General features: G+C 68.9%; 50 protein-coding genes, 2 tRNA genes and 1 pseudogene. 33 read left to right on the forward strand and 20 right to left on the reverse strand.

What is annotated here, in order from left to right:
* Positions 1–305 precede the first annotated feature (305 nt).
* Genes ACFE65_RS11430 through ACFE65_RS11450 form a run of 5 tightly spaced genes read left to right on the forward strand, consistent with a single transcriptional unit; the run spans position 306 to position 6,905 of the window.
* Positions 306–3,134 (forward strand): TonB-dependent receptor plug domain-containing protein, encoded by a 2,829-nt coding sequence (locus tag ACFE65_RS11430; RefSeq protein WP_375382487.1) that lies wholly within the window; start codon positions 306–308, stop codon positions 3,132–3,134.
* Between the two features lie 41 nt (positions 3,135–3,175).
* Entirely contained in the window at positions 3,176–4,402 is a 1,227-nt protein-coding gene (locus ACFE65_RS11435) for an FAD-dependent oxidoreductase (protein ID WP_375382488.1), read from the forward strand.
* Positions 4,403–4,452: 50 nt separating this feature from the next.
* Entirely contained in the window at positions 4,453–6,051 is a 1,599-nt protein-coding gene (locus ACFE65_RS11440; protein ID WP_375382489.1) for an NAD(P)/FAD-dependent oxidoreductase, read from the forward strand.
* Positions 6,052–6,066: 15 nt separating this feature from the next.
* Positions 6,067–6,489, forward strand: coding sequence for a c-type cytochrome (locus tag ACFE65_RS11445; RefSeq protein ID WP_375382490.1), 423 nt, complete (start codon positions 6,067–6,069; stop codon positions 6,487–6,489).
* Entirely contained in the window at positions 6,489–6,905 is a 417-nt protein-coding gene (locus tag ACFE65_RS11450) for a hypothetical protein (RefSeq protein WP_375382491.1), read from the forward strand. The genes ACFE65_RS11445 and ACFE65_RS11450 overlap by 1 nt, the downstream gene beginning before the upstream one ends.
* 19 nt (positions 6,906–6,924) lie before the next feature.
* Here ACFE65_RS11450 and ACFE65_RS11455 read toward each other — a convergent pair whose 3' ends face one another.
* The 3 genes from ACFE65_RS11455 to ACFE65_RS11465 all read right to left on the reverse strand — a co-directional run bounded on the left by ACFE65_RS11455 (position 6,925) and on the right by ACFE65_RS11465 (position 9,429).
* Complete coding sequence (locus tag ACFE65_RS11455) at positions 6,925–7,758, reverse strand: Type 1 glutamine amidotransferase-like domain-containing protein (RefSeq protein ID WP_375382492.1); 834 nt, start codon at positions 7,756–7,758, stop codon at positions 6,925–6,927.
* Between the two features lie 702 nt (positions 7,759–8,460).
* Positions 8,461–8,547, reverse strand: a tRNA-Leu gene (locus ACFE65_RS11460).
* A 108-nt stretch (positions 8,548–8,655) separates the two neighbouring features.
* A complete protein-coding gene (locus ACFE65_RS11465; RefSeq protein WP_375382493.1) occupies positions 8,656–9,429 on the reverse strand; it encodes an MJ0042-type zinc finger domain-containing protein in 774 nt (257 codons plus the stop codon).
* 198 nt (positions 9,430–9,627) lie between these two features.
* On the opposite strand from ACFE65_RS11465, the pseudogene ACFE65_RS11470 reads away from it, so the two are divergent.
* From ACFE65_RS11470 to ACFE65_RS11485, 4 genes and pseudogenes are all read left to right on the forward strand, one after another.
* Positions 9,628–10,346, forward strand: a pseudogene (locus ACFE65_RS11470) (cell division ATP-binding protein FtsE).
* A gap of 19 nt (positions 10,347–10,365) precedes the next feature.
* On the forward strand, positions 10,366–11,271 hold the full coding sequence (locus ACFE65_RS11475) for a cell division protein FtsX (RefSeq protein ID WP_375382494.1): 906 nt from the start codon (positions 10,366–10,368) through the stop codon (positions 11,269–11,271).
* Between the two features lie 22 nt (positions 11,272–11,293).
* Positions 11,294–11,833: a YdcF family protein gene (locus tag ACFE65_RS11480; RefSeq protein ID WP_375382495.1), complete on the forward strand. Its 540-nt coding sequence runs from the start codon at positions 11,294–11,296 to the stop codon at positions 11,831–11,833.
* Positions 11,830–12,534, forward strand: coding sequence for a lysophospholipid acyltransferase family protein (locus ACFE65_RS11485; RefSeq protein ID WP_375382496.1), 705 nt, complete (start codon positions 11,830–11,832; stop codon positions 12,532–12,534). The genes ACFE65_RS11480 and ACFE65_RS11485 overlap by 4 nt, the downstream gene beginning before the upstream one ends.
* Here ACFE65_RS11485 and ACFE65_RS11490 read toward each other — a convergent pair whose 3' ends face one another.
* Together ACFE65_RS11490 and hisC are read right to left on the reverse strand one after the other, a co-directional pair.
* Entirely contained in the window at positions 12,535–13,443 is a 909-nt protein-coding gene (locus ACFE65_RS11490; protein ID WP_375382497.1) for a prephenate/arogenate dehydrogenase family protein, read from the reverse strand.
* Positions 13,443–14,564 carry a histidinol-phosphate transaminase gene (hisC, locus tag ACFE65_RS11495; protein ID WP_375382498.1) on the reverse strand — a complete coding sequence of 374 codons (1,122 nt, stop codon included), beginning with the start codon at positions 14,562–14,564 and terminating at the stop codon, positions 13,443–13,445. The genes ACFE65_RS11490 and hisC overlap by 1 nt, the downstream gene beginning before the upstream one ends.
* An 80-nt stretch (positions 14,565–14,644) precedes the next feature.
* On the opposite strand from hisC, the gene ACFE65_RS11500 reads away from it, so the two are divergent.
* The 6 genes from ACFE65_RS11500 (at position 14,645) to metW (ending at position 19,783) form a co-directional block, all read left to right on the forward strand.
* Complete coding sequence (locus ACFE65_RS11500; RefSeq protein ID WP_375382499.1) at positions 14,645–15,994, forward strand: flavin monoamine oxidase family protein; 1,350 nt, start codon at positions 14,645–14,647, stop codon at positions 15,992–15,994.
* On the forward strand, positions 15,940–16,224 hold the full coding sequence (locus ACFE65_RS11505) for an FAD-dependent oxidoreductase (protein WP_375382500.1): 285 nt from the start codon (positions 15,940–15,942) through the stop codon (positions 16,222–16,224). Before ACFE65_RS11500 ends, ACFE65_RS11505 begins: the two co-directional genes overlap by 55 nt.
* A gap of 221 nt (positions 16,225–16,445) precedes the next feature.
* Positions 16,446–17,513 carry a spore coat protein U domain-containing protein gene (locus ACFE65_RS11510; RefSeq protein WP_375382501.1) on the forward strand — a complete coding sequence of 356 codons (1,068 nt, stop codon included), beginning with the start codon at positions 16,446–16,448 and terminating at the stop codon, positions 17,511–17,513.
* A gap of 88 nt (positions 17,514–17,601) precedes the next feature.
* Positions 17,602–18,741, forward strand: coding sequence for a homoserine O-acetyltransferase (locus tag ACFE65_RS11515; protein ID WP_375382502.1), 1,140 nt, complete (start codon positions 17,602–17,604; stop codon positions 18,739–18,741).
* Entirely contained in the window at positions 18,738–19,181 is a 444-nt protein-coding gene (locus ACFE65_RS11520; RefSeq protein ID WP_375382503.1) for a GNAT family N-acetyltransferase, read from the forward strand. Before ACFE65_RS11515 ends, ACFE65_RS11520 begins: the two co-directional genes overlap by 4 nt.
* Positions 19,182–19,192: 11 nt before the next feature.
* A complete protein-coding gene (gene metW / locus ACFE65_RS11525) occupies positions 19,193–19,783 on the forward strand; it encodes a methionine biosynthesis protein MetW (protein WP_375382536.1) in 591 nt (196 codons plus the stop codon).
* Positions 19,784–19,828: 45 nt separating this feature from the next.
* Here the strand turns inward: metW and ACFE65_RS11530 are convergent, their stop codons facing one another.
* The 6 genes from ACFE65_RS11530 to crtY form a co-directional block, all read right to left on the reverse strand.
* The gene (locus ACFE65_RS11530; RefSeq protein ID WP_375382504.1) at positions 19,829–21,652 is read right to left on the reverse strand and encodes an ABCB family ABC transporter ATP-binding protein/permease; all 1,824 of its coding nucleotides are present in this window, start codon (positions 21,650–21,652) and stop codon (positions 19,829–19,831) included.
* 66 nt (positions 21,653–21,718) lie between these two features.
* Positions 21,719–22,678 carry a phytoene/squalene synthase family protein gene (locus ACFE65_RS11535; RefSeq protein ID WP_375382505.1) on the reverse strand — a complete coding sequence of 320 codons (960 nt, stop codon included), beginning with the start codon at positions 22,676–22,678 and terminating at the stop codon, positions 21,719–21,721.
* 119 nt (positions 22,679–22,797) lie between these two features.
* Positions 22,798–23,379 carry a TIGR00730 family Rossman fold protein gene (locus tag ACFE65_RS11540; RefSeq protein WP_375382506.1) on the reverse strand — a complete coding sequence of 194 codons (582 nt, stop codon included), beginning with the start codon at positions 23,377–23,379 and terminating at the stop codon, positions 22,798–22,800.
* Positions 23,380–23,577: 198 nt separating this feature from the next.
* Positions 23,578–24,003, reverse strand: a complete 426-nt coding sequence (locus ACFE65_RS11545; protein WP_375382507.1) for a hypothetical protein — start codon at positions 24,001–24,003, stop codon at positions 23,578–23,580.
* Positions 24,004–24,034: 31 nt separating this feature from the next.
* Complete coding sequence (locus ACFE65_RS11550; protein WP_375382508.1) at positions 24,035–25,537, reverse strand: phytoene desaturase; 1,503 nt, start codon at positions 25,535–25,537, stop codon at positions 24,035–24,037.
* Positions 25,534–26,700 (reverse strand): lycopene beta-cyclase CrtY, encoded by a 1,167-nt coding sequence (gene crtY, locus ACFE65_RS11555; RefSeq protein WP_375382509.1) that lies wholly within the window; start codon positions 26,698–26,700, stop codon positions 25,534–25,536. Before crtY ends, ACFE65_RS11550 begins: the two co-directional genes overlap by 4 nt.
* A gap of 132 nt (positions 26,701–26,832) precedes the next feature.
* Here crtY and ACFE65_RS11560 point away from each other — a divergent pair, with 132 nt between their 5' ends.
* Together ACFE65_RS11560 and ACFE65_RS11565 are read left to right on the forward strand one after the other, a co-directional pair.
* A complete protein-coding gene (locus ACFE65_RS11560) occupies positions 26,833–27,663 on the forward strand; it encodes a sterol desaturase family protein (RefSeq protein WP_375382510.1) in 831 nt (276 codons plus the stop codon).
* A gap of 206 nt (positions 27,664–27,869) precedes the next feature.
* Positions 27,870–28,742 (forward strand): MipA/OmpV family protein, encoded by an 873-nt coding sequence (locus ACFE65_RS11565; protein ID WP_375382511.1) that lies wholly within the window; start codon positions 27,870–27,872, stop codon positions 28,740–28,742.
* Between the two features lie 97 nt (positions 28,743–28,839).
* Here ACFE65_RS11565 and dnaN read toward each other — a convergent pair whose 3' ends face one another.
* Complete coding sequence (gene dnaN / locus ACFE65_RS11570; protein ID WP_375382512.1) at positions 28,840–29,952, reverse strand: DNA polymerase III subunit beta; 1,113 nt, start codon at positions 29,950–29,952, stop codon at positions 28,840–28,842.
* A 167-nt stretch (positions 29,953–30,119) separates the two neighbouring features.
* Between dnaN and ACFE65_RS11575 the strand changes: the two genes are divergently transcribed.
* The 7 genes from ACFE65_RS11575 to ACFE65_RS11605 all read left to right on the forward strand — a co-directional run bounded on the left by ACFE65_RS11575 (position 30,120) and on the right by ACFE65_RS11605 (position 35,407).
* Positions 30,120–30,755: a histidine phosphatase family protein gene (locus ACFE65_RS11575; protein WP_375382513.1), complete on the forward strand. Its 636-nt coding sequence runs from the start codon at positions 30,120–30,122 to the stop codon at positions 30,753–30,755.
* A 23-nt stretch (positions 30,756–30,778) separates the two neighbouring features.
* Positions 30,779–31,276, forward strand: coding sequence for a hypothetical protein (locus ACFE65_RS11580; protein ID WP_375382514.1), 498 nt, complete (start codon positions 30,779–30,781; stop codon positions 31,274–31,276).
* 107 nt (positions 31,277–31,383) lie between these two features.
* Positions 31,384–32,406: a ferritin-like domain-containing protein gene (locus ACFE65_RS11585; protein WP_375382515.1), complete on the forward strand. Its 1,023-nt coding sequence runs from the start codon at positions 31,384–31,386 to the stop codon at positions 32,404–32,406.
* A gap of 31 nt (positions 32,407–32,437) precedes the next feature.
* On the forward strand, positions 32,438–33,487 hold the full coding sequence (locus ACFE65_RS11590) for a ferritin-like domain-containing protein (protein WP_375382516.1): 1,050 nt from the start codon (positions 32,438–32,440) through the stop codon (positions 33,485–33,487).
* 139 nt (positions 33,488–33,626) lie between these two features.
* Positions 33,627–34,844, forward strand: a complete 1,218-nt coding sequence (gene rlmN, locus ACFE65_RS11595) for a 23S rRNA (adenine(2503)-C(2))-methyltransferase RlmN (protein WP_375382517.1) — start codon at positions 33,627–33,629, stop codon at positions 34,842–34,844.
* Between the two features lie 30 nt (positions 34,845–34,874).
* The gene (locus ACFE65_RS11600; RefSeq protein ID WP_375382518.1) at positions 34,875–35,114 is read left to right on the forward strand and encodes a type II toxin-antitoxin system CcdA family antitoxin; all 240 of its coding nucleotides are present in this window, start codon (positions 34,875–34,877) and stop codon (positions 35,112–35,114) included.
* Positions 35,114–35,407, forward strand: coding sequence for a CcdB family protein (locus ACFE65_RS11605; RefSeq protein ID WP_375382519.1), 294 nt, complete (start codon positions 35,114–35,116; stop codon positions 35,405–35,407). Before ACFE65_RS11600 ends, ACFE65_RS11605 begins: the two co-directional genes overlap by 1 nt.
* Positions 35,408–35,413: 6 nt before the next feature.
* Here the strand turns inward: ACFE65_RS11605 and tldD are convergent, their stop codons facing one another.
* The gene (tldD, locus tag ACFE65_RS11610) at positions 35,414–36,841 is read right to left on the reverse strand and encodes a metalloprotease TldD (protein ID WP_375382520.1); all 1,428 of its coding nucleotides are present in this window, start codon (positions 36,839–36,841) and stop codon (positions 35,414–35,416) included.
* 148 nt (positions 36,842–36,989) lie between these two features.
* On the opposite strand from tldD, the gene ACFE65_RS11615 reads away from it, so the two are divergent.
* Positions 36,990–37,238, forward strand: coding sequence for a hypothetical protein (locus ACFE65_RS11615; RefSeq protein ID WP_375382521.1), 249 nt, complete (start codon positions 36,990–36,992; stop codon positions 37,236–37,238).
* A gap of 54 nt (positions 37,239–37,292) precedes the next feature.
* Here the strand turns inward: ACFE65_RS11615 and ACFE65_RS11620 are convergent, their stop codons facing one another.
* The gene (locus tag ACFE65_RS11620) at positions 37,293–37,907 is read right to left on the reverse strand and encodes a glutathione S-transferase family protein (protein WP_375382522.1); all 615 of its coding nucleotides are present in this window, start codon (positions 37,905–37,907) and stop codon (positions 37,293–37,295) included.
* Between the two features lie 144 nt (positions 37,908–38,051).
* Positions 38,052–38,128: transfer RNA gene (locus tag ACFE65_RS11625), tRNA-Pro, on the reverse strand.
* Positions 38,129–38,369: 241 nt separating this feature from the next.
* Here ACFE65_RS11625 and yajC point away from each other — a divergent pair.
* The 4 genes from yajC (at position 38,370) to ACFE65_RS11645 (ending at position 41,764) form a co-directional block, all read left to right on the forward strand.
* Positions 38,370–38,708, forward strand: coding sequence for a preprotein translocase subunit YajC (gene yajC, locus ACFE65_RS11630; protein WP_375382523.1), 339 nt, complete (start codon positions 38,370–38,372; stop codon positions 38,706–38,708).
* 15 nt (positions 38,709–38,723) lie between these two features.
* The gene (secD, locus tag ACFE65_RS11635) at positions 38,724–40,331 is read left to right on the forward strand and encodes a protein translocase subunit SecD (protein ID WP_375382524.1); all 1,608 of its coding nucleotides are present in this window, start codon (positions 38,724–38,726) and stop codon (positions 40,329–40,331) included.
* An 82-nt stretch (positions 40,332–40,413) separates the two neighbouring features.
* Positions 40,414–41,376, forward strand: coding sequence for a protein translocase subunit SecF (gene secF / locus ACFE65_RS11640; RefSeq protein WP_375382525.1), 963 nt, complete (start codon positions 40,414–40,416; stop codon positions 41,374–41,376).
* A gap of 13 nt (positions 41,377–41,389) precedes the next feature.
* Positions 41,390–41,764 carry an Mth938-like domain-containing protein gene (locus tag ACFE65_RS11645; RefSeq protein ID WP_375382526.1) on the forward strand — a complete coding sequence of 125 codons (375 nt, stop codon included), beginning with the start codon at positions 41,390–41,392 and terminating at the stop codon, positions 41,762–41,764.
* A 73-nt stretch (positions 41,765–41,837) separates the two neighbouring features.
* Here the strand turns inward: ACFE65_RS11645 and ACFE65_RS11650 are convergent, their stop codons facing one another.
* Positions 41,838–43,037, reverse strand: coding sequence for a glycosyltransferase (locus ACFE65_RS11650; RefSeq protein ID WP_375382527.1), 1,200 nt, complete (start codon positions 43,035–43,037; stop codon positions 41,838–41,840).
* 178 nt (positions 43,038–43,215) lie between these two features.
* Complete coding sequence (locus tag ACFE65_RS11655) at positions 43,216–44,040, reverse strand: phosphoheptose isomerase (RefSeq protein ID WP_375382528.1); 825 nt, start codon at positions 44,038–44,040, stop codon at positions 43,216–43,218.
* A 96-nt stretch (positions 44,041–44,136) separates the two neighbouring features.
* Between ACFE65_RS11655 and ACFE65_RS11660 the strand changes: the two genes are divergently transcribed.
* The 4 genes from ACFE65_RS11660 (at position 44,137) to ACFE65_RS11675 (ending at position 49,963) form a co-directional block, all read left to right on the forward strand.
* Positions 44,137–45,153 (forward strand): outer membrane protein assembly factor BamD, encoded by a 1,017-nt coding sequence (locus ACFE65_RS11660; RefSeq protein ID WP_375382529.1) that lies wholly within the window; start codon positions 44,137–44,139, stop codon positions 45,151–45,153.
* A gap of 110 nt (positions 45,154–45,263) precedes the next feature.
* Positions 45,264–46,919: a DNA repair protein RecN gene (gene recN, locus ACFE65_RS11665; protein ID WP_375382530.1), complete on the forward strand. Its 1,656-nt coding sequence runs from the start codon at positions 45,264–45,266 to the stop codon at positions 46,917–46,919.
* Between the two features lie 244 nt (positions 46,920–47,163).
* Positions 47,164–47,589, forward strand: a complete 426-nt coding sequence (locus ACFE65_RS11670) for a hypothetical protein (protein WP_375382531.1) — start codon at positions 47,164–47,166, stop codon at positions 47,587–47,589.
* Positions 47,590–47,650: 61 nt separating this feature from the next.
* A complete protein-coding gene (locus ACFE65_RS11675; protein ID WP_375382532.1) occupies positions 47,651–49,963 on the forward strand; it encodes a TonB-dependent receptor in 2,313 nt (770 codons plus the stop codon).
* 63 nt (positions 49,964–50,026) lie between these two features.
* Here ACFE65_RS11675 and ACFE65_RS11680 read toward each other — a convergent pair whose 3' ends face one another.
* The 3 genes from ACFE65_RS11680 to ACFE65_RS11690 all read right to left on the reverse strand — a co-directional run.
* A complete protein-coding gene (locus ACFE65_RS11680) occupies positions 50,027–53,356 on the reverse strand; it encodes a carboxypeptidase regulatory-like domain-containing protein (protein ID WP_375382533.1) in 3,330 nt (1,109 codons plus the stop codon).
* Between the two features lie 178 nt (positions 53,357–53,534).
* Positions 53,535–55,655, reverse strand: coding sequence for an NAD-dependent DNA ligase LigA (gene ligA / locus ACFE65_RS11685; RefSeq protein WP_375382534.1), 2,121 nt, complete (start codon positions 55,653–55,655; stop codon positions 53,535–53,537).
* A gap of 160 nt (positions 55,656–55,815) precedes the next feature.
* Positions 55,816–56,650 (reverse strand): hypothetical protein (locus ACFE65_RS11690; protein WP_375382535.1); only part of this gene is annotated, 835 nt, incomplete at its 5' end.

Here is a 56,650-nt window from a genome sequence, read left to right on the forward strand (position 1 = left end):
GTGCCGCCGGCGAGCGCTTCAAGAAGACCGCCTACGGCCGCGCGATCCTGAACGCAGTCGACGGACACTAGGACGCTTGAAGCGGCGGCACCCGGTCGCCTCCTCCGGCAAATGCCATCGATGGCGCCAGGATCGGCGTGGCATGTCGCCTGCGTAATATTCGGTCGCGTCATCCATGTGCGACATAATCTCTGTTGCTTCTTACCAGGCGGTTATGCATCTTGTGACAAGGACGTGACGGTGATCGCGACGTGATGGGCGGAGAGGAGGTCCGACAGGCAACCTAGAGCGGGGGCGCGAACAGGATGCTTGACTTCACCACATCGACTCTGGCGATCGCCGCCGGCCTGCTGGCCAGCAGCGTCGCCACGGCGCAGACCGTACCTCAATCTCCGGGCGTTGCCATCGCAGCCGCGGAGGAACCGCATGCGCCTCCGGTCCAAGCCCGGCCGGACCGGCCCGTCGCGGGCCAGACCACGCCGACGGACGAGGGCGCGAATGCGGGCGACGAGGTGATCGTGACGGGGACGCGGACGACGGGCATCCGCGCTTCTGACAGTCCGGCACCGGTCCAGGTGCTCGGTGCCGATGCCCTCAAACGCGTCGGGCAGCCCGACCTGCTGCAGGCGTTGGCGCAGACGCTTCCCTCTATCCAGGTGCAGGCGTTCGGGAATGACCAGACCGCGTTCCATCCGCAGATCAAGCTGCGCGGGCTCAGCCCCAACCAGACGCTCGTGCTCATTGACGGCAAGCGGCGGCACGGGACGGCCAACGTCGTCGTGACCGGCGGCATCTCCAGTGGCGGCGCGTCGCCGGACATCGGCCTGATCCCCGAGGACGCGATCGACCATATCGAGGTGCTGCAGGACGGCGCGGCCGCGCAATATGGCACCGACGCCATCGCCGGCGTCGTCAATTTCATCCTGAAGAAGAACGACCACGGCGGCACGATGGACGGCACCGTCGGCCAGTATATCGACGGCGACGGGCTGACCTGGGACGTGATGGGCAACATCGGCATCGCCCCGATCCCGGACATGTATCTGAGCGTCACCGCCGAGCGCAAGTTCCACGATTACAGCTTCCGCGGCGACGTAGACCCGCGCGTGGTCGACACCGGCTACAACACCAGCGCCAATACCGGCAACAGCGGCGGCCGGACAGTCCTCGCACGCTATCCTGGCGTAACCGGCTTCACCGACTATCCGGACGTTAACCGCATCTTCGGCGACGGCCGTTACAATCTGACCAACGCCATGTTCAACATGGGGTACACTGGCGTTCCGGGCGTGGAGGTCTATTCATTCGGCTCCTATTCGCGGCGCGTGGGCAGCACGTTCCAGAACTATCGCCTGCCCAACGTCGTGTACGGCAAGTCGGCGGTCGGGCTGGTCAACAGCGCCACGCCGAGCGGCGATATCCCGTTCCCGACCGGTTTCTCGCCGCAGGAGGTGCTGCGCGAGACGGATTATGCGTTCACCGGCGGCGCCAAGGGCGAGATCGCGAACACGACCTACGACGTCAGCCTGGTCTATGGCCGGGACTTCGATGCGATCTACGTCCAAAACTCGGCCAATGCGGCGCTCTATTACGACACGTCGGGCTATCAGACGACCGCAGGCGCATCATGCGTGGCCGGTACGATCGGCTGCATCTACCATAACGGCTTTTCGCCGAGCAACGTGCACGACGGCGACTTCGTCAACAAGCAGGCGACGGCAACGCTCGACCTGACCCACAAGCTGGACGTCGGCTTCGCGGAGCCCGTCAACATCGCGGGCGGCGTCGAGTATCGTTTCGAGAACTATCAACTGCGCGCTGGCGATCCGGCGTCCTACTATGTCGGCACCGGCGTATTGGGCGGCGGCATCCAGTCGTTCTTCGGTTACGCACCGACCAATGCGAGCGACCACAGCCGCCACGACGTGTCCGAATATGTCGACATTAGCCTGAAACCGGTCGAGCCGCTGGTGATCGACGCCGCGGCTCGCCACGAGAATTACAGCGACTTCGGTGGCACGACCGTCTTCAAGGTGACCAGCCGCTACGACTTCTCGCCCGCCTTCGCGATCCGCGGCACGGTCTCGACCGGCTTTCGCGCGCCGACGCTCGCGGAGGAATATTATTCCGGCATCAACGTGAGCGTGTCGTCGCTGTCGGGCGTGTTCGCGCCGAACTCGTCGGGCGCCGCATCGCTCGGGATCGCGGGCCTCAAACCCGAGAAGTCGAACAATTATTCCTTCGGCATCGTCGTGCATCCGGCCCCGCGACTTACCGCGACGCTCGACCTCTACGCGATCTACCTGCGCGACCGCATCGCACAGTCCGGCGCGTTCGTTGGCTATTCGAACAACTGCAAATATCTGACGGCGGCAAATGCCTACACGACGCCGGCCGCCGCTGCAGCAGGCTATGCCGCGATCGTCGGCTCGGCCGCGTGCACCGGTGTGATCTCGCCTTCGGTGCTGACGGCGCTGAGTGCCAACGGGGTGCCGATCAACTCGGTTATCGCGGCGATCGACAGCGGCGCCAGCGGGTCGCTGAGCATCAACACGTTCGTCAACGGCGTGAACACCATCACCCACGGCGCCGACTTCCTGACGACCTATTCCAGCGACTTCGGCAAGCTCGGCTCGGTCGATTGGTCGCTGGCGGTCAACTATAATTATACCAAGGTGAACCGCGTCTCAGCGCCGCCCGCCAACGTCAACCAGGCGCAGCTACTGCTGGATCTGGGCGCGCTGACCACGCTGACCGACACCACGCCCAAGTTCCGCGCCACCGCCGGCGCATTATGGAACCTGGGCTTCGTCGAGATCAACCTGCGCGAGTCCTTCTATGGCCCGACCTATTACGAAGCGACGTTCCCGACCAACGCCAGCCAATATGTGGATGTGCCGATCCATTCGGCCTTCATCACCGACATCGAGGCGAGCTTCAAGGTCGCGAAGATGCTGCGCATATCGTTGGGCGCGAACAACGTGTTCAATAAATACCCTAACATGTTCCCGGGCGACTTCCGCGCGGCGCAATATTCGATCAGTTCGACCGCTTACGTGCAGAAATATCCGAGCACCTCGCCGTTCGGCGTGGACGGGGGCTATTATTACGGCCGGGTGAGCGTGAAGTTTTGACGAGGCCCATTATCGCACACGCGTTCGACCGAGCGTCCATCATGCACCGGTCAACGGATACCGGCCCGATCTCGCGGCGGCAGGTGCTGGGCGGTTCGGTTCTGACCACCCTTGGACTAGGGCTAGGAGGGTGCGCGACGGCGCCGCGCGACCGGCTCGCGTCCGCGCCCTGGGGGATGGCGGGTCTCGCGCCGGTCCGTGCCGCGCAGGACCGGGTGTTCGACATCACCGTATGCCTGCGCCCGTTCCGCGCGGCGGGGCCGCGGCTCGACGTCGAACAGCTTGGCGACAAGCTCGTGGTCCACAATTACGGGCACGGCGGCAGCGGCTGGTCGCTGTCGTGGGGGTCGGGAACGATCGCCGTAGGCAAGGCGATGGCAGGCAGCCCGCGCGAGGTCGCCGTCATCGGCTGCGGCGCGCTCGGGCTCACGTCGGCGATCCTCGCTCAGCGCGCGGGCGCGAAGGTGACGATCTATGCGAAGGACCTGCTCCCGCAGGCGCGGTCGGCGCGCGCTACCGGCAGCTGGACGCTCGACTCGCGGATCGCGCTGGCCAGCGTCGCGGGGCCAGCGTTCGGCGCGGTCTGGGAGGAGATGGCGCGCACCTCGTTCAAGACGTATCGCAGCTACCTCGGCCTGCCGGGCGATCCGGTTGAATGGTCCGACCGCTATACGCTGTCCGACCACGCCATCGCCTTCCCGCGCCGGCCGGACGGCCCCAGCGGCATGCTCGACTTCGGCCACTATAACGAGCGCGTGCGCGACCTGACGCCGCAGAGCGAGCTGCTGCCCGCCCGATCGACGCCGTTCGACGCGCCGTTCGTCTATCGGACCACGTCGATGCAGTTCAACATCGCCGATTATGGCCACACGCTGATGACAGACTTCTTCGCGGCGGGGGGGCAGATGCGTCGCGCGGAGTTCCATTCGCCCGCCGACATCGCGGCGACCGTCCGGGAGCCGGTGGTCATCAACTGCACCGGCTATGGCGCACGCGCGCTGTGGCAGGACGATACGGTGGTGCCGGTGCGCGGGCAGATCGCCTGGCTGATCCCACAGGCCGAGGTGCGCTACGGCGTCTTCTACAAGGACGTGAGCGTCCTCTCGCGCCGCGACGGGATAGTCGTCCAGGCAGTCGAGGGCGGCGACATGAAAGGCTATAACGACACGCGCGAGGTGCCTGATCGCGCCGAGGCGGACGCTGCGGTTGGCAAGATCGCCGAGCTCTTTTCGCGGTTCGGCGCGCACGGCAGGACGCGGCGGATATAGCTTTACGATCGCGCGCCGGCAGGCGACACAAGGTTCTCAGGAGACCATCGATGACGAACGCAGCGGCAATGACGGGTGGCTTCAGCCGCCGCACCTTCCTCGAACAGCTCAGCCGCGTGGGCGGCACCGCGCTCGTCATGGCCGGGATGCAGGCGCTGGGCTTCGGGATCGGTTCGGCCGGTGCCGAGCCGCCCCAACTGACCGGGGGCGCGAAGGGCCGGAAGGTGATCGTGCTGGGCACCGGCGTCGCCGGGCTCTCGGCGGCCTATGAGCTGTCGACCGCCGGCTACGACGTGACGGTGCTGGAGGCGCGCGACCGGATCGGCGGCCGTTCCTACACCGCGCGCCGGGGGACGAAGCTGACGGAGTATGGCGGCGAGCCGCAGGTCTGCACCTTCGACGAGGGCCACTACATCAACCCCGGCCCGTGGCGCATCCCGTACATGCACCAGGGCTATCTGCATTACGCCCGCAAGTTCCGGGTACCGGTCGAGCTGTTCAACAACGACAACGACCACAGCTTCATCAACTTCGAAAAGGGCAAGGGCCCGCTCGCGGCGACCCCGGTCCGCAAGCAGGAGGTCGCGGCGGACATGCGCGGCTATGCGAGCGAGATGCTGGCGAAGTGCGTCCGCCAGGGCGCGCTCGATCAGGAGTTCGGGCCGGGCGACAAGGAGCTGTTCCTCGATTACCTGCGTTCCGAGGGTTATCTGACGCCCGCCGACTTCAAATACGTCGGCACCGATGGGCGCGGCTTCGACGTGAACCCCGGCGCGGGCGTCGATCCGGGGCCGGGCAAGCCCTCCACGCCCCATAAGCTGGGCGACATCCTCCAGTCCGAGACGTGGCGGGTGCTGAAATCGGTGTCGGCGTTCGACCAGCAGCGCACGATGTTCGAGCCGGTCGGCGGCATGGACCAGTTGCCTGCCGGGTTCGTCCGCAACCTGAAGCTGACGGTGCAGGTCGGCCATGTCGTCGAGAAGATCGCGCAGGACGAGAACTCGGTCACGGTCTCCTATGCGACGGCGGACGGCCAGCACGGCAGCGTCACGGCGGATTACTGCGTCTGCACGATCCCGCTGTCGGTGCTCAAATCGATCGACGTCCAGTGCGCGCCCAAGTTCAAGGAAGCGATGAACGGCGTCGCCTATGCGCTGGTCGGGAAGATCGGCCTCCAGATGAAGACGCGCTTCTGGGAGGAGAAATACAATATCTACGGCGGCCACATCTATGTCGACGATCCCGACGTCCAGTCGATCAGCTTCCCCTCGACCGGCTGGCTCGGCGAGAAGGGCGTGCTGCTCGGCTATTACGGTCACGGCTCCGCCGCGGCCAAGGTCAGCGCGCTGAGCCTGGAGGGGCGCAAGCAGTTCGCGCTGGCGGCCGGCAAGAAGACGTTCCCCGAATATGCCGACGCCTGCGACAGCGCCTTTTCGATCGCCTGGCACCGCGTGCCCTTCAACCTCGGCGGCTGGGCGCAGTGGACCGACGAGGGCCGCGCGAGCTATTATCCGACGTTGTGCGAGCCCGACGGGCGGCTCTATCTCGTTGGCGAGCATCTGAGCTACATCACCGGCTGGCAGGAGGGCGGGATCGAATCCGCCTGGCAGCAGATCGGCAAGCTGCACGCTCGCGTGCACGCGGCCTGAGACGAGGAATTGACGATGGATATCGGAACTAGGCGGTCGCTCGGTCTGGCCGCGCTGCTCGGTCTCTCCGGCATCGGCGGCGCGGCTGCGCTGTCGGCCGCAGCGCCGCCCGCCGCCCCGAACGGGGCCATGATCTTCTCGCAGAACTGCGCCGCCTGCCATCAGGCGAACGGCAAGGGCATCCCGGGCGCGTTCCCGGCGCTCGACGGTGACGCCTTCGTGAAGGGCCCGCCCGAGCCCATCGCGCGGACGGTGCTCAAGGGCCGCGGCGGCATGCCGAGCTTTTCGAGCGACCTGACCGACCAGCAGATCGCCGCGGTGCTCACCCATGTCCGGTCGTCGTGGAGCAACCATGCGCCGCCGATCACACCGGCGATCGTCGCCGCGGCGCGCAAGGGGTCGGCGGCGGACCAGCCGAGCGTGCTGCCGGGCCATTGATGCGCTGGGCAGGAGCGGCCCTCCTCCTGACGGCTGCCGCGTCCGGTCCGTTCGACGCCGGTGACTTCGCGCGCGGCGGGGCCGCAGTCGGCGATCGGCCGAGCGATGCCATCGCGCTCCGCCAGGCACCGCTCGCCTCGCCCTCGTTCCGGCTGGGCGCGGCTTGGCGCGGATGGCGCAACGCGACCGCCGCCGTCGCGCGTGACGCCGCCAGCCCGACCGGCGACGGAGGCGACGCGGAGGTCCTGGCCGAGGATTGTTCCGACGAGCGCATCGCGTTCATCGCGGTGGAGGCGGAGCGCGGCGCCTTGGGACTCACGCCCGAGCAGGTAGGCGCGGCGGCAACGCTGGCGCCCGATGTCGTCGCCGCCTGGCGCACGCGACGCAGCGCGGCCGCCCCGCATTGCCCGCGTTGACGCGGCGGCAGGTCGCGGCTCAGGCGCCTAGGTAGCGTACGGGCAGGCGGACCTCGTCGAAGCCGGTCGCGGTGCGGGTCAGCCGCCACGCACCGGCCTCCTTCTTGGCCGATACCAGCTCGACCAGGTCGGTGCCATGGTACAGCGCGCCCACGTCCTGATCGAGCGCCAGTCCCGGGCTGTCGAGCGAGCCGTCGGCGATGAACTGCTGGTATCGCGTCACGCGGTCGGGCCGGATATGGTAATGCGGATTGGTCGAGCCGGGGAGGAAGCCTAGCGCACGCACCGGCGCCAGCACCTTGGGGAAGCTGTCGGTCAGCCCCGACTGGAACCAGCAGATCAGCCCGGCGCTGCCGCCCGACATCACGACGCCCGCCTGCCAGGCGGCGTGCAGCGCCTTGTCGAAGCCCCATTCGCGCCACAACGCCATCATGTTCTTGGTCGAGCCGCCGCCGACGAAGACGATGTCCATCCCCATCATATAGTCGACGAAGTCGAGCGTCGCCGGCTGATAGATGTTGAAGTGGCGGACCTGGCATGGATGCTCTTCCATGCCGCGTGCGAACGATTCGAACCCGGCGGCGCTTTCGCCGGAGGCGGGACCAAGCCAACAGACCTTCGGGTTGGTCGCCCGCGTCAACGCCAGCAGGTATTCCGGGAAACAGGACGGTTCCCACGCCTGCGGGAAGAAGCCGCCGCCGGTCGCGAAGATCGTCGGCTGGGCTGCCCTGAGGGAAGACCCGGCTCGCTGGCTCGCCGCCTCCGCCGTTCCGCTCGCCAACAGCCCGGCCGCAGCGACCGTGCCGCCCGACAGGAACCCGCGTCGGCCGATGTTCGCCTTATTGTCCGCCATGATCGGGTCCCCCTGGGACAAGGCGTATGCTCACGTCTGTCGCAACGCAACGGGTGTGATCCTCACGGCAAGAACAGAAGAGAAGTTGGTCGGAACCCACCGTCAGATGTGACGGACCGCTCGAAGAAACGGGTGTCGTGCGCCAGCAACTGTTCTTGCGCCGGTTGCTCGCGGTAGCTGACGGGCCGCCGCCCGGAGACTTGGCGGCGACCGGGCCGTTACCTCCGGCGATACGGCAGTGGCACCGGCGTCGTCAGCCGACCTTCCCGGCATGGCGGTCGGCCCACTCCTTGCCCTCGTCGCCGCCCCAGAGCAGCCAGGCGACATAGCCCGCGGACGGATCGGTGTCCGAGCCCCACTCGTGCGACTTGCCGTTCTTGTCGACCTCGTGACGCGCGAAATAGCTGTGGATAGCCTTGACGTCGTCCGCCGACAGATCTCCTGCGCCGCAAGCTGCTCGGCGCGATGGACGCCGACGTCCGTGCCGCCGCGGCCGAAGTCTTCGCGCAGCTTCAGCCCCTTCTTCGCATTGGCCGCCATCTTCGCGGTCGGCTTGAACGTGTCGGTCATGATGGTCTCCTTGTCGCGACCTACGGCGATCGATCAGGTGGAGTCGCGCAAAACGCGGGCGTCATCAGGCCGCTCGAATACCGTCGACGACGACACGGACAGCCGGTGTCCGCGATATCTTCTGCTCGATTATGGTGCGGTCGAGAAGACTCGAACTTCCACGTCCTTTCGGACACAGCCACCTCAAGGCTGCGCGTCTACCAATTCCGCCACGACCGCACGTGAAGAACACCGGTAAGGACCGGCATCTGGCAGGCGCAGGCCCCTAGCAGCGCCCACATCAGGTGGCAACAGGGCGCGGTGCGGAACGATCGGCCAGCGGGGGGGCTAGCGGGCGGCCGTCTGGTCGTCGCCGGCGAAGCTCAGCCGCAGCTGGCGGGCGTTGGCGGGAACGTCGAGCTTGCTGCTGTTGAACTCCATGCTGGCGTGCGCCGGCAGGGTGCGCGCCTGTGGCGTGATCGTCCAGCCGTAGACGCTGCGCCCGCGACCATCGGCGCGGTCGAGCAGGTCGACGCGCAGGTCCGGCACCCGCTGGCTCGCCGCCGTCGGGTTCACCACGCGGCCGCTGACCGCGAACAGCACCGAGCCATTGTCGAGGAAGCGCCGCTGCACGGGATCGCTGACGACCTGCAGTGGCTGGTCGCGCGCGGGCAGCAGGCCGAGCTGGGACGCGATGCCGGGAGCACCACTCCAGATGATCGCGGCAACGGCGAGCAGCATCAGCAGCCCGGCGCCGACCGCACCCGCGGTCCAGAAGCGCGCGGGATTGCGGCGAGCGCGGAACGCCGGCCGCGGGACGAAGCCATCGGCGTCACGGGCATCGTGATCCAGCCGCGGCGGCAGCGGAGGCGACACGGCCACCGCCGCGTGCGCCGGCGGCGCCTCGACGATCGGTGCCGCGCGCGCCTCGTCGCCCCAGGACCGTTCGCCCGAGACGGCCGGGTCCGCGATGCCGGGCAACGGCGCCGCCTGCTCGGCGAGCGCGGGCTCCTGGAACCAGCTGTGCCGACACGTCGCGCATCGCACGGTGCGACCCTCGACGCCGATCGCGGCGTCGGGCACCAGATAGCGGGTGCGGCATTCCGGGCACTGAAGGATCATGGATGGAGGATCATGGGCGACGACGAACCACGCGCCGCGGGACCGGGACGGCGGCGGCGAACGCATGCTAAGCACGGGGCCCCGGCGGCTGGCAAGCCCCGCGGGGCCGCGGCGGTCACCGCGCCTGCTGCCCGGCTTGCCGCGCTCGCCCCTGCCGTGCGATGACGCCATCGCTGAGAAACGGGGCAGGCGCGCGCAGTGGCGAACATCGTCCAGTTCGAGAATGTCGGGCTGCGCTACGGCCCGGAAACGGGGGGCACCGGGCCCGAGACCCTGAGCGACATCTCGTTCACGCTGGGCAGCGGATTGTTCTATTTCCTCACCGGTGCTTCCGGCGCGGGCAAGACCTCGCTGCTGCGGCTGCTCTACCTGGCGCAGCGGCCGAGCCGGGGCATCATCCGGTTGTTCGGGGAGGATGCGGTGCTGTTGCCGCGTGGGCGTTTGCCGGGCTTCCGCCGCCGGATCGGCGTCGTGTTCCAGGACTTCCGGCTGGTGCCGCACCTGTCCGCCGCCGACAACATCGCGCTGCCCTTGCGTGTCGCTGGCGTGCCCGAAGCGCAGATCGTCGCGCCGGTGCGCGAGATGCTTGCCTGGGTCGGGCTCGCGGAGCGCGCGGGCGCGCGGCCGGCGACGCTGTCGGGCGGCGAGCAGCAGCGCGTCGCGCGCGCGCGGTCATCGCCCGGCCCGAGGTTCTGGTCGCTGACGAGCCGACCGGCAACGTCGATCCCGACATGGCGGAGCGACTGCTCCATCTGTTCGACAGCCTCAATCGGCTGGGCACCACCGTCGTCGTCGCGACGCACGACCTCCACCTGCTCGGCCGTATCCCGCACGCGACGATGATGCGGCTCGACCGCGGCCGGCTGCTCGATCCGACGGGCGCGCTGCGCCACCCGCCGCAGCGGCCCGCCGCGTGAGCTGGCCGGTGGGACGCGCGTGAGCCGGCCCCCACGCCGCCGTGCCGCCAGCCCGGCCACCGATCGCCGTGTCCTCGACGAGGCGAGCGGCGCGCGGGCGATGACATGGGTGATGGCGATCATGCTGTTCCTGACGCTGCTGGCGGGCGCCGCGGGCCTCGCGACCGCGGACGCGCGCGCCTTGCTCGCGCGCCAGCTTTCCGGGCGGCTGACCGTGCAGGTGAGCGGGGGCGATCGCGCGGCGACCGCGAGCGCGGCGGCACGCGCGCTGGCGGTGCTCCGCGCATCGCCCGATGTCGCCCGGGCCAGGCCGGTCGATCCGGCCGAGCTCGCGCGGCTATTGCGCCCGTGGCTGGGCGCTGACGCCGCCGACCCCGGATTGCCGGTGCCGGCGATGATCGACGTCGACCTCGCTAGCGACGACCCCGCGGTGGCCGCGCGCGCCACCGCCACCGTGCTCGCCGCCGTGCCCACGGCCCGGGTCGACCGGCATGCCGCCTGGATGTCGCCCGTCGTCCAGGTGATGACCACCGCCGTCTGGCTGGCCGCCACGCTCGTGCTGCTGATGGCGGCGGCGACAGCGGCGGTGGTGATGCTCGCGGCGCGCGCGGGACTGGAGACGCATCGCGCGACGATCGAGGTCATGCACATGCTGGGCTCCACGGATACGCAGGTCGCGCGGCTGTTCCAGCGGCGGCTCGCGCTGGACGCCGTCGTGGGCGGCGCGGTGGGATCGCTGGCGGCGGCGGCGGTGCTACTGCTGGTCGGCCGCCAGATCGCCGCGCTAGGATCGGACCTGCTGGCGGGGATCGCCCTGGTGCCGCACGACTGGATCGCGCTTGCCGCGCTGCCGCTGGTGTTCGTCGTCCTCGCGATGCTCGCGGCGCGGTTCGCCGTAACGGCGGCGCTGAGGCGCACCTTGTGAGCCCATCAGCGGACCATGGTCGGTGATCCGTCGGCTCGTCGGCCTCGTCCTGCTCGCCTGGGTGCTGGGGTTCGCGGTCTTCATGCTGACGCTGCCACCGCCGCTCGATGCGGCGACGACCACCGATGCGATCATGGTGCCGACGGGCGGCCCGGGGCGGATCGATCGCGGGCTGGACCTGCTGCGCGCGCACCAGGCGCGACGGCTGCTGGTTACGGGCGTCGCGCCCGACGTCCGCGCGATCGACCTCGCGCGGCGCTACCACGTGTCGCCGGCGCTGTTCGCCTGCTGCGTCGATCTGGGCGCGGAGGCGGTCGACACGCGCTCCAACGCCGAGGAGACGGCACGCTGGGTGCGCGTCCACGGCTATCGTTCGGTGCGGCTGGTCACGTCGGACTGGCACGTCCGCCGGGCGCGAATGGAGCTGGTGGCGGCGCTGCAGCCCGGGGTGCTGGTGATCGTCGACGGGGTACCGGGCGAGGCGCGGCTCGGGCTGCTGGTGAACGAATACGATAAGCTGCTGCTGCGCCGCGTCGCGCTGTGGATGGGGTTCGGGCGGTGAGCGATCTTCTGCCGGTGATCCCACGCTGGCGGCGCTGGGCGTTCGACCTTGTGTTCTACGGCGGATCGGTGCCGATCGTGGCGACGACGCCGATCAGCGCGCTGATCGGCCGCTCCACGCTGATCGCGCACGCGACGGCGTGGACGAGCTTCCATCGCTGGGCCGTCCGCCGCCTGCTGGGGATCGAGATCCGGATCGAGGGCGAGCGGCCGAGCGGCCCGGCATTGTATGCCGCCAAGCACCAGGCGATGTTCGAGACGCTGGAGCTGCAACGGCTGCTCGACGGGCCGGCGATGGCGCTGAAGCAGGAGCTCGCGCAGATCCCTGTGTGGGGCTGGTCGGCGCGGCGCTATGGCGCGCTGGTGGTGAACCGCGACGGATCGGCGGCGGCGCTGCGCACGATGATGCGCGAGGCGAAGGCGGCAAAGGCGGATGGCCGTTCGATCCTGATCTTCCCCGAGGGCACCCGCGTCGCGCCGGGCGAGACGCCGCCGCTGAAATCGGGGTTCGCGGGGCTGTACCGGCTGCTCGCGCTGCCGACGGTGCCGGTGGCGGTGGACAGCGGCCGGCTGCTGCCCCGCCGCGGGCTGCGCCGCCGCGGCACGATCACGATCCGCTTCGGCGAGGTCATCCCGCCGGGGCTGCCGAGGGAGGAGGTCGAGGCGCGGGTGCACGCGGCGATGAACGCGCTGGAACGCTGACTATGGGTGCCCCCGCCCGAAATCGGGCCGGGGATCGTCCTGGCCTTGTTCGACGATGCCGCGGCGGATCGCGCGGGTCTTGTCGAAATGGTCGAACAGCGCATCGCCGTCGCCCCAGCGGATCGCGCGCTGGAGCTGGCTCAGGTCTTCCGAGAAGCGTTGCAGCATGTCGAGCACAGCCTCGCGGTTCGACAGGAACACGTCGCGCCACATCGTTGGGTCGCTCGCGGCGATGCGGGTGAAGTCGCGGAAGCCGCCGGCGGAATATTGCAGCACCTCGCTGCGCGTCACTTCGGCAAGATCGCTGGCGGTACCGACGATCGTATAGGCGATCAGGTGGGGGAGGTGGCTGGTGATCGCCAGCACGCGGTCGTGATGTTCGGGGGTCATCCGCTCGACGCGCGCGCCGAGCGCTTCCCAGAAGGCGGCGACGCGTTCGACGGCTATCGGGTCGGCATCCTCCGCAGGCGTCAGGATGCACCAGCGGCCGGCGAACAGGCCGGCGAACCCCGCCTCCGGCCCGCTGCGCTCGGTGCCCGCCACCGGGTGGGCGGGGACGAGGGCGACGCCCGGCAGCGCTCGGGCGAGCGCGGATGCGACGCCCGCCTTGCTGCTGCCCACGTCGCTGACGACACAGTCCGCCGGCAGGTCGGCGGCGATCTCGGCCGCGACCTGCCCGATCACGCCGACGGGCACGCACAGGATCACGAGGTCGGCAGCCGTCACCGCCGCGCCGGCCGTGTCGGCGACGTCGTCGACCAGATCGAGCCGCACCGCCGTCTCGCGGACGCCTGCGTCCGCGTCATGCCCGGTCAGCCGCACCGTCGGCATCCGCTCGCGTACGGCCCGCGCGAGCGACGAGCCGATCAGCCCGAGGCCGATGATCGACACCCGCGCGAACAGGAGCATCAGCCGGCTTCCACCTGCGCGCGCAGCACGTCCACCACCGCCGCCATGTCCTCCTCGCGCCCGATCGTAATGCGCAGCGCGTTCGGCAGGCCCTGCCCCGGCAGCCAGCGCACCGCGTAACCGGCGGCCATCAGCGCCTTGTACGCCGGCTCCGCCTGACCGGCCGGGAAGGTGACGAGCACGAAATTGGCCTCCGACGGCACCGCGCGCAGGCCCGCATTGCCCAGCGCCTCGATCTCGGCGACGAACGCCGCCCGGCCGCGCGCATTATGCTCGCGCGAGGCGGCGACGAAGCCCGTGTCGGCGAGCGCCGCGATCGCCGCCTGCTGCCCCGCGATCGTCACGTTAAACGGCGCGCGGATGCGGTGCATCGCATCGATCACCGCCGGCGAGCCATAGCCCCATCCGATCCGCTCGGCGGCGAGGCCGTGGATCTTGGAGAAGGTGCGCGTCACCAGCACGTTGGCCTGGGTGCGCGCGAGTTCCAGCCCGCCGTCCTCCTCGCCCGGCTCGACATATTCGGCATAGGCCTGATCGACCACCAGCAGCACATGGCCGGGCAGGCCGGCATGCAGCCGCGCGATCTCGGACCGGCCGGCATAGGTGCCGGTCGGATTGTTCGGGTTGGCGACGAAAACGACGCGTGTCCGATCGGTGACGCAGGCCAGGATCGCGTCGACGTCGGTCGCATAGTCGCGGTCGGGCGCCACCACCGGCACCGCGCCCACGCGCCGGGTGGCGATATCGTAGACCGAAAAGCCGTAGCGGACGTAGATCACCTCGTCCCCCAACCCCGCGAAGGCGCCGGCGGCGAGGTGCAGCACCTCGTCGGAGCCGGTGCCGTGGACGATCCGGTCCGCCTCGATGCCGTGCGCCGCCGCGATCGCCTCGCGCAGCGCGGTGGCGCCCGCGTCCGGATAGCGTTCCAGCTCGTGGCCGGCGGCGGCGAACGCCTCGCGGGCGGCCGGGCTGGTGCCGAGCGGGTTCTCGTTGGACGACAATTTGGTCACCGGCCGGCCATCGTCGGCGGTGGCACGGCCGGGCACATAGGGCGCGATGCCCATGATCCAGGGCTTGGGCTGCGGCGCTGCGATCGGGGTTGGGGAGGCGTTGGTCTGCATCGGCCGGACATGCCGCCCCTGCCCGGCTGGCGCAAGCCGCGCGGCTGCTGCTACAGCGCCCTCCGGGTCTGGGGGACGGCATGCGGGCAGGCGGTATCTGGCAGGTGCTGGGCGAAGCACGAGCCGCCAATCTGGCCGCGGCGGCCGAGGCCGCGCCGGTGCCGGGGCGGGAGGGCGAGACGCGCCGCCGGGTGCTGAAGGCGCTGGCCGCGACCGCGCTCGTCGCCGGGCTGCCGCGCGGGACGCGGGCGTCCGCCACCACCGGCGGCCCGGTCGCGATCGTCGGCGGCGGCATCGCGGGGCTGACCGCGCTGTGGACGCTCACCCACGCCGGCATCGACGCGCGATTGTACGAGGCGCGACCCCGGCTCGGCGGCCGGATGTACACGGCGCATGGCGGCGGCGATCCGCTGGAGATGGGCGGCCAGCTCGTCAACACCGACCATCACGACATGGCGGAGCTCGCGCGCACCTTCGGCGTCGGGCTGATCGACCGGCGCGCGGGCAGGTTCCGCTCGCTGATCCTCGCCGACGGGCAACCGGTGGCGGAGGCGGACGCGGTGGCGGCGATGCGCGGCATCGCCGAACAGATGACCAGGGACGCCGACCGGCTCGACCGCGATCAGGCGCATGTCGCCGCCGAGCTCGATCGCCTGTCGTTCACCGGCTATCTCGACAAGCACGCCCATGCGGTCGGCGAGCCGTGGGTGCGCGGGCTGCTCGAGGCGACGGCGCGCACCGAATATGGCACCGAGCCCGCGCTCGCCTCCGCGGTCGAACTCATGTTCAACCTGCCGAGCATCGAGGGCGCGCGCGTCGACGTGCTCAGCCGGTCGGACGAGCGCTACGTCATCGCCGGCGGCTCGTCCGCGCTGATCGACGCGATGGCGGCTAGGATGGCGAAACGGATCGCGACGGGGAAGAAGGTGGCGGCGATCGATCCTGCGGCCGGTTCAGCGGGCGGCGTGCGGCTCGTCTTCGCCGACAAGACCCATGTCGACGCCGCCGCCGTCATCGTCACCAGCCCAGCCTCGATCACCCGGCGCATCGCGTTCGGCGTGCCGTTGCCGCCGTTGTGGCAGCGGTTCATCGCCGAAGCCAATCTCGGCCGCAACGAGAAGGTGCAGGCGCAGATGCGGAGCCGGCCATGGGAGGCTGTGGTCGGGCGCGGCGGCAATCTGTGGCACGCGGGAACCGGCAGCGCGACCGGATCGAAGGGCGTGACGGGTCGGTGCGCCCGCACCCCGGCGGCGCGGTGCCGGGCGGCAGCTGGACCTGGTATCTGGGCGGCGCCGAGGTCGAGCGCGCCGCCGCGGGCGAGGCGCTGGCGCAGGCACGCGCCTTCGCCACCGGCGTCGCGGCGGGCATCCCCGGCATGGCCGCCGCCACGACCGCCGCGCGCCGCACCGCCTGGCACCGCGATCCGATGACGATGGGCGCCTACATCAACTTCCATCCCGGCCAGATGACCCGCTTCGCCCCGCTGATCTGGGTGGAGGAGCACGGCCGCGCCGCGCGCCCGGTGCCCGCCGGCCTCGTCCATTTCGCGGGCGAGCATCTGTCCGACGCCTATCCCGGTTACATGAACGGCGGCGCGCAGACCGGCCGGCTGGCGGCCGAAGCGGTGATGGCGCAGCTCGCGACGCGGGCGGCGGCGTGAGCGCGGGCTAAAGTCTCTAAAGTCGTACCCTCTCGTGTGTGCGGGCGCGGGGAACCTGCGGTCGACCGCGATGCCGACGAGCCGGTGCAAGATCATCGCCATTATGGGTCAATTACGCCTCGTTCATCCTTTGGGGAGATCATCGCCGGACGCTTCACGATCGGTGGTCCGATGTTCATCCAGTGCCTGACGATTTCCGCGATGGCCGGCGGTCGAACCGCATGACCGGCCGGCCATGCCGGCTCCGATCGGGCGCGCCTGGCTGGCCGACGGTCGTCGCCGCGTTGTTGCTGATGCTGGCGTCGGCCTCGCCCGCCATGGCGGCTTGCACCGTCAGCCAGACCGTCACGACCAACGTAGGCCCCTATTCCCCCGCGGCGGCGAAGGCTGGCGCGGTTCCGGCGTTGCAGAGCCGAGGCGGGCTGACCTGTCCGAGCGCGGCGGTGACCCCGCTCGCCGGCAACTACATGCGCGCGACCTTGCAAAGCGACAACAAGTTCAAGTTGATCCAGAAAGGCGGCACGAACGGCATCGCCTATGTGGCGTCGGCGGACGCGGCCGGGACATATCCGTTCACGCAAGGGTCGACGATCGACTATATGCAGAACAACCTGCCGGGCACCTTGGGGTTGCTCGGCGGCAGCTCGGCGGATCTGCCCTTCTTCGTGAAGCCGACCGGCGGCGCATCGATACCGGCCGGCTCCTATACGGACCGGATCACGATCAACTGGAGCTGGTATCTCTGCCCCGGCATCGGCGCGCTCGGCGCGTGCATCGGCACGCCCGACTCGGGATCCGGCACGTCCGTCATCACCGTCACGCTCCTGATCGCTCCACAGGCCGTCGTGATGACGATCAGTTCGGTTTCGACCTGGGATCCCGTCAACGCGCAGGCGAACCCCAGGACGATCCCGGGTGGGAAACTGCGCTCGACGATCGCGGTGAGCAATCCCGACATCGTGCCGCTGGACGCGGCGACCCTGTCGCTCGTCGTGCCGACGCCGCCCGGCCTGGTGCCTGCGCTGGACGGGGACGGCGCCTCGACGGGAAGCGCGATCCAGCTGACGGACGGGACACCCGCCTCCGGGCTGACGTTCCGCTATGGCGGCCCGGCCGATGCCACCGACGACGTCGACTTTTCGGCCGATGGCGGCGCGACATGGGGATATGCACCGGTCGCAGGCGACGCGGCGTCGCAGCGCGCGATCACCCATGTGCGGATCCGGCCGGAGGGGGCGATGGCGAAACAGTCCGGCTTCACGGTGTCGGTGCCCTACATGGTCCGGTGACGCGCGGGCGCCGGAGCGAAGCGCATCGCCCGAGCGCGATCAGACCTACCCCGTTGACGTCCGGCCCCGCGCGTCGCACCCGTCCGGCGTGGCGACCGCTTCCCTGCCTTCAGATCTCGACCGGCGTTACGGTCTCGTGCGACAGGTGGTGCTGCCCGGACCGTTGCCGCTCGACGGCGGCGGGTCGCTGTCGCCCGTCGAGATCGCGTACGAAACCTATGGCACGCTCGCGCCCGACGGCGGCAACGCGATCCTGATCTGCCACGCGCTGACCGGCGACCAGCATGTCGCCTCCATCCATCCGCGCACAGGCAAGCCCGGCTGGTGGACGCGGATGGTGGGCGCAGGGCGACCGATCGACCCTGCGCGCCACTTCGTCGTGTGCGCCAACGTGCTGGGCAGCTGCATGGGATCGTCGGGCCCGGCGAGCGTCGATCCGGCGAGCGGCGCGCACTGGGGCATGGCGTTCCCCGTCATCACGATCCGCGACATGGTACGCGCGCAAGGCTTGCTGCTCGATCATCTGGGCGTCGCGCGGCTGCGCGCGGTGGTCGGCGGGTCGATGGGCGGGATGCAGGCATTGTCCTGGCCCGCGACCTTCCCGGATCGGGTCGAGGCCGCGGTCGTCATCGCCGCCACCGCGCGCCACACCGCGCAGAACATCGCCTTCCACGAGGTCGGCCGGCAGGCGGTGATGGCGGACCCGCTCTGGCGCGGCGGCGACTATTACGCGTCCAACGAACCGCCCGCCGCCGGGCTCGCGGTCGCGCGCATGGCCGCGCACATCACCTACCTGTCGGAAGCCGGGCTCACCGAGAAGTTCGGTCGCCGGTTGCAGTCGCGGGAGGCCAAGAGCTTCGGCTTCGACGCGGATTTCCAGGTCGAAAGCTATCTGCGCCACCAGGGGATCGCCTTCGTCGATCGGTTCGACGCCAACAGCTATCTCTACATCACCCGCGCGATGGACTATTTCGACCTGGCCGAGGAGCATGGCGGTCGGCTGGCCGACGCGTTCCGCGCGGTCCCTGCGCGCTTCTGCCTCGTCAGCTTCGACACCGACTGGCTCTACCCGACGACCGAGTCGCGCCGCATCGTCCATGCGCTCAACGCGGCCGGCGCGCGGGCGAGCTTCGTCGAGCTGTCCAGCCCCTATGGTCATGACGCGTTCCTGCTCGACTCGCCCGAGCTCAACCGGGTGGTCGACGGGTTCCTGAGGGCGGACGGATGATCGAGTATAGCGATGATCGGGCGCGGCTGGACGTCGCGCGCATCCACGGCTGGCTCGCGTCGAGTTACTGGTCGCCCGGCGTCGAGCGGTCGCTGGTGGATCGGGCGATCGCCGGGTCGCATTGCCTCGGCGCCTATGACGGCGCTGCGGACGGCGGGGAGCAGGTCGGCTTCGCGCGCGCGATCACCGATCATGCGACCTTTGCGTGGATCGCGGACGTTTGGGTCGACGAGCGCGGGCGCGGCCGGGGCGTCGGGCGGGCAATGGTGCGCTGGTTCCTCGACCATCCCGGCTTCGCCGGCATCCGCCGCGTCGGGCTCGTCACAGCCGACGCGCATGGCGTGTACGAGCCGCTGAGTTTCCGCACGCCGTTGCGGCCCGAGCGGTGGATGGAGCGGCTCGACCCCGCCTTTGCCGCCGCCTTGGCGACCGCGCCATGACCGATGCGATGATCGCGCTACGCCCGGACCTCGCGGTCATCGCCGACCATGTCTCGACCGGGGCCCGCGTCCTCGATGTCGGCTGCGGTGACGGCGCGCTGATGGCGGCGCTGCGCGACGGCCGGGGCGTGGACGCGCGCGGGCTGGAGATCGACGCGGGCAACGTCGCCGCCGCCGTCGCACGCGGCCTGTCGGTGGTGCAGGGCGACGCGGACGTCGACCTCGCCGACTATCCCGACGGAAGCTTCGACTATGCGATCCTGAGCCAGACGCTGCAGACCGCGCGCTCGCCGCATCTGGTGCTCGACCAGCTCCTGCGGATCGGGCGGCGCGCGTTCGTGTCCTTCCCCAATTTCGCGCACTGGCGCGTGCGGCTGAGCCTGTTGTGGGGCGGGCGGATGCCGGTGACGCGGCAATTGCCCGAACGCTGGTACGACACGCCCAACATCCATCACGTCACCATCGACGACTTCCGCGCCTTTCTGCGCGAGCGCGACGTCGCGGTGGAGGGCGCCTGGTTCCTCAACGGCGACCAGACGACAACCGCCGCCGCCGCCAATTTCCGCGCCGAGCATGCGGTTTTCCTGCTGCGGCAGGGTTGACGGCTACCGGCATACCGACGGCCGTTCGGGTCCGTCGCGTCCCGGTCACTCCGCCGCCAGCGGCTCCCCCTCCTGCCGCTGTTCGGCCTGGCGGGTCCACATCTCGGCGTAGAGCCCGCCCAGGCGCAGCAGCTCGGCGTGGGTGCCCGCCTCGGTGATGCGGCCGCCGTCGAGCACGACGATCTTGTCGGCGTGGACGACCGTCGACAGACGGTGCGCGATCACGATGGTGGTGCGGCCGCGCTCCACCGCCTCCAGCGTGTCGAGGATGTCTGCCTCCGTCCGGCTGTCGAGCGCGCTCGTCGCCTCGTCGAGGATCAGGATCGGCGGGTTCTTTACCAATGTGCGCGCGATCGCGACGCGCTGCTTCTCGCCGCCCGACAATTTCAGGCCACGCTCGCCGACGCGGGTCGCATAGCCGTCGCTCTGCCGCTCGATGAAGCCCGCGATCGCCGCGCCTTCCGCCGCGCGCGCGATCTCGTCCGCGCCGGCGCCCTCCCGGCCATAGGCGATGTTGTAGCCGATCGTGTCGTTGAACAGCACCGTGTCCTGCGGGACGATGCCGATCGCGGCGCGCAAGCTGGCCTGCGATACCTCGGCGATGTCCTGCCCGTCGATCGTGATCCGCCCGCCGGTCAGGTCGTAGAAGCGGTACATCAGCCGCGCGAGCGTCGATTTGCCGGCGCCGGACGATCCCACCACCGCGACGGTCGTGCCGGCGGCGACGTCGAGCGTCACGCCCTTCAGTATCTCGCGGTCCGCGTCATAGCCGAAGCGCACGTTCTCGAACCGGACATGGCCCGAGCGCACCTCGAGCGGTTGCGCGTCGGCGGCGTCGTTGATCTCGGCGGGCGTGTCGACCAGGTCGAACATCGCGCCCATGTCGATCGCGCCCTGGCGGATCGTGCGATAGACCATGCCGAGCAGGTCGAGCGGACGGAACAGCTGGGTCAGCAACGTCGAGACGAACACCACGTCGCCCGGCGAGAACCGCCCGCGGCTCCAGCCCCAGGCGACGAACGCCATGCCGCCGCCCATCATCGCGTTGGTGATGAACCCCTGGCCGACGTTGAGCCACGCGAGCGAGTTCTCCGACTTGGTCGCCGCGCGCGCATAGGCGGACACGGCGTCCTCGTAGCGGCGCGCCTCGCGCTCCTCCGCGCCGAAATACTTCACCGTCTCGAAGTTCAGGAGCGAGTCGACCGCGTGCGCGACCGCGCCGGTATCGAGGTCGTTCATCCGCGTGCGCAGCGCGTTGCGCCAATCGGTCACCATCCGGGTAAACCAGATGTAGACGACCACGATCGCCGCCGTCGCCACCACCAGCGGCCAGCCGAAACTGCCGCGGAAGATGTTGAGCACCAGCGCCAGCTCCAGCACCGTGGGCGCGATGTTGAAGAGGAGGAAGTACAGCATCGTGTCGATGCTCTTGGTGCCGCGCTCCACCACCTTCGTCACCGCGCCGGTGCGCCGCTCCAGGTGGAAACGCAGGCTCAACTGGTGCAGGTGGCGGAACACACGCGCCGCGAGGCGGCGGGTCGCGTCCTGCCCCACCCGCTCGAACACCGCGTTGCGCATATTGTCGAACAACGTGGTCGAGAAGCGCGCGGCGGCGTAGCCCGCGACCAGCGCCATCACCGTCCATCCCGCACCGCGTTGCCCCTGCGCCATCCGGTCCACCGCCCATTTAAGCGAATAGGCGATGAGGTAGACCTGCGTCAGCTTGGACGCGAGCACCAGCAGCATCGCGCCGACGATCCGCGCGCGCAGCATCGGCTCGCCCGCCGGCCACAGATAGGGGAGAAAGCGCCGGAGCGTCGGCAGCAGCGGCCGGTCGGGCGTCGAGGGAGTCATCGCGAGAGGAGGCATCGGATCAGGATATGGGGGCAGAAGCGTGCCGCCGAAAGCGGGTGGAGGACTGCGGGTCGCGTGGATCTATCGCGGGCGCGTCCACAAAGCCGGATCGCGGGGAGTTGGCGGGTAGAGCCGTCGCCGGCGCGTGGCCTGCGCGGCGGCACGGGCGATGAAGCGGAGCTTGTCCGCACCCGACGTCGACACCCGCGTGTCCCATGCCCGCTCGCCGCGCCGCGCCACCTCGCGGCCGATCGCGCCATAGATCGCCGCCGCGGCCAGCACCGCCCAGGCCGAGCGGAACGACAGCGCCGGCGTGCCGTGGCGCGCGCTCGCCTCGAACGCCGCGGCGCGGATCGCCAGCCGCCTTGCGAGCATCGCGACGCGCGGGCGATAGGAGGGCCGCATCAGCTCGCCCGGCGGCACGTCGATCTCGGCCAGCCACTGCGTGGGCAGATAGCAGCGCCCGGCGGCATCGTCCTCGCTCAGGTCGCGCGCGATGTTGGCGAGCTGGAACGCCATGCCGAGGTCGCAGGCGCGGTCGAGCGTCGCCGCGTCGTCGGGTGCCACGCCCATCACCACCGCCATCATGCAACCGACCGCGCCCGCGACATGGTAGCAATAGCGGTAGAGGTCGTCCTCGGTGCGCGGCCGCCAGTCCTCCGCGTCGAGCGCGAAGCCGGCGACGAGGTCGCGCGGCAGCCGGGGCGGCATGCGCGTCTCCGCGACCACGAGGCGCAACGCGTCGAACGGCGGATCGCCGACGACCTCGCCCGCGAGCGCTGCCTCCGTCATCGCAGTGATCGCCGCGAGCCGCTCGGGCGCGTCGTCAAGCCGCCGCATCCCATGCCCCGCCACCTGCCCGTCCGCCAGATCGTCGCACCGCCGGCACCAGGCGTAGAGCAGCCACGCCCGCTCGCGCACCGCGGGCGCGAACAGCTTCGAGGCGGCGGCGAAACTCTTCGAACCCACCGCGATCGATGTGCGCGCGGCTGCGACGGTCTCGGCACGAGCGACGGTGCAGACGATTTTGGAAGAAGCCACGACCCTCTCTACCGTTCACCCTGAGCTTGTCGAAGGGCTGTCCTTCTTCCGCGCTCAGAAAAGAAGGACAGGGCGTCGACAAGCTCAGCCTGAACGGGGGTGAGGTTTAAGGAAATTCCTCAAAGATCACTCGCCCGCATCGCCACGATCGGCTGGGTCGGCACATGCGCCGCCATCCGCTCCAGCAGCACGTCGAGCGTGTCGGCGACGATCAGCAGATCGCGGTGCTGCGGGCGCAGGAAGCCGACGCCGGCCATTTTCGCCCAGAATGCGACGATCTCGTCGTAATAGCCCGCGACGTTGAGCAACCCGACCGGCTTCGCGTGATAGCCGAGCTGCGCCCAGGACAGCGCCTCCCACAATTCGTCCATCGTGCCCGTGCCGCCCGGAATGGTGACGAAGCCGTCCGACAGATCGGTGAATGCCTGTTTGCGCTGGTGCATACCCTCGACGATGTGGATACGCGTCAATCCGCGATGCGCGACCTCCGCGTCGACCAGCGCCTGCGGGATCACGCCGATCACCTCGCCGCCCGCCGCCAGCGCGCTGTCCGCCACCGCGCCCATCAGCCCCAGCCGCCCGCCGCCATAGACGACGCCGATCCCACGGCCCGCCAGCCCCGCGCCAACGTCGCGCCCGCAGGCCATGTAGACGGGATCGGCGGGCGTGGCGGAGCCACAATAGACGGCCAGTCGCTTCATGGGGGTCGCGCTAGGCCATGGCGCGCCGTCGAACAAGCGGAGGCTAGGGGTCCGTTGGAAACGCGCCAAGGCGCGTTTTGGCGGTGCCGGCCCGCTCCCCCTCCCGGCCACCCATCAGAGTACCGTGTGGGTGGCCGGGAGGGGGAGCGGGCCGGCACCGCCTCGAAACGTGCTCTTTCGCGCGTTTCCAAACAGAATCTAGGCCATGCGGCGTACGGCCGCCGTCTCGTCCGTCAGCAACCAGTTCATCGCCGACGACCGATCGGAGAATACCTCCATCCGGTCGCGGACCAGAACGCGCTTGATCTGGATGCGCGCGAGGCCCTCGCCCGCGACGACCGCGAGCCGCCGGGACGGCAGCCGCGCATCGACGATCAGCGCGCGGCAGATGCCGACCACGACCTGCGGCTGGAGACTGAACCGCGACAGGTCGGCGAGCGTCAGATGCTGATGCGGCCGTACGCCGATCCGCCGCGTCGCAGCATGGACATCGCGCCCGAAGGCCAAAGCGGTGTCGGCGGACCAGAACCCGACAAGCTCCAGCAACAGGAGCCTGTTGGGCACGTCGACCTCAATCGTGTAGCTGCCGTCTTCCATGTCGCCAGCCTGGAAGCGAAGGTTCAACAATCCCTTGATCGTCGAACCACTCTGGGGATCATCCGGCCCCCGACAGCATCAGCGCAGCCGTCGCCTTCGCGCTGCCGACCACGCCGGGTATGCCCGCGCCCGGGTGTGTGCCCGCCCCGACGAAGTACAGGTTGGGGATCGAATCGTCGCGGTTGTGGACGCGGAAATAGGCGCTCTGCTGCAGCACCGGCTCGAGGCTGAACGCGCTGCCCAGATGCGCGTTGAGATCAGTGCCGAAGTCCGCGGGCGAATAGCTGAACTTGGTCACGATCCGCTCGTGGATGTCTGGGATCAGCCGCCTGCCCACCTCGTCCAGGATGCGCTTTTCGAGCAGCGGGCCGACCTCGTCCCAGTCGCCCGGGAACTTGCCCATGTGCGGCACCGGGGCGAGCACGTAGAATGTGCTCATCCCCTCGGGCGCGAGGCTCGGGTCGGTGACGGTCGGGTGATGGAGGTACAGCGAGAAGTCCGACGACAGCACGCCGTTGTCGTAGATGTCCTCCAGCAGCGCCTTATAGCGCGGCCCGAACAGGATCATGTGGTGAGGGATGCCCGGCCAGGTTCCCTTCACCCCGAAATGGACGACGAAAAGCGACGGCGAGTAGCGTTTGCGCTCCAGCCGCGCGGTCGTCCGCTTGGCGCTGCGCGACGTGGAGAGCAGATCGCGATAGGTGTGCATGATGTCGGAGTTCGCCGCGACCGCATCGGCCTGCCCCTGCCAGCCGCTCTGCGTGCGCACGCCGGTGACGCGATCGCCCAGCGTCTCGATCTCGACGACCGGATCCGCCAGGCGCAACTCGCCGCCCAGCCGCTCGAACTGCGTGACCATGCCGGCGATCAGCCGGTTGGTCCCGCCCCTGGCGAACCACACGCCGCCATCGCGTTCCAACTTGTGGATCAGCGCATAGATCGCGCTGGTCGTCATCGGGTTGCCGCCGACGAGCAGCGTGTGGAAGCTCAACGCCTCGCGCAGCTTCTCCGACTTCACGAACGACGACACCATCGAATAGACCGACCGCCACGCCTGGTATTTCGCGAGCGCGGGCGCGGCCTTGATCATCGACGCGAAGTCAAGGAACGCGACGTTACCGAGTTTCTGGTAACCTTCCTTGAACACGCCGGCCGAGTAGACGAGGAACTTCTTGTAACCCTCGACGTCATCGGGGTTGAGCTTGGCGATCTCGCTGAACAGGATCGCATCGTCGTTGGTGTAGTCGAAATTGGTGCCGTCCGCCCAGTTCAGGCGATAGAAGGGCAGCACCGAATCCAGCGTCACGTCGTCGGCCATGTCGCGGCCGGACAGCGCCCACAGCTCCCGAAGGCAGCCGGGATCGGTGATGACGGTCGGGCCGGCATCGAAGGTGAACCCGTCGCGCTCCCAGTAATAACCGCGGCCGCCGGGCTTGTCGCGCGACTCGACGATCGTCGTCTGCACGCCCGCGGACTGCAGCCGCATCGCGAGCGCGAGGCCGCCGAAGCCCGCACCGATGACGATCGCGGAGCGGAGCGGGGTGGCGGGGCCGCGGCTCATGCCGCCGCCCTCATCGATATCGCCCGGAGCGCGCGGGTCACCGGCACGGGAGGACGTCCGCTCAAGATCCGGGCCTTGTCGAGAAATGTGGAGCGAGCGGCATAGAAGCGTCCGATAAGTTGGGGGTCGAGGCGGTAGAAGCGTTCCAGAACGCGGAAGCGCTCGTCGGGCTCGGCGGCGCGGAACAGCATCCGATCGAGCAGGCGATAGAAGCCGCGGGCGGCCCAGGTGCGGCGCGCATGATCGTGCAGCAGGTCATGGAGCGCCGGCCCTGACCAGTCGCTCGCGCCTGCAATCAGCGCGGCGGTGCGCACCGCATCGGGCAGCGAATAGCCGGTGGTGGGATGGAACAGCCCCGCACGTATCCCCGCCTTCGCGACGCCCTTGCCGCCCGAACGCCAATAACCCTCAAAATCGCCGCCCAGCGCCACCGGCAGTGCCGCCGCCTCGCGCCGGCTGCGGCCCGTCACCCGCCAGCCCTGCGCGGTGGCATAGGCGTCGATCCGTCTATCGAGCGCGTCGCCGTCGAGATCGGGCGTGTCGCTGTAGTAGGTGTCCTCGACGAACGCGGCCCGCTCGCCGAACGGCAGCGTGTAGACGAAGCGATAACCGTCGATCTGATCCACCGTGGCGTCCATCACCACCGGTTGGTCGAGCCCGTGCGGCGCGTCCAGCGCCAGTTCGCGGCCGACGAACTTCTGCCAGGCGAGGTCGAGCAGCGACAGGTCGGCGGCCCCGCGCGCGTCGATAACGCCCGCCGCCTCGATCCGGTCGCCGTCGGCGAGCACGGCGGCGGTGGCGCTGGCGGCGAGCACGCGGCGCCCGGTCATCGGCGCGTTCGCCGGCAATGCCGCCCGCACCGCCGCATCGAACCGGTCGGAGGTGATCGAATGATAGGGCTCGCCCAGCACCCGCTCATGTCCGGGGAAGCGGACGCGGTAGCCGGACCAGGCATGGGCCACCAGCCGCTCGACGATCGGGCGATGGGCCTGCGCGACGTCCGCGCCGAAGAACGACCAGACGTGATTGCCGCCCAGCGTCTCCCCCGCCTCCACCAGCCGGATCGAGACGCCCGGCCGCGCCTTCGCCGCCGCGAGCGCGATCAGCCCGCCGGCAAGGCCCCCGCCCAGGATCGCGAGGTCACAGCGGATGGTGGACGCCATCGCCCGTATCTAGCGGCTGGACAGGCATATCGAAAGGGCTGGAGCGGCGCGACTGCGTGGGCGGCAACATCGCTCAACCGACATGGCATCGCTCGCTGGCCTGAACGACGTGGAAGCGCTACGTCATCGACCATGTCCGTAGCGGTCGCTATCCTCCTGTCCGCGCTGGCGATGACCGTCATCGTGGGCGTCCGTTACCTGCTCGCCTCGGGCGGGTTCGCGCTGGCGACGCGGCTGCGTCACCCGGGCCTCTACGCGGGCCTCGACCGCCAGATGCGGCGCGAGATCGGCTGGAGCCTCGCGTCGGCCGCCATCTACGGCGTGCCGGCGGGCGTGCTCGCGTGGGGATGGCAGCATCGCGGGTGGACGCGCGTCTACACGGACGTCCATGCGCATCCGGTCTGGTACCTGCCGGTGTCGGTGTTCCTCTATCTCGCGCTCCACGACACCTGGTTCTACTGGACGCATCGCTGGATGCACCGGCCCCGCCCGTTCCGGCTCGCCCACGCCGTCCACCACGCCAGCCGGCCGCCGACCGCCTGGGCGGCCATGGCGTTCCATCCGATCGAGGCGCTGACCGGCGCCGTGGCGATCCCGCTCCTGGTGCTGTTCATCCCGATCCATGTCGCCGCGCTCGGGATCGTGCTGATGGTGATGACCGTCATGGGCGTGACCAACCACATGGGCTGGGAGATGTTTCCGGCCATATTCTGGCGCGGTCCGATCGGGCGCTGGCTCATCACCGCAAGCCACCATCAGCGGCATCACGAACAATATGCGTGCAATTTCGGACTTTATTTCCGCTGGTGGGACATGATCTGCGGCACCGACCGTGGCGTCGGGGACTTTGAGCGCAGCCATGCGCGGCAGTCGGGACAGGGCCAGACGGTGCTTGGCGCAGGCAGCCGGGCTGCGGGTCGCCGTGCCGCTGGTCGGCGGGACCGCTCCCGTCGCGCGGCTTGACGTCGCAATCGACCGTCCGCGCCGCGCACGGCTTGTTGCGCGTCTGCCTTACTACGCACCCCGCCAATCTCGCGTCCTGCGTGGTCAGAAATGTTGCACAAGTGCAACAGGTGTTGATTCGATACATTCGCTAGCCTCCGCGGTCGGAGCCTAGCGGCGTCTGCGGCGTTCTGGGCGGCAACAAGTTCATGACCGGAGCCTTGCCCGTGCGCCTTTTCCCCATCCTTGCCGTTCTGACCGGTGCCCTCACGGCGACGCCTTCGCTTGCGCAGGACGCGACCGGCGCCCCACCCTCGCCCGACCAGGCGATCGCGGCCGGTCTCGCCAAGGATACGCTCACGATCGGTGGCGGCGGCGTATACCTGCCGGATTATGAGGGGTCGAAGGACTATCGCTTCACTGCGGCTCCCGCAGCGATCGGATCGTACAAGGGATTCAACTTCCAGTTGATCGGCAACCGGTTCAACCTCGACCTGATCCCCGACAGCAGGCATTCGAACTACGACTTCCAGCTCGGGCCGGTGGTGGTCGTGAACTTCGACCGCGAGACCCTGAGCGACATCGACGATCCCCGTGTGCGCGCGCTCGGCAAGCTCGGCACCGCGTTCGAGGTCGGCGGGTTCGTCGGCTTCGGCAAGACCGGCATCATCACCAGCCCCTATGACAAGCTGTCGGTCAGCGTCAGCTATCGCCACGACCTCAGCAACGTCAGCGACAGCAATGTGATCACGCCGTCGATCAACTATCTGACCCCGCTCAGCCTGAAGGCGGCGGTCGCGTTCTTCGCGTCGGCCGATCACGTCGGCACCGGCTATGCCCGCACTTACTTCGGCGTCACGCCGCAGCAGAGCCTGGCGAGCGGCCTGCCGGTCTATTATCCCAATTCGGGGTGGAAGAGCTTCACAGTCGGCGGCCTGGCGACCTATTCGCTCACGGGCAATTTGCTGCACGGGTTCAAGGCCGTCGCGGGCGGCACCTACACGACGATGATGGGCGATGTCGGCAATAGCCCGCTAATCCGCATCGCCGGATCGGGCAACCAGTGGCTCGGCGCGGTGGGCCTCGCCTATACCTTCTAGGCGCCGCCGGCGGCTGGAGCCCAACGAACAGGGGCCGCACGAGCGATCATGCGGCCCTTCGTCGTTTTCGCCGACCGAGTTGCCGGGCGGGAACCCGCTACACACGCATCGGCATCAGCACGTACAGCGCCGCCGCCTGATCGTTCTCGCGGATCAGCGTCGGGGCGGCGGCGTCGGCCAGGTGCACCTCCACCACATCGCCGTCGATCTGGCCGAGGATGTCGAGCAGATAGCGCGAGTTGAACCCGATCTCGAACGGCGCCGCGCTATAGTCACCGGGCACCTCCTCCGCCGCCGTGCCGTTCTCCGGGCTGGTGACCGACAGCGTGATCCGGTCGCGATCGAGCGCCATCTTCACCGCGCGCGTCTTCTCGGTCGCGATGGTGGAAACGCGGTCCACCCCGTCCTCGAACCCGCGGGGATCGAGCTTCAGGATCTTGTCGTTGCCCGTCGGGATCACGCGGGAATAGTCCGGGAACGTCCCGTCGATCAGCTTGGAGGTGAGCACCGCCTGCCCCAGATCGAACCGGATCTTGGTGCCCGACAGCGACACGCCGACCGATCCGTCGGCCTCGTCGAGCAATTTGCGCAGCTCGGCCACGCATTTGCGCGGCACGATCACGTCCGGCATCTCCTCCGCGCCCGGGGGCAGCGGCAGGGTGACACGCGCCAAGCGGTGCCCGTCGGTGGCCGCCGCCTTCAGCACAGGCGGCGTCTCCTTGGCGACGTGCAGGAAGATGCCGTTCAGATAATAGCGCGTCTCTTCCGTGCTGATCGCGAACCGGGTCTTGTCGATCAGCTGCTTCAGTGTCGCCGCCGGAAGTTCGAACTGCGTCGGCAGCTCGCCCTCGGCGATCACCGGGAAGTCCTCGCGCGGCAGCGTGCCCAGGCTGAAGCGCGCGCGGCCGGCGACGATCGCCATCCGTCCCTCCGCCGCCGACAGCAGGACCTGCGAGCCCTCCGGCAGCTTGCGCGCGATATCGAACAGTGTGTGCGCGGACACGGTCGTCGAGCCGGGCTGGTCGACCGCCGCGCCGATCCGCTCGTTGATCTGTAGGTCGAGGTCGGTCGCCATCAGCTTGAGCGCGCCGTCCGCCGTCGCCTCGATCAGGACGTTCGACAGGATCGGGATCGTGTTGCGGCGCTCCACCACCGACTGGACATGGCTCAACCCCTTCAAGAGCGTCGCGCGTTCGATCGTCGCCTTCATGCCGTCACCATCTCCCGCGCGCGAGTCCGCGCCGTTCTGGGCGGCGACCCTACAAGGGTGCCGACCCGTACGGCAAGCGCCGCCCGCCGTCCCTACCTTGCGGCGCGACGGTAAGCGGGACGTTAACGGGCTTGCCGCCCGCCATCGCCCCGCTACGCTCCCGACGCATGACGCCGACACGCCAGGGCCGGGACTTCATCGCACGTCATGGCGAGACCGTGTTCAACGCCGCGCATCGGTTGCAGGGCGAGGCGCCGCACACGCCGCTGACGCGGGCGGGCTTCGCGCAGGCGGACGAGATGGGGCAGGCTCTCGTGGCCATCCTGGGTCCCAGGCCGGTCCTGACGCTGTGGGCGTCGCCGACCGGACGGGCGCTGCAGACGCTGGCGGTGATCACCGAACACCTCGGCCTCGACTGGCACGGCGCGCACACCGACCCAAGGCTGGTCGAGATCGGCATGGGGAGCTGGGGCGGCCGCTATTATGCCGATGTGATCGCGGAAGAAGGCCCGATGATTCTGACAGGCGGCGTGCTCCGCCCCGCCCCGGACGGCGAGCCGTACCGCGCAGTCGCGGCTCGGGCTGCAGGCTGGCTCGCGGACACCGCCGCCGATCCCGGCGACCGGCTGGTCGTCATGCACGGGATATCGAGCCGAGTCCTGCGCGGCGTGATGGCGGGGGCACGGCCGGACGAGCGGGTGGGTGCGCCCGTCGCCGGGGGATTGCCGCAGGGATCGGTGGTACTCGCCGAGGGCGGGCTCGAGACGATCGCGCATCTGGGAACGGGCTACGCACCCGCATGATGCTGGCGGCGCTGGCTTTGGCGATGAAGATCGGAGTCGCGAGCGTCGGCGCGACGCGCGAATCGCTTGGCGTGTTCGGCGGGTGGGGAGCGTTCCGCGACCGGTCGCCCGACCGCTGCGTCGCTACCGCGGTTCCGGCGCGGACCGGCCGGCACCCGACATGGCGTCCGTTCGCGAGCGTCGCGCTCTGGCCCGGCCGCCACCGGCGCGACGTCGTGTTTGTCCGACTGTCCGCTGCCCGCGCAGCCGGCACGCCGGTGACGCTCAGCGTCGGCGACCGGCGCTTCCGACTGGTGGGCGAGGGCAGCGGCGTCTGGAGCCCTGATCCCGCGACGGACCACGCGCTGGTGGCCGCGCTGCGCAGCGAGCATAGCCTGAGCATCGCCGCAATCAGCGCGCGGGGAGAGCCGTTCGCCGATAGCTATCTGCTCGCCGGCGCCGCGACCGCCATCGATGCCGCGGCGCTTGGCTGCTCCAGATCAGGCGATCCGTCGACAGCCAGGATCAGGACCAAAACGTAGATCAGTATGTATTGCAATTTGTTGCGGAATTATCCGGGCACTGTACAACGACGGAACGTGGCCGCCATCAAGCGGTTGTCGAGACGCTACAAAGGGACGCAACTTCCATGACCGACAGCCAAGACTTGATCGATGTCTTCGACGCGCGCGTACAGCGCCGGTCCGATCGTCGAGCGTTGTTCACGACGATCATGGGCGCTGCGGCGGTCGGGACCGGGCTGGCGTTCGCCAGCGCGGCTCAGGCGCAGACGCTGACGGATGCGGACATCCTGAACTTCGCGCTCAACCTCGAGTATCTCGAGTCGAACTTCTATTACTACGCCGCGTTCGGCACGCCCATCCCGGCGACGTCGATCAACAGCGGCAATGGCGCCACGGTCGGCGTCCCGGCCAATGCGGCTACGTCGAACGGCGTGTTGCTCAACGCGGGTGCTCGCGCGGTGACCTTCTCGGACCCAGGCGTTCAGGCCTATGCCCGCGAGATCGCGGCGGACGAGCTCAACCACGTGACGTTCCTGCGCGCGGCGCTTGGCACGGCGGCGGTGGCACAGCCCGTGCTCGACGTCGGCATCACGCCCACCGGTGCGTTCAGCAGTGCGGCGCGCGCGGCGGGTCTGATCTCATCGGCTGCCGCGGGCGTGGCGCAGACGAGCGTCTTCGATGCGTATGCCAATGACGTGAACTTCCTGTACGGCTCGTTCATCTTCGAGGACGTCGGCGTGACGGCCTATCGGGGTGCCTCGTCGCTGCTGACCAACAAGACGTATCTGGATGCCGCCGCCGGCATTCTGGCCGTCGAAGCCTATCATGCCGCGATTGTCCGGACGTCGCTCGACCAGTTCGCGGTCGCGACGCCCGCGATCCGCGCCGCGACCGAGGCGATCTCGAACGTGCGCGATGCGGTCGACGGAACCTCCGACGACGATCAGGGGATCGCTCAGATCGCGAATGCGGTCGGTACCGTCTCGAACATCGTGCCCACCGATCCCAATGGTCTTGCCTATGGCCGTACCGCAGGACAGGTGCTCAACATCGTCTATTTGAACTCAAGCCTGAAATCGACGGCCTCAGGCGGATTCTTCCCTGCCGGTTTGAACGGCACCATCAAGACCAGCACTGCCAACAGCTGAACTACGGCCACCGGCTTTCAGGGGATATATTATGATCGATCACGAGACACTAAAGGAAGTGATGGAGATCGGCGCGGCCCGTCGTGCGGATCGTCGTCGCTTCATCAAGATGGCCAGCGCGGGCATCGCCGCGGCTGGCGGCCTGTCGATGATGTCCGCATGCGGCAGCGACCCTCAGCCGAACCCGGCATCGCCGACCCCGTCACCCGCGGCCATCAGTCCGGTGCAGTCCGACGTGGACATCCTCAACTTCGCGCTAAGCCTCGAGTATCTGGAGGGTAATTACTACTCCTTCGCGGCGTTCGGCCAGGGACCCAACTCCACGCTGCTCAGCGGCACCGGAACGCAGGGTGCCGTGGTCGGTGGGCGGCAGGTCGCCTTCGCCGACCCAACCGTCGCCAGCTACGCCCGCGAGATCGCACAGGACGAGATCAGCCACATCCTGTTCCTGCGTGGCCAACTTGGCAGCGCGGCGGTGGCTCAGCCGGCGATCAACATCGACGGCAGCGCGACCGGTGCCTTCACTGCGGCGGCGCGTGCCGCCGGCGTCGTCGGCGCGACGGGCACGTTCGATCCCTATGCGTCCGATGACAACTGGCTGCTCGGCGGCTTCCTGCTGACCGATGTCGGCGTCACGGCTTACAAGGGTTCGGCGTCGCTCATCTCCAGCCCGGTGATCCTCGATGCCGCGGCCGGCATTCTGGCGACGGAGGCCTATCATTCGGGTCTCATCCGCACGCTGCTCTATCGGCGTGGCGTGGCGACACCGACCGATCGCACCTACACCAACCAGATCGCGACGTTCCGCGACTCGATTGACGGCAACATCACGGCGGCCGGCCCGCCGCAGATTTACGCGAACGACGATCAGGGCGTGTCGGCGATCACCACCGTGACGGCAAACGGCATCGTCTATCCGGCGTCGAACATCGTCCCCACCGATGCAAACAGCATCGTCTTCGGGCGAACGGCCGGCAATGTCCTCAACATCGTGTACGGGACGAAGGCGTCTGTGACGGTGGGTGGGTTCTTTCCCGCCGGCATTAACGGCAACATCAAGACCAGCACCGCAAACGCCTGATCATCAGGCGAAGGTCGGAACGGCATGGGGCCTCGCGAGCGGTCGCGAGGCCCCTTTGCTGCGACAGTGAAGTGACCTGCCTACTCGCACCACCTGCTCGGCGCGGCGCGATGTTTGAGTCTCGCCCAGTTTGCCCTACATGACGCAGATGTTTGTGATCGCCGCCGCTTTCATGCCCATTCCGGGCCACATTGATCCCGTGCCGGTGACGCGCACGCCCGCGCCTCGTCCGGATGGCCGGATCGACCTGATCGGCCTGTCCAAGGACCAGTTGCGCGACGCGCTCGTTTCCGGCGGGCTGGACCCGAAGCAGGCAAAGCTTCGCGGCAAGCAGATCTGGCATTGGCTCTACAATCGCGGCGCGACCCAGTTCGTGCAGATGACCGACATCGCCAAGGCGCAGCACCCATGGCTCGCCGAACGCTTCGCGATCTCGCGCCCGGAAGTGGTCGAGGCGCAGGTCTCGGCCGACGGCACGCGCAAATGGCTGCTGCGCTCGCCCGACGCGCAGGATTACGAGATGGTGTTCATCCCCGATGCCGATCGGGGCACGCTGTGCGTGTCGAGCCAGGTCGGCTGCACGCTCAACTGCCGGTTCTGCCATACGGGCACGATGCGGCTGGTGCGCAACCTGACGGCGGGCGAGATCGTCGGCCAGGTTATGCTGGCGCGCGACTCGCTCGGCGAATGGCCGTCCCAGCCCGAGGGCCGGATGCTCACCAACATCGTGATGATGGGCATGGGCGAGCCGCTGTACAATTTTGACGCGGTCCGCGACGCGCTGCGGCTCGTGATGGATGGCGACGGCCTTGCGTTGTCGAAGCGGCGGATCACGCTCAGCACATCGGGCGTCGTGCCGATGATGGCGCGCGCAGGCGAGGAGATCGGCGTCAACCTCGCCGTGTCGCTCCATGCGGTGACGAAGGAAGTGCGCGACGAGATCGTGCCGCTGAACCGCAAATACGGGATCGAGGAGCTACTGCAGGCCTGCGCCGACTATCCCGGCGCCAACAATGCGCGGCGGATCACGTTCGAGTACGTCATGCTGCGCGACAAGAACGACTCGGACGCTGATGCGCATGAACTGGTCCGGCTGCTGCGCTATTATCAACTGCCGGCAAAGGTGAACCTGATCCCGTTCAATCCCTGGCCCGGCGCACCCTATGAGTGCTCGACGCCCGAGCGGGTGCGGGCCTTCTCCGACATTGTGTTCGAGGGCGGCATCTCCGCCCCCATCCGCCGCCCCCGCGGCCGCGACATCGACGCGGCCTGCGGCCAGCTCAAGACCGCCGCCGAACGCCAGAGCCGCGCGGAGATGGACCGTCAGGCCGAAGCGAAGATGATGGCATTGGGTTGACAGGACACGGCATGCGCATAGGTTGTGCGCATGAAACACGATCCTGTTCTGGCACGCCAACGAGTCAATCTGCTTCTCGATCGCGAGATCGTATCCGAAGCGCGAGAACTGGGCATCAATCTATCGAAGACCGTCGGTCAAGCGCTCGCCAATGAAGTCACGAAAGAACGGGCGCGCAGGTGGTTGGAGGCAAATCGCGAGGCCATCGACTCGTCGAACGCGTGGTTCGAGGATCGCGGTATGCCCTATGCGGAATTGCGCGTGCGCTGATGGCGCAATTCGACGTCTATCGCGTCGCGGACGGTCTGATCCTCGACTGTCAGGCCGATCTGCTCGCCGACCTGCCCACACGGTTCACGGTGCCACTCGAGCCGATCGCGACCGCACCGCGCGGAGCCGCCCGCCTCAATCCCGTCCTGACGGTAGGAAGCGAGCAATTCATGATGCTGACCGAGTTTGCCGGCGCGGTGCCACGCCGTTCGCTATCCGATGCGATCGGCTCGCTGGAGGGTAACGAATACGATATCAAACGCGCATTGGACATGCTTGTCAGCGGTATCTGATCCGCCTCAGACCGCCGTCCCGCCGACCGTCAGCCCCTCCACCAGCAGCGTCGGCTGACCGACGCCGGCGGGCACGCTCTGCCCGCCCTTGCCGCACATGCCGATGCCCTCGTCGAGCGCGAAGTCGTCGCCGACGCCCGTCACCTTGGTCAGCACACTCGGTCCGTCACCGATCAGCGTCGCGCCCTTGATCGGGGCGCCGATCCTGCCGTCCTCGATCAGATACGCCTCGGTGCAGGAGAAGACGAACTTGCCCGACACGATGTCGACCTGCCCGCCGCCGAAGCTCTTGGCGAAGATGCCGCGCTTCACACGGGAGAGCAGCTCGGCGGGATCGTCCTTGCCGGCCTTCATGAAGGTGTTGGTCATCCGCGGCATCGGCGCGTGTGCATAGCTCTCGCGGCGGCCGTTGCCCGTCTCCGCCACGCCCATCAGCCGGGCGTTGAGCCGGTCCTGCATGTAGCCCTTGAGGATGCCGTCCTCGATCAGCACCGTCTCGCGCGTCGGCGTGCCCTCGTCGTCGATCGACAGCGAGCCGCGTCGGTCGGGCAGCGATCCGTCGTCGACGATGGTGATGCCGCGCGCCGCGACCGGCTCGCCGATGCGGCCCGAAAAGGCGGACGTGCCCTTGCGGTTGAAGTCACCCTCCAGCCCGTGCCCGATCGCCTCGTGCAACAGGATGCCTGGCCAGCCGGGCCCGAGCAGCACCGTCATCTCACCGGCGGGCGCCGCGACCGATTCGAGGTTCACCAGCGCCTGCGCCAGCGCCTCGTCGATCGCGCGGTTCCATGTCGCAGGCTCCATGACGCGGTCGTAGAGATACCGCCCGCCGATCCCATAGGTGCCCGTCTCGCGCCGGCCGCCCTGCTCCGCCACGATCGAGACGTTGAGGCGCACCAGCGGGCGCACGTCGGTCGCGACGAAGCCGTCGGGGCGGACGATCTCCACCACCTGCCACGATCCCATCAGCGATACCGACACCTGCGCGACGCGCGGATCGCGGGCGCGCGCGGCGGCGTCCACGGTCTGGCACAGGTTCACCTTGTCGGCGAACGGCACCAGGTCGAGCGGATCGGCGTCGGTGTAGAGGTGGCGATTGGTCCCCTGCGGCGCCGGCGCGCGGGGCGCGGCGGTGGGGTCGATCAGCGCCATCGTCTCGGCCGCGCGGCGGATCGCGGCGGGCGTCATCTCGCTCGCATGCGCGAAGGCGGTCGTCTCCCCCGCCACCGCGCGCAGGCCGAAGCCGCCCTGCGTGTCGTAGGACGCGGTCTTCAGCCGTCCGTCGTCGAACCCGAACGCCTCCGACTTCTTGTACTGGAGGTACAGTTCGCCATCGTCCGCACGGGAAAGCGCGTCGGCGACGAGCGACCGCGCGGTCTCCGGGTCAAGGTCGTCGCGGTAGAGGAACGAGCGGGGATCGGCGGCTGCTGTCATGACCAGGATATAGGAGCCATCCGCGCCACCATACAACCAGGATCGACCGGCAATCCGCTCCCCTTGCGCCCGCCGCCCGTTCCGACGGTCCCATCATCCCGTTCGACGCGCTGTGGGTGCCGTGTACGGCCTACGCGCATTTCGTCCTGTGCATGATCGACGCCGGCGCTACCGGCTCGCCTCGATCCAGGGCGAGGCCGGCGGGTTCACGTTGTTCATCGTCACCTGGCTGATCACACGGACGGGCGACCACGCCATCTCCGGCGCCTGGCTGTCGGCGGCGGCGGCGATCAGCCTCGCCGCGGTCCTGCTCGCGCACCGGCAGGAGGGGGGACGTGACGCGACGGTGGTCCCGGCATCACCGACACGACCGCAACTGCCGCTATCCAGACGCTGATCGTGCGGACGCTTGCGCTGGCATTCAAGCTTGCTCGCGTTTCCCGAGACTTCCTCAATAATCGGCGCTTGGCCGACGTCTGAAGTCACGATACCATCGATCCAGCTTATGATGCGTCTTGCCAAGCGGCTGATCGAACCGCTCGCGCGCGGTTTGGAATATCGCGAACGTAGTGCAGTCAGCGATGGTCGGCTCATAGCCTCCGGCGAGGAACCTGGCTTCGCCAATGCTCGCTTCGAGGATGTCGAGAAGCTCTTCGACGTATCTGTAGACCTTGTCGGCCAGTGGGCGCGATGGGTCCGGTTCCTTCGCGGCAAATGCATCGGTCAAGTTCCAGAGCCAGGCCTGACAGCGGACGCAAAGGTCGTTGCCAACGCGCTCCAAAGCACGGACCTTGGCGCGCGACAGCGGGTCCGTGCCTATCATCGAGTGATGTGGGTGGAGCTCTTCGAGATATTCGACAATGGCGCCCGATTCAGTGATTGCAACGCCGCCGTCCGTTACGAGCGCTGGCGCGCGTCCGGCCGGATTGATGCGCAGATATTCGGGTGAGCGGTGCTCCCCTCCATGGTAATCCAGCTCATAGCGCGGAACATCGATCCCCTTTTCGGCCATGTAGATGATGACCCGGCGGGGGTTGGTGCCCATCCTGAATTGATAGAGCAGCATGGCCATTGTCCTTAGCCAAGAGGATGACTCCCGCGGCATGCCGCAATAGCTGGTGCTCGCCTGGGATCGGAAGCAGTCGGTCTGTCTGCCCTTCCGTCTGAACACCAGTCGGAGCAGATCGTGACGCTAAACTATCGAGAGACTTGGTCGGGGCGACAGGATTCGAACCTGCGACCCCCACACCCCCAGTGTGATGCGCTACCAGGCTGCGCTACGCCCCGACCGGCGGGGGCGGCGTGGCCGGGTCCCCGAGCCGCCGGCCTTAGGCTCGGGCGGCCGGCGATGCAAGCCGCCGCATGCCGGCCGGCCGCCGGGTTCGGCGCACGCCCGTTGCACCCCGGCGCGTCCGGTGATAGCAGCCGGACGATACGGGCCGGATGCGCGACGGCGCCGCCGGCCCGCGTCGTGTCCGCCCTGCCCCATCTCCTCCCCGATCCCCTCTATCGTCCGAAGGCCCCATCCTTGATCCCCTCAGCTTACGCGCAGACGGCGGGCGCGGCCGCTACCGGCGGCGGCGCGGCCGGCCTGATCCAGTTTTTCGCGCCGTTCGCGCTGGTGCTCGTCGCCTTCTACTTCATCATGTGGCTGCCGCAGCAGAAGCGCCAGAAGGCGTTCCGCGCGATGATCGAGAACGTGAAGAAGGGCGATCAGGTCGTCACCGCCGGCGGCGTCACCGGCCGCGTCACCCGCGTCGAGGACCAGATCGTCGAGGTGGAGATCGCCGCCAACACGCGCGTCCGCGTCGTGAAGTCGACCCTCGCCGAGGTGACCAACCCGAACGCCAAGCCGGCGAACGATTGAGCGGGGGCGACTGACATGCTCGATTTCCCGCGCTGGAAGGTCGTCTCGATCTGGTTCGTCATCGTCGCGCTCGTCGCGCTGGCGATCCCGAGCCTGCTGCCGGAGCGGATGACCGACGGCTGGGGCCGCATCCCGCACCCGCGCATCAACCTGGGCCTCGATCTCGCCGGCGGCAGCTACCTGTTGCTGGAGGCGGACACCAACGACCTTGTGGCGACGCGGCTGGAGCAGATGCGCGACCAGGTGTCGACGGCGCTGCGCACCAACCCGCGGATCGAGATCGGCGACATCTCGACGCAAGGCGGGCGTGTGTCGTTCCTGCTGCGCGACCCGAGCCAAGTCGACGCGGCGCGTGAGCGCATCCTGCCGCTGATCGGCACGGGCGCGGGGCTGACCGGCCAGCGCGAGTACGACCTGCAGGTGGTGGACACCTCGCGCTTCGTGATCGTACCGACCAAGGCCGGGATCGACGCGGCGGTCGACAACGCGATGACCAGCGCGACCGAGGTGGTGCGCCGCCGCATCGACGAGCTCGGCACCCGCGAGCCGACGATCGTCCGCCAGGGCGCGAGCCGGATCGTCGTGCAGGTGCCGGGGCTGAAGGATCCTACTGCGCTCAAGGAGCTGCTGGGCAAGACCGCGAAGCTCGAGTTCAAGCTGGTCGACGACACGGCGGACCCTGCGCTGGTCGCGAAGAACCAGCCGCCGATCGGCGACGTGATCCTGCCGTACGTCGAGCAGAACGGCGCGGCCGCCACCAGCCGCATCGCGTTGAAGCGCGAGACGCTGATTTCCGGTGACCAGCTCGTCAACGCCAGCCAGGGGTTCAAGCCCGACACCAATGCCCCGATCGTCAACTTCACGTTCGACAGTCAGGGCGGACGCAAGTTCGCGGCCTTCACCCAAGCCAATCATGGCAAGCGGTTCGCGGTCATCCTGGACAATCAGGTTATCACGGCACCTGTCGTGAATGACCCGATCCTTGGCGGCCAGGGGTATATCGAGGGCAGCTTCACCGTCGCATCCGCCAACCAGCTCGCGATCGAGCTCAGGTCAGGCAAGCTGCCCGTCGCGCTCAAGGTGGTGGAGGAGCGCACCGTAGGACCAGACCTGGGCAAGGATTCGATCCACGCGGGCATCGTCGCCTCGGTGATCGCGGCAGTCGCGGTGATCGCGTTCATGGCTCTGACCTACGGCCGGTTCGGGCTGTATGCGGACTTCGCCGTCGTCATCAACATCTTCGTCATCCTGGGCGTGCTCGCGCTGCTCAACGGCACGCTGACGCTGCCGGGCATCGCGGGGTTCGTGCTGACGATCGGGACGGCCGTGGACGCCAACGTGCTGATCAACGAGCGCATCCGCGAGGAGCGACGGCGCGGGCGCAACGTCGTCCAGGCGGTCGACCTCGGCTACAAGGAGGCGAGCCGCACGATCTTCGAGGCGAACACGACCCATGCCATTTCGGGCATCATCATGTTCCTGCTGGGCTCGGGCCCGGTGAAGGGCTTTGCGGTCGTGCTGCTGATCGGCATCTGCACCAGCGTGTTCACCGCCGTGCTGTTCACGCGGATGCTGACGGCGCAATGGCTCCGCCGCACGCGGCCGACGAGCATCACGATATGACTGTCGTCGTCACCCCAGCGAACGCTGGGGTCGCCCCGCAACGACGCGACCCCAGCTTGCGCTGGGGTGACGGGAGTTTCCGATGCGCCTCCTGAAGATCGTCCCCGACAACACCAACATCCGTTTCGTCCGGCTGCGCCAATGGGCGTTCGCCGTCACGATGCTGCTGTCGATCGCCGCCGTCGCGCTCGTCGCGTTCAAGGGGCTGAACCTCGGCGTGGACTTCCGCGGCGGGCTGATGATCGAGGAGCGGTTCGCCGGCGCCCCGCCGGTCGAGCGCGCGCGCAGCCTCGTCGACAATCTCGGGGTCGGCCAGGCCTCGCTTCAGCAATATGCCGACGGCAACACCGTGGCGATCCGCCTGCCCCCGCCGGCGAGCCAGGATGCGGGCGCCACCAACGCGGTCGTCAACAAGGTGCAGGGCGCCCTGGCCAAGGCGTTCCCGGGCGCGACGCTGGCGCGTCAGGATTCGGTTAGCAGCAAGGTGTCTGGCGAATTGTTGTGGACAGGCGGCCTCGCCGTGTTCCTGGCGGTGTTCGGCATTGCGCTATGGGGCGTGTTCCGTTTCGAGTGGCAATTCGGCGTCTCGACCTTCGTCGCTATCACGCACGATCTGCTGATGACGCTCGGCTTCTTCGCGTTAACCGGGATGGAGGTGGACCTCAACATCGTCGCCGCGGTGCTGACGGTCATCGGCTATTCGATCAACGACAAGATCGTGATCGACGACCGCATCCGCGAGAACATGCGCCGCTATCGCAAGATGGACATGCGCGAGATCATCGACCTGAGCGTAAACGAGACGCTGCCGCGCACGGTGATGACGTCGCTGACCGTGCTGATCGCGCTCGTCGCGCTGCTGCTGTTCGGCGGGCACGTGCTGCGCGGCTTCACGGCGGCGATGATCCTGGGCGTGGTCGTCGGCACCTATTCGTCGATCTATGTCTCGTCGTCGCTGCTCATCACGCTCGGCCTGCGCGCGGAGCCCAAGGCGGTGCGCGCCACGCCGGCGACGGGCGCCGAGCGGGTCCGGCCCCGCTCGTGACGATTGGGGCCTGATGCCCGACCTCCACATGCACCGCGAGGAGCGCGCAGGAGGCCCGCTGATCCACGGCTTCTCCGCCGCCGGGTTCCGGGTGGGCGAGGAGGTGCACGCAGCGGTGCTGCTGACCGCCGAATGGTCGCAGGGCTGGTCCCCGCCGCCGCTCGCCGAGCTCGACATGGCCGCGATCGAGCCGCTGCTGGCGCGGCTGCCGGAGTTCGTGATCCTGGGCACCGGCCCGACGCTCGCCCGCCCGCCGCGCGCGCTGGTCGCGGCGCTGGAGGCGCGCGGCACCGGGATCGAGCCGATGGATAGCCGCGCCGCCGCGCGCGCCTGGGGCGTGCTGCGCGCCGAGGGGCGGCTGGTGGCTGCGGCGATCTATCCGCTCTAACCTAGTCCGTTCGTCCTGAGCTTGTCGAAGGACATGCCCCAAGCGCAGCGTTTGCCCAGGTGCTTCGACAGGCTCAGCACGAACGGTGTTGGAGCGCTTTGGCTGCGAGGGCAGAGAGATGCGCCCGCAGCGCCACCGCATTCGCGTCCCACGTGAACCGCGCCGCCGCCTCCCGCACCACCGCCGGATCGGGCGCGTCGCCTAGCAGTTCCGCGATCGCCGCTGCGAACGCCGCCGGGGTCCGCTCCACCACCCGCCCCGCGGCCGGCCCCGCAACTGGCGACGTCACCAGTTCGCGCGCACCGCCCGCGTCGGTGATGACGACCGGCGTCCCGCAGGCGAGCGCCTCGACCCAGGCGTTGGCCAACCCTTCCGACGAAGACGCTAGCGCCATCACGTCGGCGGCGGCGAGCAGCGCCGGCAACTCGGCATGCGGCACCGGGCCGATCAGCCGCACCCGATCGGCGACGCCAAGCCGCTCGGCCAGCGCAGCGAGGCGGCCGCGCTCCGGCCCCTCGCCCGCCACCAGCAGCGTCGTGCCGGGCAGCCGCGCCACTGCCTCGATCACCACGTCATGCCCCTTACGCGGGATCAACGCGCCCAGCGACACCACCAGTGGACCGGCCACTCCCAGCCTGGCTTTGAGCGCCGGCCGGTCGCCGGGCGCGAACCGGTCGAGGTCGACGCCGGTGTAGTGCACCCGGATCGCGTCCGCCGGCAGGCCGAGCGCGACCATGTCCGCCTTCATCGCCGCCGACACCGCGAGCAGGCCGGACGCCGCGCGTCCCGCGTCGAGCACCTCACGGGCGGTCGGTCTAGCCCGACCCCAGTGGTGGATGTCCGCGCCGCGCGCCTTGATCGACACCGGCACGCCATAGCGCCGCCCCAGCGCCACCGCCGCCGGCCCGTCGGGGAAGAAGAACGATGCGTCGATCACGTCGAACGCGAAGTCGCGCCGAATCGCGTCCACATGCCGCACCAGCGCGCGGGCGAGCAGGCGGGCGTGGAAACGGCCCTGCGTGACGGGCAGCGCCGGGAAGCACGGGCGGGTGACGTCCAGCCCCTTCCACGTCTCGCGCGACGGCAAGGCGGCCAGCGATCGGTGGCGTGCCATCCGGGCCAGCGGCCAGGGCGGCAGCCCGACCGGCGCCACCACCCGGACCTCTGTGTCCGCCAGCGCCGCGAGCCCCCGCGTCTGCCGCTCGACGAACACGCCGAAATTGGGCCGGCTCGCATCGGGGAACAGGGTGGAGAGGGTCAGGACGCGGAGCATGGGGCGGGGTTAGCGGATGGTGGTTAGCGATTTGCATCTGGTCCAAGGCGCATCGCCCCCACCCCCCGTTCATGCTGAGCTTGTCGAAGCAATGTCCTTCTTGCGACGGTTGGAAGAAGGGCAGCCCTTCGACAAGCTCAGGGTAGACGGAGAAGGAGAAGGGGGGCTTCCTCCCCCCTCACATCCGCGCAGTCCCCGTATACGCGAACAGCATGTCCGCATCCGACGACGCATGTACCTGTTCGGGCCCCGTCACCGTCACGCACTCGCCCGCCTTGAACGCCACGCCGGCGACGACGCCCTCGCCGGTGATCGGCACCAGCCAGCCCGTCTTGCCCTCGGGCAGTGCGATCTCGTGCTCCCCGCCCGGCCAGCGCTCCAGCACGAACCGCGGCCCCTCGACCAGGATCCGGCGGTCCGGCGTCACCTGCCCCGGGCTCGTGATCGGCACGTATGGCGTCAGGTGCGCGACCGCGACGCCGTCGTCGAGGTGCAGCTCGCGGTCGCTGCCGTAATCGTAGAGGCGATAAGTGGTGTCGGAGTTCTGCTGTACCTCGATGCAGGTGATGCCGCCGCCGATCGCGTGGATCGTGCCGCTCGGGCAATAGAGGAAATCGCCCGCCTTCACCGGCCGCCAGTCGAGCTTGTCCTCCAGCGTCACGTTCTCCGCGGCCTCGCGCAGCTCATCCTTGGTCATCTCGCGCTTGGGGCCGACCGCGATGGTCGCGCCGGGCTCGGCGGTCAGGATCGTCCAGCACTCGTCCTTGCCCCTCGGGAGCCCGCGCTTGTGCGCCTCCTCGTCCGACGGATGATCCTGGACCGACAGCTTCTCGCTGGTGAACAGGTATTTGATCAGCATTTCGGCCGCCTCGGGCTCGGCCGGCTGGAACCACACCTCGCCCACTTTCTCGCCCGCTTCGGGCGCGTCGGGGAAGCCGGGATACAGGTGGTGGCGTCCCCAGGGCTTTTCGACGCGCTTGGTGGCGAGCAGCGTGGCAGGCATGGCGAAACTCCTCAAGACAGACCACTGTGGGATTGTTCCCACGTCATACGCTGTGGGATTGTTCCCACGGGGTACATTGCGTTAGGGCAAACCCCTATGCGCATTACCCTGTTCCGTACCGCGGCCCTGCTCGCCGTCGCCGCCGCCCTCCCACTCGCCGGCTGCGGGCGGGCCAAGAAGAATGCGGACCTGCCCTATGTCGCGCGCGACGTCGGCACGCTGTATTCGGCGGCGCGCGTCCGGCTCGACCGCCACCAGTATAAGGAAGCGGCGCAGCTGTTCGACGAGGTCGAGCGCCAGCATCCCTATTCGATCTGGGCCCGACGCGCGCAGCTGATGAGCGCGTTCAGTTACTATGAGGGCGCGGACTACACCAATTCGATCCAGTCGGCGCAGCGGTTCCTGGCGGTGCATCCCGGCAATCGCGACGCGTCCTATGCCTATTATCTCGTCGCGCTCGGCTATTACGAGCAGATCAATGACGTCACGCGCGACCAGAAGATCACGCAGCAGGCGCTCGATTCGCTTGGCGAACTGACCCGCCGCTATCCCAACACCAAATACGCCGCCGACGCGCGACTGAAGATCGACCTGGTCCGCGACCATCTCGCGGGCAAGGAGATGGAGATCGGGCGCTTCTACGAAGGGCGTGGCCAGTGGCTCGCGGCGACCATGCGCTTCCGCCACGTCGTCGACGACTATCAGACGACCACCCACACGCCCGAGGCGCTGATGCGGCTGACCGAGACGTATCTCGCGCTCGGCACCCCCGTCGAGGCGCAACAGGCCACGGCGGTGCTGGGCGTCAACTATCCGGGGTCGGACTGGTACGCGCACGCCTACAAACTGATGAAGGAACACCCCGGCACGCCGGTCGCACCGCTCCCGGCGGGCACGCTGATCGTCCCCAACAAGGCGGCAGTGCAGCCCAAGGGGCCGCCCGGCACCCCGGCCGCGGGCGACACGGGCGGCGGCGCGGCTTCCGCGCCGGGCTCGCCCACCCCTGCGACGACGGACGGCGGCGCGGGCGCGTCCGGCGGCGCCGGCAGCACGGGCGCGGGTGCCGGCGCGCCGGGCACCGCCGGCGGCTCGGCAGCCCAGCCGACCACCTGAGCGGACGGCGACCAGCCTTCCCCCTCCCCGGCGAGGGCCGGAGCCCGGTCCTGATCGTCGCTCCGATCAACCCCTGTTTGTTCCGGCCGACTCGCGCTACATGCGCAGCGATGCTGACCGCGCTCTCCATCCGCGACGTCGTCCTGATCGAGGCGCTGGACCTTCAGTTCGGCGCGGGCCTGGGCGTGCTCACCGGCGAGACGGGGGCGGGCAAGTCGATCCTGCTCGACGCGCTGGGCCTCGCCCTTGGCGGGCGCGGCGAGAGCGGGCTGGTGCGCCACGGCGCCGCGCAGGCGGTGGTGACGGCGAGCTTCGACGCGCCCCCCGCCGCCGCCGCGCTGCTCGCCGAGAACGGCCTGGATGCCGATGCGGGCGAGCCGCTGATCGTGCGCCGGATCGTCAAGGCGGACGGCGGCAGCCGCGGCTTCGTCAACGACCAGCCGGCATCGGCGGCGCTGCTGCGCGAGCTGGGCGCGCGGCTGGTGGAGATCCACGGCCAGCACGACGACCGGGGCCTGCTGAACGCGCGCGGCCATCGCGCGCTGCTCGATGCGTTCGGCCGCGTCGACACCGCTCCCGTCGCGACGGCGTGGCGGCACTGGCGCGAGGCGGCGGCGGCGCTGGGCGCGGCGCGCGCGGAGATCGAGGCCGCGGCACGTGATCGCGACTGGCTGGAACATGCCGCCGCCGAGCTGACCAGGCTCGCCCCCGAGCCGGGCGAGGAGGAGGCGCTCGCCGATCGCCGCCGCGGCATGCAGCGCGCGGAAAAGGCGGCGGACGATCTGAAAGCGGCGGAGGGCTTTCTGGAGGGCTCGAACGGCGGGCTCGCGCAGTTGCGCCAGGCGGCGCGGGTGCTCGGCCGGCTGGCCGACGATCATCCGCTGCTGGCCGAAGCGATGGCGGCGGTGGACCGCGCGATCATCGAGGGCGCGGTGGCGGAGGACAAGCTGCTGGAGGCCCGCCGCGCGCTCCACTTCGACCCGCGCGCGCAGGAGGACGACGAGGCGCGATTGTTCGAGCTGCGCGGCATGGCGCGCAAGCACCGGGTGCAGCCCGACGATCTCGCCGCGCTCGCCGACGATCTGCGCGGGCGGCTGGAACGGCTGGAGGCGGGCGAGGGCGGCGTCGCGACGCTGGACGCCGCGGTGGCGAACGCGCGGGCGGCCTACGACAAGGCGGCCGCGCGCGTATCGCAGGCGCGCGTCGAGGCCGCCAAACGCCTCGACGCGGCGGTGGCGGGCGAGCTCGCGCCGTTGAAGCTGGACGCCGCGCGCTTCCGCACCGTCGTCGCTGGCCTGGGCGAGGACGGCTGGTCGGGCGCGGGCCGCGACCGGGTGGAGTTCGAGATCGCGACCAACCCCGGCGCGCCGTTCGCGCCGCTCGTCAAGATCGCCAGCGGCGGCGAGCTGTCGCGCTTCATCCTGGCGCTGAAGGTCGCGCTGGCCGAGGAGGGCGCGGCGGGGACGATGGTGTTCGACGAGATCGACCGCGGCGTCGGCGGCGCGGTGGCCAGCGCGATCGGCGAGCGGCTGGCGCGGCTCGCGACGCGCACCCAGCTCCTGGTGGTGACGCACAGCCCGCAGGTCGCGGCGCGCGGCGCGGAGCATCTGCTGATCGCCAAGAGCCACGACGGCACCGTCACGCGCACCGGCGTGCGCCAATTGGGCGACGACGAACGCCGCGAGGAGATCGCCCGCATGCTGTCCGGCGCCACGATCACGCCGGAGGCGCGCGCGCAGGCGGAGCGGCTGCTGGAGACGGCGTAGCCCTCCCTCCAGCGCGGCTTGGCCCTCCCTCCACCCCGGTTTAGGTATCTCCCACCGCGGCTTGGCTCTCCAACCCCGGCGCAGGCCAGGCCCAGTCGCGAGACGACCGGTGATCGAGAGCCCGCGCTCCGTGACCGACTGCGTCGCAATTGGGTCCCTGCCTTCGCCGGGGTGGAGGCCGGAGTGACGGGTGCGGGTGACGATCCACCTTGCCCGCGCCGCTCCCCCCGTCCAGAGACCGGCCGTGGACCTTCGCCGTCTGACCCCCGCGCACCGGGCGCTGCTGCTCCTGCTCGTCGCGCTGGCGATGGCGGTGCGTGCGGCGGTGCCGGCGGGGTGGATGCCGATGACGGGAGCCGACGGCGCGACCCGGCTGGTGCTCTGCCCCGGTAGCGGGCCAGTCGCCGGGGGCGGGGCGATGCCCGGTATGGCGATGGTTGCCACCTCGCTTGACGGGCACCACGACCCCGCCGCGCCCGCCGCCGATCACGATTGCCCGTTCGGCGTCACCGCGCTGGCGGTCGACCTCGCCGTGCCGCTCGTCGCGCCGCTTGGCGTCGGCATCGTGGCGACGACCGTCGCCGCTCCCTCGCCCGCCCTGCTGCCCGGCCGCGGCCGCGGCCTCGCCGCGCCGCCGCCGCCCTCGACCGGACCGCCCGCCCTCGCCTGACCGCCTGCCGTCGCGCCCCTGCGCGCGACGGCATCTGCCGATCCAGACGAAAGGGGCCACCATGCCCAGCCGACCCCGCGCGACCACGCGCGCCTGCCTGCCCACGCTCGCGCTTGCCCTCGCCATCCCCGCCGCCGCCCGCGCCGAGGACCGGCCGAAACCCGATCCGACCAACCCCGACGTCGTCGTGACCGGCGCCAAGCCGCGCCCCCCGGCGCCCGTGCCGACCGCCTCGACCGCCAGCATCGACGCGGACCGGATCGCCGCGACGGTCAACGCGATCAGCGTCGAGCAGACGCTGAAATACCTGCCCAGCCTCATCATCCGCCAGCGCCACATCGGCGACACGCAGGCGCCGCTCGCCACCCGCACCTCCGGGCTCGGCGCCAGCGCGCGCAGCCTGATCTATGCCGACGGCGCGCTGCTGTCGGCGCTGATCGGCAACAACAACACGATAGCCAGCCCGCGCTGGGGCCTCGTCTCGACGGAGGAGATCGCGCGCGTCGACGTGCTCTACGGGCCGTTCTCGGCGCAATACCCCGGCAATTCGATCGGCGCGGTGGTCAACATCACGACACGGCTGCCCGACCGGCTGGAGGCGACCGCGACCGCGGCGATGAACGTGCAGCAGTCGGACCTGTACGGCCAGCGCGAGACGCTGCCGACGCACCAGCTGGGCGCGACGATCGGCGACCGGTTCGGGCCGCTGTCGGTGTTCGTCAGCGTCGACCATGTCGACAGCCACGCCCAACCGCTGTTGCTCGTCACCGCGCCGCAGCCCGCCGGCGCGTCAGCGGCCGGTACGCCGGTGACTGGCGCGGTTGCCGACGTGAACCGCCTCGGCGCCCCGATCCGCGTGCTGGGCGCGAACGCGATCGAGCATCAGGTGCAGGACCGGGTGAAGCTGAAGGCCGCGCTCGACATCGCGCCCGGCGTCCGCCTGACCTATGTCGGCGCGCTGTTCGGCAACGACACGACCGCGTCCGCCGAATCGTACCTGACCAACGCCGCGACCGGCGCGACCGCCTATGCGGGATCGTTCAACATCGATGGCCGGCTCTACCCCGTCGCCGCCAGCGCGTTCTCGGGCGGGGTGTACCGCTATACCGAGCGGCACTGGAGCCATGCGCTGTCCGCCACAGGCACCGGCGACCGGTTCGACTGGCAGGCGATTGGCACGCTTTATCGCTTCGGCCACGACGTGCAGCGCATCCCGACCACCGCGCTGCCCGATGCGCTCGCAGGCGGCGCGGGGACGATCACGCGGCTCGACGGCACCGGCTGGGCGACGCTGGACCTGAAAGGCGCGTGGCGGTCCGATGCGGACGCGACCAACACGCTGTCCGCCGGCCTCCACGCCGACCGGTTCACGCTGGCGAGCAACCGCTACGCGACCACCGACTGGCTGACGGGCACCCAGGGCCAGCTCAACCTGCGCTCGGCGGGGCGGACGCGCACGATCGCGGGCTGGGCCGAGGATGCGGTGCGGATCGCAGCGCCGCTGACGCTGACCGCCGGGGTGCGCGTCGAGAGCTGGACGGCGGACCGCGGGCAGAACTTCTCGCTCACGCCCGCCATCTTCGCGAACCAGCCCGTCGAGCAGGTGACGCGCGCCAGCCCCAAGGCGTCGCTCGCCTGGGCGCCCGTGGCCGGCTGGACGGTGCGCGGCTCGTTCGGCGACGCCTGGCGCTTCCCGACCGTGGGCGAACTCTACCAGATCGTGACGACGCCGGTCGCCGCCGTGCCCAACCCGAACCTGCGCCCCGAGCACGCGCTGTCGGAGGAACTGGCGGTCGAACGGCGCGACGCGCACGGCACGGCGCGCGTTTCGCTGTTCAACGAGATCGTGACGGGCGCGCTCGTCTCGCAGACCGGGACGATCGTCGTGAACGGCGCAGCAGCGCTGGGCACGTTCGTCCAGAACGTCGACCGCACCCGCGCGCGCGGCGTGGAGGCGGCGGTGGACCGGCGCGACGTGCTGCCGCGCATCGATCTGACCGCGAGCGTCACCTACGCCGACGCGATCACCCGCGCGGACGCCGCCTTCCCGGCCGCGGTCGGCCACGCGATCCCGGGCGTGCCGCACTGGAAGGCGACGCTGGTGGGCACGTGGCGGCCGACCGACGCCGTGTCGCTGACCGCGGCGGGCCGCTACGCCAGCCGGATATACGGCACGCTCGACGGCAGCGACATCGTCGGCAACACGTACGGCGGCTTCTACCAATATCTGGTGGTCGACCTGCGCGCCGAGTTCCGGGTCGGCGAGCATTACCGGCTGGGGCTGGGCGTCGATAACGTCGGCGATGACCGCTACTACCTGTTCCACCCCTTCCCGCAGCGCAGCTTCCAGGCCGACCTGCGCTGGTCGCTGTAGCGCAGGCATGGAAAACCCGCCGTTCCGGGCGGAACGGCGGGTCTTTCGGCGCTCAGGCGGCGATCAGAACTTCACGCGCGCGCCGATGCGGATCAGGTAGAGCGAGTTGTTCAAGCTGACCGCCGCCGTGTTGGGCGCGCGCTCGGCACTGTACCGATACTGAGCGCAGGCCTGCGACGAATTGGTGTCCGCCACCGCCGCCGTGCCCGTCGGCGTAGCGACCGCGAGGCACTGAACGTTCACCACCGAGCCCGTGTACGGGAAGCCGAGCTGACGCAGCCCGCCCCAATTGTGGTTGAGGAGGTTGGGCAGGTTCTCGATGTCGCCGAAGATCGAGATGCGCGACTTGCCGATGAAAGTTGGGATTTCCTGCTCCAGATGGAGATCGATGCGGGTGAAGGCCCGGTTGAACTCGGTGTTCTTGGGCACGATGCTGCCGCGGTATTTCTTCAGGTCGGTCGAGTTTATGAGGGAGTCGACCGCCGCTTGCGTGGCGGCGGTATCGTAGCTGACGAGCGGGTCGGTGGTGCTGGTGGGCACGTACAGCAGGTAGCGGTCGTTGTTGCTGATGGTACCGAACACCGGCGAACGCGTGCCCGTGTTGTCCTGCATCGTAAAGCTGTAGGGCCGCCCTGCGCGGGTGTCGCCGAACAACTGGATCGCGGTGCGATAGTCGCGGAAGAATGCGTGATCGAAGCCCACCGAATAGGTGACCCGCCATTTGGTCTCGTCGCTCGACGTGCCGTAGCCCGGGAAGTTGGGATCGGTCACCGCCTGGTTGCCGTAGTTGGACAGCGCCACCGAGGACGTCGCCGCCGCCGTGTCCTTGACCTCCTGCCGCGTGTAGCTGGCGCCGAACGACAGCCCGAACGGGAAGTCGTAATTCGCCCGGACGACGCCGATGTGGCTGAAGCCCTTGGACGTATCGCTCAGGATGATGTCCGAATTGGTGTCGTTGAACGTCGTCGTCGAGCCATAGCGCGGGCGGCCGTCGGGCAGTGTGCCGATCACCACCGACCGCGCGTCGGTGAAGATGATCGCGTTGCGGACCTTGGTGTAGATGTAGTCCAGACCGAGCGTCAGGCCGCCGACCTTATAGTCGGCGGACAGCGTGCCCTTGTAGCTCGACGGCAGCTGGAAGTTGGGCGACAGCGCGTTCGTCGTCGAACTGACCAGCGCGCCTGTGTTGGTCGTCACGTAGTTGGCGACGAGGGGGTTCACCGCCGCGCCGTTGACGTTGTTGAGCGCGGCTTGGCAGATGGCGGCGGTCACCGTCCCCGCGTTCGCGATGCAGCCCGCGGCGTTGTTCGCGCGCGTGAACGTCACGCGGTTGGACAGGATGGTGTTGGAGAAGCTGTTGGACAGATAGATGTCCGGATTGCCGCCCGCGAAGATGCCGAAGCCGCCGTGGAACCGGAGCCTGTTGGTCACGCGGTAGTTGAAGCCGATACGCGGCTCGAACTCGGTCAGGCCCTTGTACGTCTTCGTATTGGGATAGCCGTAGCGCTGCTCGAAGAAGGGGTTGAGGACAGGCGAACTGCTCTGCGCGAATAACGTCTCGCGCACGCCGTAGGTGACCAGCAGGCTGTCGTTCACCTGCCAGTCGTCCTGGATGCCGAACGCGAACTCGCCATAGGAGAACTGGGCCTGCGCGCCGGTGGGCGAGCCGTTCAGCGCCTGGCCGATCGTGAGCGAGTCCGCGTTCTTGGCCGCGTAATCGGCCAGATTGTCGAAATAATAGCCGCCCGCGCTATACTGCAGGAAGTTGTTGACGGTCGAGTTCCGCGTGTAGTCGGCAAGGATCTTCAACTCGTGGCCATCGAGACGCAGGCGGGTGAGGAACGATCCCTCATAGGTCTTGAAGGACAGCGTGTTGGTCTGGCGGCTGATGTCGGGGCCGAAGGCAATCCGGGGCGACCCGGTCGAGCAGGCCGTGATCGTGGACGTGTTGGCGCCGCCGCTCGCCGTCAGCGCGCTGGTGGGATCGGTACAGACCTGGAACTGGGCGAAGCCGAGACCCAGTTCGGAATCCTGGCCGCGCTTGGTGGTCTTGTAGATGAAGCGGCCTTCGGTCGAGAAGTTGCTGGTCCAGTCCGAGTTCAGCTGCGCGATGCCGGCATGGAGGACCTCGCTAAGCCGGTAGGCGTCGGAGGACAGGCCGAGCGCGGGGCTCGATGTCGAGGTGCTGGTGTTCTGGAGCGAGTCGGACTGGTCGAACGCGTTGATGTACGTCAGCGACAGGCGCTGGCCGTCCACGATGTTCCAGTCGATCTTGCCGACGTACTTCTCGTCCTTGTTCTGGGTCAGCTGGAGCACGGTACCGGCGTTGTAGCCGTACAGGCTCTGCGCCTCCGACGTGACCGTGGAGACCTGCGCGCCCGTCAGGTTCGGGACGCCGGCGATGTTGTTCGGGCTCAGCGGGCGCGGGTCGGTGTTGCGCTCGCCCGAGACCATGAAGAACAATTTGTCCTTGATGATGGGGCCGCTCAGCGTCGCGCCATAGGTCTTGCTGTTGTAGCTCGGCACCGTGACGATATTGGAGCCGATCTGCTTGCCCTGGATGCCGCTGGTGCTCTCCGAATAGAAGCCCGTGCCGTGGAAGCTGTTGGAGCCCGAGCGCAGCAGCACGTCGATGGCGCCGCCGGTGAAGCCCGTCTGGCGGAAGTCATAGGGCGCGAACGAGGTGCTGAGCGAGTCGATCGCGTCATAGGGCACCGGGCCGCGACCGGTCGGGCTCGCGTCCGCGTTGAGGCCGAACGTGTCGCCGACGGTCACGCCGTCGATGGTGAAGCGGTTGAAGCGCGGGTTGACGCCGCCGAAGCTGACCGCGCCATAGGTGCCGTTGGACAGGTCGAGCTGCGCGAGCGGATCGCGGCGTTCGAGCTGGCGCACGTCGCGGTTGACCGATGCGACCTTGCTGATGTCGCGCTGGTCGAGAACGGTCTGCGGCCCGGTCGAGGTGATGCCCGCGCGCGAGATGGACGAGGCGGTCACGACGACGTCCTGGGACGACGCGTCCGTCGGGGTCGACGTGGCGGTGCCGTTGACGGCGTTGCCTGTTTCGTTGGCGGACAGGTCGACGGGGACTTCGAACGGCTGCTGGTTGACCGTGAAGATGTCCGTGACGGTCTTGTTGCCCTGCGCGCTCGTCACCACCAACGTATAGGGGCCACCCGGCTGCAGGCCGGGGAACGAGAACCGGCCATCCGTGCTGGTCACCGCCTGCGTCTTCGCGCCGTTGGCGGTGTTGGTGACGAGCACGGTCGCGTTGGCGACCGGCTGTCCGCCTGCCGTCACGGCGCCGCGGATGGTGGACGTCGTCTCCTGAGCCATGGCGCTCGCCGGTGCGATCAACGCGACCGCGGCCACGCCCAGAAGGAACTTGTTACGCATTGGAATATTTCCCCTTTGACGGGCCGTCCCGGGCGCCGCCGAGTCAGGCCTTGGGGCCGTGATATTTCGTTTCGGTGACACGCGGGAGGTGGTGTTTCGCCTCGCCGCATTTGACTCATGGTGCGTTGCAAAAAGGCATCGGTTTGCAGGAACCAAGTGGTACTTCGGTGTGGCGCGCTCAGGGAGCGGTAACGATCGCCGCCCAGCCCGCCTCGTCCACCACGCGGATACCCAGTTCCGCCGCCTTCTTCAGCTTCGATCCCGCCGCCGCGCCCGCCACCACCAGGTCGGTCTTCGCCGACACCGACGCCGCGACGCGCGCGCCCAGCGCCTCCGCCTGTGCCTTGGCCTCGTCGCGCGACAGCGTTTCCAGCGAGCCTGTGAACACCACCGTCCTGCCGCTCACTTCCGACGCGCGCACCTCGAGCACGAACGGCGGCGGCGTCACCTCGCGCAGCAGGTCCTGCCACAACGCGCGGTTGTGCGCCTCGTGGAAGAAGTCGGCGAGCGCGTGGCCGACCGCGGCGCCGACGTTCTCCACGCCGATATGCTCGGCGACGGCCTTGTCGAGCCGCGCGGCGTGCCGTGCATCCGTCTCGCCCAGCACGGGTTCCAGCGCATCGCGTAAGCCGATGATCGCATCCGCCAGCGCCTCGATCGCGCCCATGGTGGCATAGCGTTTGAGGAGGTCGCGGGCGGTGATCGCGCCGACGTGGCGGATGCCCAGCCCGAACAGCAGCCGCACCGGATCGGGCGACCGCTTCGCCTCGATCGCGGCCAGCAGATTGTCGACCGACTTCGCCTTCCAGCCCTCGCGCGCCAGGAGCGCGTCGCGGTGGGCGGCCAGGCGGAAGATGTCGGCAGGCTCCGCGATCCAGCCGAGGCTCAGGAGTTCCTCCAGCGTCTTGTCGCCCAGCCCTTCGATGTCGAGCGCCCCCCGGCTGACGAAATGTCGCAGCCGCTCCAGCCGCTGCGCCGGGCAGATCAGCCCGCCGGTGCAGCGGATATCGACCTCCCCCTCCTCGCGCGTCGCCTCCGATCCGCATTCGGGGCAGTGGGTGGGAAAGGCCCATGGCGCGCGGGCCTCGTCGCGGGCCAGGTTCTCGACGATCTGCGGGATGACGTCGCCCGTGCGCTGCAGCACCACCCGGTCGCCCGGGCGCACGCCCAGCCGCCCGATCTCGTCGGCGTTGTGGAGCGTCGCGTTGGTGACGACCACGCCGCCGACCGTGACGGGCGCGAGCCGCGCCACGGGCGTCAGCTTGCCCGTGCGCCCGACCTGCACGTCGATCCGCTCCAGCGTCGTCTGCGCGCGCTGCGCGGGGAACTTGTGCGCGATCGCCCAGCGCGGCGAGCGCGCGGCGAAGCCAAGCCGCGCCTGCCAGTCGAGCCGGTCGAGCTTGTAGACGACGCCGTCGATGTCGAACGGCAGGTCCGCGCGCCGCGCCTCGATCGCGCGGTACGCCGCCAGCGCGGCCCCGGCGTCCGCCACCCGTTCGAACGCGTCCGCGACGGGAAACCCCCAGCGGCGGATCGCGCCAATTACCTCCGCCTGCGTGTCGCCCGGCACCGCCGACGCCTCGCCCCAGCCGTGCGCGAGGAAGCGCAGCCGGCGGTCGGCAGTCACGCCCGCGTCCTTCTGGCGCAGCGATCCCGCCGCCGCGTTGCGCGGATTGGCGAACTGGCGCGCCTTGGCCGGATCGTCCGCCTCCGCCAGCAGCCGCGCGTTGAGGTCCGCGAAGTCGGCCTTCGCCATGTACACCTCGCCGCGTACCTCGAACACGTCGGGCGCCCCGGCTGGCAGGTGGCTCGGCACGTCGGCGATCGTGCGGACGTTGGTCGTCACCACCTCCCCCACCTGCCCGTCGCCGCGGGTCAGCGCCTGGACGAGCACGCCGCCTTCGTAGCGGATCGAGCAGGACAGGCCGTCGATCTTGGGCTCCGCGGTCATCGCCACCGGCTCGTCGTCGGCGAGGCGCAGGAAGCGGCGGACGCGCGCGACGAACTCGGCCACCTCCTCGTCCGAGAAGGCGTTGTCGAGGCTCGTCATCGCGAGCGCGTGACGGACCTTGGCGAGCGGGGAGACGGAGGCGACACCGACGCGGGCGGACGAGCTGTCGGCGCGGACCAGCCCGGGATGCGCCGCCTCCAGCGCCCGGTTGCGCGCGACGAGCGCGTCATAGTCCGCATCGCTGATCTCGGGCGCGTCGTCATCATGATAGAGCCGGTCGTGCCGCGCGATCTCGGCGGCGAGGAAGGCGAGCTCGCTGGCGGGCGAGTCGTGATCGGGCGCAGCCATCGGAACGGGTTAGGCAGGCTAGGCCCCACCAGCAACCCGGCACGCGATGAGGGACTGGTTCTCGAGACCCACGCCGTCACCCCGGCGTCGTGCCAGGGCGATCGATGCCCAGCAGTCGTTAGGATGATTTCTAAAGGGGGTAATCAGATGGCGCTCCAGCTTAATCGCGAGTCAGCATGGGCGGTGCTTCGCCGCCTTGCGTGTTCATCTGGGCTACTGCTCGCATCCGCTCTTGATCGCTATGACTACCGAGAGACAAAAGCGACGACTGATTCATAACAAAGTCTCGAAGACGATTGGCCAAGGCAGATGCAACATCCGGGAGCCCAATCAGAGAATAAATATACCTCTGAGCATCCTTCCCGAACGTTATGCTATGAGCTTCGGCAACCCATAGCCGGAATGTCATGCCTTCAACTTGAACAACCTGGCTGCTTGAATGGATCGTGGATTTATACCGGTTACCCTGTGATACTTCTGCAGCAGTGTAGTTTCCCTCGTACTCCATCCAGTACAGAGATGATTTGAAGTCAAACCTCAAGGCAAGAGACCGCGCAACGTCAAAGGCAGAGGTCGCTATGACCCAAAAGAATGTTGTGTAAGCTATAAGGGGTAAAACTTGTGATAGTGACACTTGAAGACGTTGAGCAAGCCAGATGCAGGAGAAAGCGGCCACCACAACCATCGACAACCCGTACACGTTGATCGCTGTGACGAGTTGCGGATCGCCAGAAGCAAAGGTGCGGTCTCCCTGAAGCCCGTTTATCGCAAACGGCACCGGTTGGCTTTCTTCGACAAGACTGCCCTGGAAAGAGCCCGATCGGTGATTCAGGTCAATATTGGGATCAAAACGCGAATAGCGGCGGTTAGGGACCTTTTCCCACCATCCGTCCTGCATAGCTCGCAAAAGCTCTGCCGATATCAAGGCTGGATTACAAGATAGGTAACTGCTCACGGGGTTGGCGGGAGAGGGTTGCGGTGGGCGCGAGTATCTG

The sequence above is a fragment of the uncultured Sphingomonas sp. genome (assembly GCF_964237335.1).
In the GTDB taxonomy this organism is placed as follows: Bacteria; Pseudomonadota; Alphaproteobacteria; order Sphingomonadales; family Sphingomonadaceae; genus Sphingomonas.

Coding starts and splice junctions, on each gene's coding strand:
- ACFE65_RS11430 (WP_375382487.1), top strand. CDS start 306: ATGCTTGACTTCACCACATCGACTCTGGCGATCGCCGCCGGCCTGCTG.
- ACFE65_RS11435 (WP_375382488.1), top strand. CDS start 3,176: ATGCACCGGTCAACGGATACCGGCCCGATCTCGCGGCGGCAGGTGCTG.
- ACFE65_RS11440 (WP_375382489.1), top strand. CDS start 4,453: ATGACGAACGCAGCGGCAATGACGGGTGGCTTCAGCCGCCGCACCTTC.
- ACFE65_RS11445 (WP_375382490.1), top strand. CDS start 6,067: ATGGATATCGGAACTAGGCGGTCGCTCGGTCTGGCCGCGCTGCTCGGT.
- ACFE65_RS11450 (WP_375382491.1), top strand. CDS start 6,489: ATGCGCTGGGCAGGAGCGGCCCTCCTCCTGACGGCTGCCGCGTCCGGT.
- ACFE65_RS11455 (WP_375382492.1), bottom strand. CDS start 7,758: ATGGCGGACAATAAGGCGAACATCGGCCGACGCGGGTTCCTGTCGGGC.
- ACFE65_RS11465 (WP_375382493.1), bottom strand. CDS start 9,429: ATGATCCTTCAGTGCCCGGAATGCCGCACCCGCTATCTGGTGCCCGAC.
- ACFE65_RS11490 (WP_375382497.1), bottom strand. CDS start 13,443: ATGCTCCTGTTCGCGCGGGTGTCGATCATCGGCCTCGGGCTGATCGGC.
- hisC (WP_375382498.1), bottom strand. CDS start 14,564: ATGCAGACCAACGCCTCCCCAACCCCGATCGCAGCGCCGCAGCCCAAG.
- ACFE65_RS11500 (WP_375382499.1), top strand. CDS start 14,645: ATGCGGGCAGGCGGTATCTGGCAGGTGCTGGGCGAAGCACGAGCCGCC.
- ACFE65_RS11505 (WP_375382500.1), top strand. CDS start 15,940: ATGGCCGCCGCCACGACCGCCGCGCGCCGCACCGCCTGGCACCGCGAT.
- ACFE65_RS11510 (WP_375382501.1), top strand. CDS start 16,446: ATGACCGGCCGGCCATGCCGGCTCCGATCGGGCGCGCCTGGCTGGCCG.
- ACFE65_RS11520 (WP_375382503.1), top strand. CDS start 18,738: ATGATCGAGTATAGCGATGATCGGGCGCGGCTGGACGTCGCGCGCATC.
- ACFE65_RS11530 (WP_375382504.1), bottom strand. CDS start 21,652: ATGCCTCCTCTCGCGATGACTCCCTCGACGCCCGACCGGCCGCTGCTG.
- ACFE65_RS11540 (WP_375382506.1), bottom strand. CDS start 23,379: ATGAAGCGACTGGCCGTCTATTGTGGCTCCGCCACGCCCGCCGATCCC.
- ACFE65_RS11550 (WP_375382508.1), bottom strand. CDS start 25,537: ATGAGCCGCGGCCCCGCCACCCCGCTCCGCTCCGCGATCGTCATCGGT.
- crtY (WP_375382509.1), bottom strand. CDS start 26,700: ATGGCGTCCACCATCCGCTGTGACCTCGCGATCCTGGGCGGGGGCCTT.
- ACFE65_RS11560 (WP_375382510.1), top strand. CDS start 26,833: ATGTCCGTAGCGGTCGCTATCCTCCTGTCCGCGCTGGCGATGACCGTC.
- dnaN (WP_375382512.1), bottom strand. CDS start 29,952: ATGAAGGCGACGATCGAACGCGCGACGCTCTTGAAGGGGTTGAGCCAT.
- ACFE65_RS11575 (WP_375382513.1), top strand. CDS start 30,120: ATGACGCCGACACGCCAGGGCCGGGACTTCATCGCACGTCATGGCGAG.
- ACFE65_RS11580 (WP_375382514.1), top strand. CDS start 30,779: ATGAAGATCGGAGTCGCGAGCGTCGGCGCGACGCGCGAATCGCTTGGC.
- ACFE65_RS11585 (WP_375382515.1), top strand. CDS start 31,384: ATGACCGACAGCCAAGACTTGATCGATGTCTTCGACGCGCGCGTACAG.
- ACFE65_RS11590 (WP_375382516.1), top strand. CDS start 32,438: ATGATCGATCACGAGACACTAAAGGAAGTGATGGAGATCGGCGCGGCC.
- rlmN (WP_375382517.1), top strand. CDS start 33,627: ATGACGCAGATGTTTGTGATCGCCGCCGCTTTCATGCCCATTCCGGGC.
- ACFE65_RS11600 (WP_375382518.1), top strand. CDS start 34,875: ATGAAACACGATCCTGTTCTGGCACGCCAACGAGTCAATCTGCTTCTC.
- ACFE65_RS11605 (WP_375382519.1), top strand. CDS start 35,114: ATGGCGCAATTCGACGTCTATCGCGTCGCGGACGGTCTGATCCTCGAC.
- tldD (WP_375382520.1), bottom strand. CDS start 36,841: ATGACAGCAGCCGCCGATCCCCGCTCGTTCCTCTACCGCGACGACCTT.
- ACFE65_RS11620 (WP_375382522.1), bottom strand. CDS start 37,907: ATGCTGCTCTATCAATTCAGGATGGGCACCAACCCCCGCCGGGTCATC.
- secD (WP_375382524.1), top strand. CDS start 38,724: ATGCTCGATTTCCCGCGCTGGAAGGTCGTCTCGATCTGGTTCGTCATC.
- secF (WP_375382525.1), top strand. CDS start 40,414: ATGCGCCTCCTGAAGATCGTCCCCGACAACACCAACATCCGTTTCGTC.
- ACFE65_RS11645 (WP_375382526.1), top strand. CDS start 41,390: ATGCCCGACCTCCACATGCACCGCGAGGAGCGCGCAGGAGGCCCGCTG.
- ACFE65_RS11650 (WP_375382527.1), bottom strand. CDS start 43,037: ATGCTCCGCGTCCTGACCCTCTCCACCCTGTTCCCCGATGCGAGCCGG.
- ACFE65_RS11655 (WP_375382528.1), bottom strand. CDS start 44,040: ATGCCTGCCACGCTGCTCGCCACCAAGCGCGTCGAAAAGCCCTGGGGA.
- ACFE65_RS11660 (WP_375382529.1), top strand. CDS start 44,137: ATGCGCATTACCCTGTTCCGTACCGCGGCCCTGCTCGCCGTCGCCGCC.
- recN (WP_375382530.1), top strand. CDS start 45,264: ATGCTGACCGCGCTCTCCATCCGCGACGTCGTCCTGATCGAGGCGCTG.
- ACFE65_RS11675 (WP_375382532.1), top strand. CDS start 47,651: ATGCCCAGCCGACCCCGCGCGACCACGCGCGCCTGCCTGCCCACGCTC.
- ACFE65_RS11680 (WP_375382533.1), bottom strand. CDS start 53,356: ATGCGTAACAAGTTCCTTCTGGGCGTGGCCGCGGTCGCGTTGATCGCA.
- ligA (WP_375382534.1), bottom strand. CDS start 55,655: ATGGCTGCGCCCGATCACGACTCGCCCGCCAGCGAGCTCGCCTTCCTC.